The sequence below is a fragment of the Actinomycetospora succinea genome, assembly GCF_004363095.1.
GTDB classification, from domain to species: Bacteria; Actinomycetota; Actinomycetes; order Mycobacteriales; family Pseudonocardiaceae; genus Actinomycetospora; species Actinomycetospora succinea.
Genome location: NZ_SNYO01000004.1, coordinates 657125 through 707355 on the forward strand (window position 1 = coordinate 657125; position 50231 = coordinate 707355).

Here is a 50231-nt window from a genome sequence, read left to right on the forward strand (position 1 = left end):
GCCCTGCTCGTGCTCGACCGGCTCGCCCTGCGCGCCGTCGTCGCCGCCTCGTCCGGGGGCTGATCTCCACCCGCGGTGGTCGTCGGATCAGAGGCCGACGGCCCCGCGCACGACGGCGACGAGCTGGAAGTGCTGGATCGCCCAGATCCCGACGACGACCGCGACGATGCCGCCGACCGTGATGGCGGTGGAACTGATCGGATGGCGCTTGGCGTGGTCCCAGGCCTGCCGACCCTTGACCTTGAAGCGTTCGAAGAGCCGCTGGGCCCACCCGAACTCGGTCGACCACACCCACAGCCCGAGCAGGACCGGCGGGATGGTCAGCGGGCCGGGCAGCACCGAGAGCGCGAAGCCGGCGGCGATGCAGAGCAGGCCCACCGTGAAGACGACCACGCGGTAGACCTGACGCGTGCTGGGGTTGGTGCGCAGCCGATGGCGCAGACCCCCGCGCGGGACGGCGGCGGGCTCGCCCAGCGCGTCGTCGTCGATGTCGGCGGCCGTCGTCTCCGGGTCTGTCACATCGTCGTCGTCGGTGTCCACGCGCACCATGTCGTCCTCTCCCAGGTCAGAGACAGAGCGTCTGCCCGGTGGGAGGACCGCTCGATGTCGCTCGGGGATGCACCACTCGGCCGTCGGCTACACGTCAGCGACGGCGCGCCGCGCGGCGCTTCGTCCGTCCCCTCGACGCGGGGGAGGGGGCGCTCGGCGGCGGGCCGCCCGGACGGGGGGTGCGGGAGCTGTTGGCCGTGCGTCCGCGGACGACGCCGATGAACTCCTCCATCAGCTCGGTGTTCTCCGCGTCCGGCCAGGTGAGGACGACGCCGGACTGCGGCGCGTCGGTCACCGGTCGGTGGGCGAGGTCCCGGCGGTGGTGCAGGCGCGCCAACGACAGGGGGAGCACCAGCACGCCGACGCCCGCGGCGACGAGCTCGATCGCCTCGGCCGTCGTCGGGGAGTCGAACGCCGGCGACCGGCCCGGAAGCGCGCCGGGCCAGGGCAGGGTGTCGTCGTGCGGACGGAGGACGATCTCGTCGGACAGGTCCTCGAGCCCCGCCTCGTCGACCGCCGTGAGCACGTGGTCCTTCGGTACGACGGCCACGGTGACCTCGGTGTAGAGGGGGATCGCGTGCAGCCCCGCCCGGTCGATCGGCAGCCGGACCACACCCGCGTCCAGCGCGCCGGCCCGGACCTGGTCCACCACCTCGTCCGTGGTCGCGCCGACGAGCTCGAAGGGGACGTCGGGACGACGCTCGGCCCATATCCGTGCCCACTTGCCCGGTGTGGCACCCGGGACGTAGCCGAGCCGGAAGGACGCGGTCTCGTCGGGCTCGGTCACGGGCTCAGGCTATCGGCCGGTCGGGCCCGATAACCTGGGCCGATGGCACGGCAGAGGGCGACGCAGACGATGAAGCCCGCGACGGCGGCGAAGAAGCTGGGCGTGCACCTCGACGCCACGCCCGCCGAGTTCCGCGAGGGCGTGGTGTCCCGCGAGGAGCTGGACGCCCTGCAGGCCGACCCGCCCGCCTGGCTGCGCGAGCTGCGGCGCGACGGCCCGCACCCGCGCCCCGTCGTCGCGGACCGGCTCGGGGTGTCGATCTCCGGTCTGGCCCGTGCCGAGATCACCGAGCCGCTGACCACCGCCCAGATCACGGCGTTGAAGGAGGAACAGCCGGAGTGGCTGCGCCGCGAGCGCAACCTCCGCGCCGAGGTGCAGCGCGAGGAGGCCCGACTGCGGGCCGAGCGCTCGGGCGGCGGGGGCACCCGGTAGTCGACCGTTCGCGGGCCTCGCTCTCCGCGACGACGTCGTCCGGTGGACCGCCTCGTCCCCGGGGTGTCGATTCGTCCCGATCGGCGCCACGATGGGCGGGTGCCCGAACCGGACCGAACGGCGACCGGCGATGCCGACCGAGGGACAGGTGCGGACGAGTGCCCGGCCCGGTCGGTGTGGGAGGACGTGGCGCTGTCCGACGGGACCACGGTGCTGGTCCGCAGCGTCGAGCCCGGCGACGCGGAGGAGCTGGCGGCCGGCTACGAGCTGTTGAGCGAGACCAGCGCCTACCAGCGGTTCTTCACCATCCTGCCGCACCTGTCGCCCCAGCAGGTGCGCTTCTTCACCCAGGTCGACCACCGCGACCACGAGGCCCTCGGTGCCGTCGTGCCCGACACCGGTCACGGGGTGGGCATCGCCCGCTTCATCCGCAGCGACACCGACCCGGCGAGCGCCGAGCTCGCCATCGTCGTCGCCGACGACTGGCAGAGGCGCGGCGTCGGGTTCCAGCTCCTCCGTCGGCTCCTGTCCCGGGCCCGCGAGGAGAACGTCACGACGATCAGCGCCGAGGTCCTCAGCGACAACTCCGCGCAGCTCGGGCTCCTGCGCCACTTCGGGACGGTGGACACCGAGGTGTCCGGGACCACCACCACCGCCACGCTGCGGCTGCCCTCGAACCCCGACGACGAGCGCTGAACCCGCCGGGCCTCCCCGGTCATCCCGTCCGCGGGGCCCGCGCGTTCTCGACGGCCCGGCGGGTGGCGATGACCGCGCGGTCGCGTTCGGCGACGAGGTCGGCGAACGACCGCGTCCCCGCCTCCTCGCCGGTGCCCTTCACCATCGCGTCCCGCAGCTCGTCGGTGAGCTCGGGGGCGTCGAGCCGGGTCCACGGCGCGAGCAGCGAGGGGCCGAAGTGGTCGAGCATGTGCGCCATGCCGCCCTCCCCGCCGGCGAGGTGGAACGTCAGGCACGGTCCGTGCACCGGCCACCGCAGCCCGGGGCCCTCGGTGATCGACGCGTCGATCTGCTCCACGGTCGCGTCGCCGTTCGCGACCATGTGCAGCGCCTCGCGCCACAGCGCCTCCTGCAGCCGGTTGGCGACGAAGCCGGGGACCTCGCGGTCCATCTCGATCACCGACTTACCGATCGACCGGTAGAAGTCGGCCGCGTGGGCCACGACATCGGGGTCGGTCGCCGTGCCGCCGACCACCTCGACGAGCGGGATCAGGTAGGGCGGGTTGAAGGGGTGCCCGACGACCAGCCGGCTCGGGTCCAGCGCCTCGGTGGCCATGTCCGACATCGGGAACCCCGAGGTGGAGGACGCGATCACCACGTCGTCCGCGGTCGCGTCGACGAGTTCGGCGAGCAGGCGGCGCTTGAGCTCGAGATCCTCGGGTGCGCTCTCCTGGACGAACGCGGCGTCCGCGCAGGCCTCCGCGAGCGAGCCCGCGACGCTCAGCCGGGACCGGTCGGCCCCCTCGTCGAGCCCCAGCTCGGTCAGCGCCGGCCAGGCGGCGTCGACGACCCGACGCAGGCGGGCCTCGGCGTCGGGCGCCGGGTCCCAGGCGACCACGTCGAAGCCGCGCGCGAGGAAGTACGCGGCCCACCCGCCGCCGATGACGCCGGCCCCGACGCAGGCGACCCTCACCGGGCGCCCAGTCCGAAGATCTCACGGGCCTGGTCGGGGGTCGCGACCTCGGCGCCGAGGGACTCGACGATCGTCACGGCGCGCTCGACGAGCTGGGCGTTGGTGGCCTTGACCCCGCGGGAGAGGTAGAGGTTGTCCTCGAGCCCGACGCGGGCGTGCCCGCCGAGCAGCACCGACTGCGCCACCCACGGCAGCTGGTCCCGCCCCAGCGCGAACGAGGTGAACTGCGCGTCGGCGGGCAGCAGGTTGACCATCGCCTGCAGGACCCCCACGTCGGCCGGCGCACCGTAGGGCACCCCCATGCACAACTGCACCAGCGCGGGGTCGTCGACGAGGCCCTCGTCGTGCAGCACCTTGGCGAACCACAGCTGGCCGGTGTCGAACACCTCCAGCTCGGGCTTCACGCCCAGCTCCTGGAACCGCTTCGCGCCCTCGCGCAGCATCGCGGTGGTGGAGACGTAGAGGGCCTGGCCGTCACCGAAGTTGTAGGACCCGCAGTCCAGCGTGGCGATGTCGGGCCGGAGCTCCTCGACGTGCGGCATCCGGTCGTGCTGGCTGACCAGGTCGGTGCCGTCGACGGGCTTGAGGGGGTCCTCGTCGTCGACGACGAGGTCGCCGCCCATCCCGGCGGTGAGGTTGAGGACCACGTCGACGTCGCTGGCCCGGATCAGGCCCGCGGCCTCGCGGTAGAGGGCGACGTCGCGGGACCGGATGCCGGTCTCCGGGTGGCGGACGTGGACGTGCACGACCGCCGCTCCGGCCCGTGCGGCCGCGATCGCGTCGTCGGCGATCTGCTGCGGGGTCACGGGCACGTGGGGGCTCTTGGCGGGGCTGTCGGCGGCGCCGGTCAGGGCCGCGGTGATCACGACGCGGCGGTTCATGGGTCGCACGGGAGGTCCTTCCGCAGGCTGTGGTCGACGAGGTTGTGGTCGATGAAGTCGTGGAGGGCGGCGCGCATGTCCGCCGGGGTCGAGGCGCCGGTCATCACGCCGACCCCGAGGCCGTCGACGAGCGCGGTGAGCTGGCGGGCCCGCAGGGTCTGGTCGCCGGACCGGAACACCCCGGTCTCGGCGCCGGCCTCCAGGGTCATGAGCACGGTGCGGAACCAGCGGTCCTGGCCGCGGGCGTAGAGGTCGCGACGGCCCGGGTCGACGACGGCCTCGCTCCACACCTGCATCCAGATCGACCACTCGGGCTCGAGCACCGGGCCTTCGGGCATCTGCAGCTCGAGCAGGCGCAGGAGCCGTTCGCGAGGGTCGCTGATGGCCGCCAGCGTCGTCGCCTGGCGGTCGTGGGCCAGCTCGACGTTGTGACGCAGGGCCTGGTCGAGCAGGGCGTCCCTGTCGTCGAAGTGGTAGTGCACGGCGGCGCTGCTCGTCCCGGCGGCCTCCGCCACATCGGCGATCCGCACGCGGTGGTACCCGCGGGTCGCGATCAACGTCCAGGCGGCGTCGAGGATGCGCTTGCGGGCGTCGTCGGGCTCGGGGCGCGGGTCCTCGATGAGGTCGGTCGCCGCGGTGACCGGGGCGTCCCCCTCGCCACGCAGCAGCCACGTCAGCTCGACGTCCGCGAGCTCGGCGACCGCGGCGAGCTCCTCGGCGGTGAAGCGCCGGCGCCCGGCGAGCGACTTCGACAGCTTGGTCTCGTCGATCCCGATCGCGGCCGCGACCTCGCGACGGGTCCGGCCCGCCGCGTCGACCGCGCGGCGCACCCGCTCACGCACCTCGTGCTCGGCCACGGCGACGACCGTAGACGCGGTCCTGCCCGAATCGCAAGGCTGACTGTCGTGACAGTCAGGAAGCGGCCGATCTTGCGATGAGGGTCAGGCTGTCGCCATGGCGCCGGCCCAGCACAGCCGCACGGCCGTTCCCGTCTCGGAGCTCTCGATGCTGCTGCGGTGCGCGAGCTCGCGCATCAGCTGGACGCCCCGGCCCCGGTAACCGGGTTCGGTGGGCTCGACCCACACCCCGTTGTCGGTGACGAGCACGGCGAAACCGTCCCCGCAGGCCCGGGGTCCCGCCACGAGTTCGACGTGGCAGTCCCAGTCGGGGCACGCGTGCTCGACGGCGTTGGTGACGGCCTCGTCGACGATGAGGACGACCGACTCCGCCAGCTCCTCGTCCAGTCCGGACGCCTCGACCCAGGTCCGCATCCGCCCGCGCAGCCGTCGCACCGCCAGGGGGCCCGCCGGCAGGCGCTCGTGGAGCCACCCGGGGTCGCCCGGCTCGCCCGCCGGCCAGCAGACACAGGCCAGGCGCTCGGCCTGGTCGGCGGCGCGGCGGTCGACGCGGTCGTCGCCGTGCGGGCAGCTGGACGGGGTCATGGTGTCGGCTACCCGAATCGTGCCCGGTTGATCGACGCCGCGGAGGTCTCAGGCCTCCGCGCGGCGGGCCATCGCCCGGGTGAGGCGGTCCAGCAGATCCCGGGCGACGTCCCGCTCCGAGGCCGAGAGCGACCGGCTGACCTCGTCGATCTCCTCGATCGCGGGCAGCCAGGCCGCCAGTGTCGCCGCGCGTCCGGCCGGGGTGTCCGTGATCCGGACGCGGCGGCGGTCGAGGGTGTCGCGGACCCGCGCGACGTGTCCGGCCTTCTCCAGCCGGTCGACCAGCACGGACGTCGCGGGTGACGACACCCCCAGCCGCCGGGCGAGCTCCGCGACGCCCATCGGTCCGTGCTCGCTGAGCTGCATGATCGCGGTCATGTCGCTGACGTTCATCGCCAGGCGACGGGCCGTGCGGACCGTCAGGTCCTGCGAGGCGCTGATGAGGCGACGGACCGCCAGCGTCGTGTCGTCCAGCGCCGCCAGGGCCGGCTCCTCGCGGATCGCGTCGTCGCTCACGCCGTGCATCCCATCATCCCGAAGTCGTTAACTTGTTTACCGACCGGGGTAGCCGCCCGTGTGGGCACACCGAGCATCCTGGTCTCCGGCGCGAGCATCGCCGGCCCCGCCGCGGCGTGGTGGCTGGCCGCCGCCGGCTGGGACGTCACCGTCGTCGAACGCTTCGCCGGCCTGCGCGACGAGGGGCAGAACGTCGACGTTCGCGGCACCGGCCGCGAGGTGCTGCGCCGGGCGGGACTCGAGGACGCCGCCCGCGCCCACCACACCAGCGAGACCGGGCTCGCCTTCGTCGACGCCGACGGCCGCGCCTTCGCGTCGTTCCCCGCGGGCGCTGACGACGCCGACAGCAGCCCGACCGCCGAGCTGGAGATCCTGCGCGGTCAGCTCGCCCGCCTGCTGTACGACCGGTCCGCCGGCGCGGCCGGGTACGTCTTCGGCGACGAGATCACCGCGCTGCACGACGACGGTCGTGGCGTCGAGGTCGAGTTCGCGCGCGGTCCCGCCCGCCGGTTCGACGCCGTGGTGATCGCCGAGGGCTCCCGGTCACGCACCCGCGACCTCGTCTTCCCCGACGCGCGCGTCGACGAGCTCGGGCTCCTCGCGGCCTACCTGACGATCCCGCGCACCGCGGACGACGACCGGCAGTGGCGCATCTTCTTCGGTGGCCGTGGACGCCTGGTCCACCTGCGTCCCGACAACGTCGGCACCACCCGCGCCATGCTGAGCCTCTCCAGCGACGTGCGCGGGCTCGACCGCCTCGACCGTGAGGGCGTCGTGGCCGTGCTGCGCGCGACCTACGGCGACCTCGGGTGGGAGACGCCGCGCGTGCTGGCCGGGCTCGACGACGACTCGCTGCACGTCGACCAGATCGCCCAGGTCCGCCTCCCCACCTGGCACCGCGGCCGGGTCGCGCTGCTCGGCGACGCCGCCTGGTGCGCCGGCCCGTTCGGCACCGGCACCACCAGCGCGCTCGCCGGGGCGTACGTGCTGGCCGGCGAGCTGGGTGCGACCCCGGACGACGTGCCCGCGGCGTTCGCCCGCTACGAGGGCATCCTGCGACCCCAGGTGGACCGTGCGCAGGACTTCGTCCCGCGCCACGGGCACCCGCGCGTCGAGTGGCGTCGCCGGCTCCTGCGCGCCGGGCTCCGCGTCGCCGGGGGTCCGCTCGGGAGCGCCCTCGCCCGGGTCGGCCTGTTCGACCCGTCGCTGCCCGTCGACGTCGTCACGCTGCCCGACTATCCGGTGCGGGCCTCCTCGGCCGTCTGACCCGGTGATCCGAGGCCCGGGGTCACCCCGGAGAGCGGTCGCGGGTCCGGCGGGCGAGCACGACACCGACGATCACGACGGCGACCGCGATGATCGCGGTCATGGCCAGGTCGAACCGCGACCCCTCCCGGGTGCCCATGTAGACCAGCACCGCGGGGATCGCGACGATCACCGCCCAGGTCAGTACCGGGTAGGCCCACATCCGGACCGGCATCTCGGAGCCCTCGCGCTCGAGTATCCGGCGCATCCGCAGCTGGGACACCGCGATCACGAGGTAGACCAGCAGCGCGACGGCGCCGGACGTCGCGAGGAGGGTGGAGAACACCTGCTCGGGGAAGGCGTAGTTCGCGATCACCGCGAGGAAGCCGATGAGCGTCGAGCCGAGCACCGCGAACCGCGGCACACCCTGCCCGGTCGTGCGGTTGACCACGGCGGGCGCCTGCCCGCGCCGGCCGAGCGAGTACAGCATCCGCGAGGCCGTGTAGAGCGCCGAGTTCAGGCAGCTCGCCACGGCGACGAGCACGACGACGTCGACGATCGCCTTCGCCCCCGGGACGCCGAGGACCTCGAGCGCGGCCTGGTACGACCCGGACTCGGGCAGGCGAGGGTCCTGCCAGGGCACGATCGCCACGACCAGCAGGATCGACGCCAGGTAGAACACCGCGATCCGCCAGATCACCGACCGGGTGGCCCGTCCGATGCCGCGGGCCGGGTCGCTGGACTCGGCGGCGGCGATCGTGACGATCTCCGTGCCCATGAAGCTGAACATCGTGATCAGGACCGCCGCGACGACGGCGCCGAACCCGTTCGGCACGAAACCGCCGTTCGACACCAGGCGTGACAGGCCGCTGACGTCGCCCGCGGCCCCGGGCAGCAGCCCGAGCACGGCCAGCGCGCCGAACACGATGAACGCGATGATCGCGATCACCTTGAGGAGCGCGAACCAGAACTCGAACTCGCCGTAGTTCGACACCGCGAACAGGTTGGTCACGGTGAGGACGACGGTGACGGCGAGGGCCCAGCCCCACTGCGGGACGCCGGGCAGCCACGAGTTGAGGATGACGGCGGCGGCCGTGGCCTCGACGGGGATCACGAGGACCCAGAACCACCAGTACAGCCAGCCGACGGTGAAGCCCGCCCAGGGCCCGATGGCGCGGTCGGCGTAGGTGGAGAACGAGCCGGGGTCCGGCCGGGCGGCGGCCATCTCGCCCAGCATCCGCATGACCAGCACGACGAGCGTGCCCGCGAACAGGTAGGAGATCAGCACCGCCGGGCCCGCGGTGGCGATGGCCTCGCCGGAGCCGATGAACAGACCGGCGCCGATCACGCCGGCGATGCTGATCATCGTGACGTGCCGCTGCCGCAGGCCGGCGCGCAGCTCGCCGTCGTCCCGCGCGTCGGTGCGGACGGCCGTGCCGCCGCTCTCGTGGCTCTCGTCGGCGCTGTCGGGTGATCCGGCCATCACGACCCCTCCGTGGCGTGGGCGGTGGACGGGCCCCAGCTGACGCGCCGGGCGACGGGTGCGTCAACGCCTGGCCGACCTTGCTGTGTCCGTGGTCACCGAGTTACGTTCCGTGGCGGTCGGGGGGCCGACGGGCACGGGGTGGGTTCGATGTTCATCAAGAATCCCGCGCGACAGCTGGACTCCGGATACCTCGACCGGACGCCGATCTTCCAGTTCGTCATCCTGTCGCTGCTGTTCCCGATGTGGGGCGCCGCCGCCGGGCTGAACGACATCCTGATCACCCAGTTCAAGCACGTCTTCACGCTGTCCGACGCGGCGACGGCGTTCGTCCAGTCGGCGTTCTACGGCGGCTACTTCCTGATCGCCATCCCGGCGTCGCGCATCGTGCGACGGACGTCGTACAAGGTCGGCATCCTGATCGGCCTGTCCGTCTACATCATTGGTTGCGGGCTGTTCTTCCCGGCCAGCACGCTCGCGACCTACGGGATGTTCCTGTTCTGCATCTTCGCCGTGGCCATCGGGCTGAGCTTCCTGGAGACCAGCGCGAACACGTACTCGTCGATGCTCGGCCCGCGCCGGACCTCGACGCTGCGGTTGAACATCTCGCAGACCTTCACGCCGATCGGCAACCTCCTGGGCGTGGTCCTCGGCAAGTACCTGATCTTCACGACCGGGGACTCGATCGAGGCGCAGCTGGACGCGGCGCCGACGCCCGAGGCGAAGCTCGCGCTCGGCCACGACCTGCTGCAGAACACCCTGCTGCCCTACAAGTACATCCTCGTCGTGCTCGTCGTCCTGCTCGTGCTCTTCCTGGTCACCGAGTTCCCGCGGGGCAAGCCGGCCGGGGAGGCGTCCGAGCGGCACGCCGGGCTGGCCGAGACGTTGCGGGTGCTCGTGCGCACCGCGCAGTACCGCAAGGGCATCGTCGCCCAGTTCCTCTACGTCGGCCTCCAGACCGCGGTGTGGTCGTTCACGATCCGCGTGGCCCTCGAGCTCTACCCCGGGATGAACGAGCGCGAGGCGACCAACTACATGATCGCCGGGTTCTCGTGCTTCCTGGTCGGCAAGTTCGTGGCGAACGGCCTCATCGCGCGGTACTCCGCGGCGCGGGTGCTGGTCGTCTACTGCGGCATCGGGGCGGCGCTGCTCGCGCTCGCGGCGTTCGGTCCGGCGGCGTCCGCGATCTGGCTGGTCATCGCGTCCAACCTCGTGATGGGCCCGTGCTGGCCGACGATCTTCGGTCAGACCCTGGACACCATCCGGGACAAGCGCTACCAGGAGACCGGCGGCGCGATCCTGGTCATGGCCATCGTCGGGGGAGCGGTGGTCCCGGTGGTGCAGGGCGCGGTGTCGGACGTGGTCGGCTCGCTCCAGATGTCGTTCGTGGTGTCGGCCCTGTGCTTCCTCGGGATCCTTCTCTACTTCCGCAGCAACCTGCGCCACGAGGTGACCGACGAGCCGGACGAGCCCGACGAGCGGGCGACCGCGGGCACCGGGGAGAGCGCGACCGCCTGATCCCCGCGGACCGGATCGTCTCCCTCGAGACGGTAGACATCTGATGTCCGGCCCTGGCACGGTGCTAGATGGCGGGTGATTCACCGCACACCCGCCCGTGTGACCGCCGAGAGGTCAGAGGAGTCGGCATGGACGGGGCCATCGTCGACGTGGAGACCGTGGATCTCCGCTTCCCCACGTCGCGAGCGCTCGACGGGTCCGACGCCGTGAACGAGGCGCCGGACTACTCGGCGGCCTACGTCGTGCTGCGCACCGACGGCGGGCTCGAGGGCCACGGCTTCACCTTCACCATCGGGCGGGGCAACGAGCTCGCGGTCGCGGCCGCCGAGGTGATCGGCCGGCGGGCGCGGGGCTGGCCGGTCGCCGAGCTCGTCGCCGATCCGGGCGGCTTCGCCCGTCACCTCCAGGCCGACAGCCAGCTGCGCTGGCTCGGGCCGGCGAAGGGGACGATCCAGCTCGGGCTCGCCGCCGTGGTCAACGCCGCCTGGGACCTGATCGGCAAGGCCGTCGGCGCGCCGGTGTGGAAGGTCCTCGCGGACATGAGCCCGCGGCAGCTGGTCGACCTCGTCGACTGGCGCTACCTGCGGGACACGCTCACCCCCGAGGCCGCCCTCGAGATGCTCGAGAAGCAGGTCCCGGGGCGCGAGGAGCGCGAGGCCCGGCTGCGGGCCGAGGGCTACCCGGCGTACACCACCAGCGCCGGGTGGCTGGGCTACGACGACGACAAGCTCGTGCGGCTGTGCCGGGAGGCGGTCGCGACGGGCTGGGACGCGGTCAAGCTGAAGGTCGGCGGGGACCTCGCCGACGACGTGCGCCGCTGCGCGCTCGCCCGGGAGGTCCTCGGTCCCGGGCGTCGCCTGATGATCGACGCCAACCAGAACCTCGGGGCCGCGGACGCGGTGCGGTGGGCCGAGGCGCTCGCGCCCTCCGACATCTGGTGGTTCGAGGAACCCACCAGCCCCGACGACGTCCTCGCCCACGCCGCCATCGCCCGCGCCATCGCCCCGATCCGTGTGGCCACCGGCGAGCACGCCCACAACGCCGTGATGTTCAAGCAGTTCCTGGCCGCCGGCGCGATGGGTGTCTGCCAGCTCGACGCGGCCCGCCCCGGGGGCGTCGACGAGGCCGTCGCGGTCCTGCTCCTCGCCGCGGCGCACGACGTCCCCGTCTGCCCGCACGCCGGCGGGGTCGGCCTGTGCGAGCTCGTCCAGCACCTGTCGATGTTCGACTACGTCGCCGTCAGCGGCTCCCGCGAGGACCGGATGATCGAGTACGTCGACCACCTCCACGAGCACTTCGCCGACCCGGTCCGCCTCCGCGGCCCGTCCTACCTGCCGCCGACCCGGCCGGGCTACAGCGCGGAGATCCTCGCGGAGTCGCGGGCCGCGTACGCCTTCCCCGGCGGCTCGGTCTGGACGGGGTGAGGGTGTGGCCACCGACGGGACCGCGAGCGTCGTCGACCGGGTGATCGGGATCCTCGTCGCCCGCGTGGAGAACGGGGAGTTCGCGCCGGGGGAGCGCCTCCCGCCGGAGGCGGACCTGGCGGCGGGACTGGACGTCTCGCGCCTGTCGCTGCGCGAGGCGGTGCGGGCGCTCGCCGGGGCGGGCGTGCTCGAGGTGCGCCGGGGCGACGGCACGTTCGTCACCGACCTGCGTCCCGACCGGCTGGTGCGGGCCACCGGCACGTTCCTCGACCTGGTCGACGAGCAGGGCGTCGCGGAGCTGTTCGAGTGCCGCCGCGTGCTCGAGCCCGGGGCCACCGCCCTGGCCGCGGTCCGCATCGACGCGACCGCTCTGGAGGACCTCCAGGAGCGGCTCGAGCGCATGCAGGCGCTCACCGAGCCCGAGCGCCTGGTCGCCGAGGACCTCGACTTCCACGCCGCGATCGCGCGGGCCGCCGGCAACGCCACGCTCGCCTCGCTGGCCGGGGTCGTCGCGGGGCGCACGGCGCGCGTGCGCATCTGGCGGGCGATCGTCGAGCACGACGTCCTGTCGTGGACCCACGACCAGCACCTGGCGATCCTGCGCGCGCTGCGCAGCCGGGACGCGCTCGCCGCCTGGACCGCGGCCACCACGCACGTCGTCGAGGTCGAGGAGTGGGTCCGTGCCCACCTCGGGACCGCGGGAGGTGGGCGATGAGCGGGCGCAGCACGGCCTGGTTCGGGGCCGAGGGCCGATCGGGGATGATCCACCGCTCCTGGATGCGCAACCAGGGCGTCACCGACGAGGTGTTCGACGGGCGCCCGGTCATCGGGATCGCCACGACGTGGTCGGAGCTGGTGCCCTGCAACGCCCATCTCCACCGGGTCGCCGAGGCGGTCAAGCGGGGCGTGTGGCAGTCCGGCGGGTTCCCGCGGGAGTTCCCGTGCACCGGCCTCGGCGAGACGCTGCTGCGGCCCACGGCCATGCTCTACCGCAACCTCCTCGCGATGGAGGCCGAGGAGCTGATGCGGGCCAACCCGCTCGACGGGCTCGTCCTGCTCTCGGGCTGCGACAAGACCACGCCCGGGCTGCTCATGGCCGCGTCCAGCGTCGACCTCCCCTCGGTGATGGTCACCGGCGGGCCCATGCTCAGCGGCCGCTACCAGGGCCGGCAGTTGGGCTCGGGCACCCAGGTGTGGCGCTTCGAGGAGGAGCTGGCCGCGGGCACGATCACGCAGGCCGAGTGCGCCGTGGCCGAGGGCGCGATGGCCCGCTCGCCCGGGCACTGCATGACGATGGGCACCGCGTCGACGATGGCCTGCCTGGCCGAGGCCCTGGGGATGCAGCTGCCGTACTCGGCGACCTGGCCCGCGGTCGACGCCCGCCGCGACGAGACCGCGCAGCGGGCGGGGCAGCGCATCGTCGAGCTCGTCCGGTCCGACGTCCGGCCGTCGACGATCATGACGCGGCAGGCCTTCGAGGACGTCGTCCGCGTCAACGCGGCCATCGGCGGGTCGACCAACGCCGTCATCCACCTCGCCGCGATCGCCGGCCGGCTCGGCGTGCCGTTCACGCTGGACGACGTCGACGCCCTGGGCCGCGACGTGCCGACGCTGGTCGACCTGGAGCCCTCGGGCCGGTTCCTCATGGAGGACCTCTGCTACGCCGGGGGGCTGCCAGCGGTGATGGCCGAGATCGCGGAGCTGCTCCACCTCGAGCGACCGACGGTGGCCGGCGGCACGGTCCGCGACGCGATCGCCGACGCCGCCTGCTGGAACCGCGAGGTCATCCGCCCGTTCGGGCAGCCGCTGGCGCCGCCGGGCAGCGGGACCGCCGTGCTGCGGGGCAACCTCGCCCCCGACGGCGCGGTGATCAAGCAGTCGGCGGCGTCGCCCTCGCTGCGCCGTCACCGCGGTACCGCGCTGGTCTTCGACTCGCCCGAGGAGTACCGCGCCGTCAGTGACGAGCTCGACGTGGACCCCGCCACGATCCTGGTCCTGCGCCACTGCGGCCCGCGCGGCTATCCCGGCATGCCCGAGGTGGCCAACGTCGGGCTGCCGCGCAAGCTGCTCGAACGCGGCGTGCGCGACATGGTGCGTATCTCCGACGGGCGGATGTCGGGCACCGCGTACGGCACGGTCGTGCTGCACGTCGCGCCGGAGGCCGCCGTCGGCGGGCCGCTCGCCCTCGTCGAGACCGGGGACGAGATCGAGCTCGACGTGCCGGGCCGGCGCCTGCACCTGCACGTCGACGACGACGAGCTGACCGCGCGGCGGGCCCGGTGGCGCCCGCCGGCGGCGCCGGCCGACCGCGGTTGGGCCCGGCTCTACACCGAGCACGTGCTGCAGGCCGACCGCGGCGCCGACCTCGACTTCCTGGTCGGCCGGAGCGGTGCCGAGGTGCCGCGCGAATCCCACTGATGCCTCCGGAGGAGGAACCGAGATGGATCCCGTCTTCACCGGCGTCGGCGTCGCCCTCGTGACGCTCTTCGACGCCCGACGGCAGCTCGACGCCGACGCGACGGCCGACCTGGCCGCCCGGCTGGTCGAGCTCGGCGCCGACGCGATCGTGGTGGCCGGCACGACCGGCGAGGCCGACGCGCTCGACGACGACGAACGTCTGCGGCTGTTCGACGCCGTGCGCGCCGCGGTCGGGGACGCCGTGGTCATCGGCGGCACCGGCGCCGCGTCGACCCACCAGGCCGCGCGGCTCACGGCGCGCGCCACCGACACCGGCGTGGACGCGGTGATCGCCCGGACCCCGCGCGGGCTCGTCGACCCGAGCGGCTACTACCGGGAGCTGGCCGACGCCGCGGGCTCGACGCCGGTACTCGCCTACCACTTCCCGGCGGTGTCCCCGCCCGGCATCCCGGTGGAGATGCTGCCCTCGCTGCCCGTCGCCGGCGTCAAGGACTCCTCGGGCGACGCGACTCGCCTGCTGGCCACCGTCGACTCCTACGCCGGACCGGTCTGGACCGGGCAGCCGGGGCTGATCCACTTGGCCGGGGCGCTCGGCTGCGCGGGCGGCATCCTGGCGCTCGCCAACGTCGCTCCCGAGCTCTGCGCCGCGGCGTTCGCCGGCGACGCCGACGCCCTGCGGAAGGTCACCCCGACCCACCTCGCCTGCGAGCGCGACTTCCCCCGCGGGGTCAAGCAGCTCGTCGCGGAGCGGTTCGGCACCTCCGACACCGTCCGGATGGGGTGAGGGCGATGGCCACCTCCGAGACGGGACGGGCCGTGGGCCCCGTGCTCCGGCTGCCCGAGGCGCCGGCGGCGTTGCGCAAGCGGCGGGTGGGGGTGGCGACCGCGCTGCGCTACTTCGGCCCCGGCGCGATCATCGCGTCGCTGACGATCGGCAGCGGCGAGTCGATCCTCGCGTCCCGCGAGGGCGCCGTCTTCGGCTACGCCGTGCTCTGGGCCGTGGTGGTGGGCTGCCTGGCCAAGGGCGGCCTGGTCTACGCCTCGAACCGCTACATCACCCTCACCGGTGAACACCCGATGCGCCGCTTCGCGCGGGCCATGCCGGGCCCGCGCGGATGGTTCCCGATCGTGCTGGCCGTCATCTGCTTCGCCTCCTTCCCGGGCTGGGCCAGCGGTGTCGCGACCGCCCTCGGCGACTACCTGGAGGCCCTCGGCGCCGGCGACGCCACCCTGTGGGCCGTCGGCGTGCTGGTGCTCGCGGCGATCCTGTCCTTCGTGGGCGGCTACGCCGTGCTGGAGAAGGTGCAGGTGGCGATCGCCGGCCTCATGGTCGTGCTGGTCCTGATCGCGGTGTTCGTGTCGAACCCGGACTGGCTCGCCGCCCTCCGCGGGCTGCTGCCGGTCCTCCCCGACTACGCGCCGTTCGTGGGGCAGCGCTACCCCGACGTCGTGGAGACCTCGGTGTGGGTCGAGCTCGCGGTGTTCATGGGCGGCCTCGGCGGCGGCATGTACGACTACATCGGCTACACGGGCATGCTGCGCGAGAAGAAGTGGGGGATGCTCGGCCACCGCGACGCCGACCGGATCGAGCAGGACTACGCGGCCGACGACGACCGCGCGCCGATCCCGCTGTCGACCGAGCCCGAGGACGTCGCGAACGCCCGCGCGTGGAGCCGGGCCCCGCTGTTCGACATGCTCGCGGCGTTCCTCGCCCTGGGTGTCATCGCCACGGCGTTCATGATGAACGGGGCGACGATCCTCGGCGCGCAGCAGCAGGTGCCCGAGGAGAACGACGTCCTGACCTACCAGTCGCAGTTCTTCGGCGTCGTGGCGCCGGTGTTCGAGTACTTCTACATCGTCGCGATCGTCATGGTCCTCTTCGGCACGGTCTACGCGCTCTGGGAGGCCTACTCGTGGACGGCGTACGAGAGCCTCGCCGCGGTCTCGGAGAAGGTGCGGGCCCGCGGGCAGCGGGGCATCCGGCCGCTCGTCTACGGCTGGACCGGCGCGATCGCGCTCGTCGCGATCCTCTCCGACCTGAGCTTCACCGACCTGGTGACGCCGGCGTCGATCCTCGGCGGCGTCTTCGCCTGCGGCATCTACGGTGCCGGGCTCCTCTACATCGACAGGGTCAACCTGCCCGAGCCCTACCGGATGCGCCGGACGCTGCGCGTGCTCGTCGTCCTCGGGTCGGTGTTCCTCACCGTCTGCGGGATCGTCGCGATCCTCGAGCTGGTGGGGGTGATCGGATGACCGCCGCGGTGTCGTGGCGCCACGTCGTGCTCGGCGTGGGCTTCCTGGCCCTGGCCGGCGTGCGGGCGGCCCAGGGGGCGCCCGTGTGGGCGGTGGTCTTCGCCTTCGCGGGCGCGGCCAACGCGTGGCTCGCGTTCCGGGACGACGGGGCCGGCGGGACGTCGGTCCCGCCGACGAGCGCCGATCCCTGGGAGGTCGCCGAGGAGCAGGCACGGTGCCTCGCCGCCCTGCGCCGCTGGCAGGTCCTCGCCCTGGGCGGCGTGCTGGTCGCCGCCGGGGTCCTGCTGCTCGAGCCGCCCCTGGCGGTGCTCGCCGGCGCCGCAGCGCTGTTCGCGGTCGTCCGCGCCCGGCGGGTGCGTCGCTACGCGCTGACGCTCGGGCGGATGCCCTCGGGCGACGGCGTCGTCGGCGCCCCGACGACGTCGGTGGCGTAGCCGTCGGCAGAAGCGCAGGAAACACTGGGCCGCTCCGTCGGGGTTGGCGGCCAGGATGCCGGTGTGGGGCACGAAGCCTCCTCCGTGTCGGCGCGTCGCACGGTCGAGGAGCACGTGGTCGTGCTCCTCGACCGTGGTCGTCGCGGGGTGCGGGTCAGACGTACTGGGCGTACTTGCCGGGGAACTGCTCGTTGATCTTCCTCATCCACTGCACCTCGGCGTCGTGGACGGGCTCGGGCAGCACCATCCCGGCCTCCATCAGCCAGCCGCTGGGGGTGTCGCTGACGATGAGGACGACCTGGTCGGCGGGCAGGTCCACGACCTCCTGGATGACCTCGTAGAGCTTGTCCATCAGCTCGTGGCGGGTCTGCTCGGAGCGTCCCGCGCGGCACGCGGCGTTCAGGATGAACGACGGCTCGACGCGGCCCGCGGTGTACATCAGGCCCAGCGGCATCGGCTGGAACACGACCCGGACGAAGGGATCGGGCGCGCCGGTGGTCTCGTGGTGGGTGCGGGTGAACCGGGTGGCGAGCGCCTCGCGCTGCTCCTCGGTGAGCTCGATTCCGCTGGTCACGACCTGGTAGACGGGCATCGGACGTCCTTCCCCTCGGGAGCGGTCCCCACGAGCGGGTTCCGCGATGAGGACGACGATGACCGGGTGGCCTCCAACGGCCCGCCACGTCGGCTCCAAGTCCGAGCCAAACGCCCGGCGTCCGTCAACCGCGCGCCGGTCCTGCGGAGCGGCCGGCCGGCCGGTCGTCGATGACGACGGGCGCCCGGAAGTCCGCGACGGTCAGCCGCGCGGCGCCGCGCGCGATCCGTTCCGCGACGTCCGGGGGGATCGCGGCGCGCGTGCGGTCGAGGAGGGCCTCGGTGCCGACCGCGGTGGGCCAGGGCAGGCCGGCGCGGTCGACCTGGGCCTGTGCGGCGACGTAGACGCGCAGGGCCTCGTCGTGACGATCCAGCAGGGCCAGCGTGTTGGCCCGCAGTTCCAGCTGCAGCGGGGCCTGCTGCCGGCCGGTGCGGTCGACGACGGCCAGGCAGGTGTCCGACCACGCCAGTGCCGTCGTCGGGTCCCCGGCGGCGAGGGCGGCCGTGTGCGCGATCGCGCTCGCGATCCAGGCGCCGAACCAGTTGTCGACGGTCACGGCGTCGCGGTACGCCTCCGCGAGGGTGACGAGGACACCGGCGGGGTCGCCGCGGCCCAGCTCGGCCATGCGGGCCCGGACCCGACTGACGAGCGTGAGCGTCGGGTCCGCGGTGCGCGCCACGATGTCGGCGGCAGCCCCGAGCGCGGCCGCCGCCCGCTCCGGTGCCCCGGAGAACCCGAGGGCGGTCGACAGGACGACGAGGGCGTCCCCGGTGAGCAGCTCCTGCTCGGCGTCGAGGTGGGCGCCGGCGAGGTCCTGGAGCGCTTGGTCGCACAGTGGTGCGGCGCGGTCGAGACCTCCCGCGAACGCCCGCGCGGTCGCCGCGGCGACGGCCACCTGGAGCGCCGTGACCCCGGCGACCCCGCCCGGGCGCCCGGTGCACAGCGCGTGGGCGATCTCGATCCACCGGGAGCCCTCGAGCGTCGCGTCGTGCTGGAACCAGAACAGCGCGCCCAGCCCGGCCATGATCTCCGCGCCCCGCAGCGACGGAATCTCGATCAGCGTGTGCTGCAGCGTGCTCCGCAACGCCGCGGCGTCGTCGGCGAGTGCTCGTGACCGCGCGAGGTCCTCGGGCGTACCCAGCCGGGGCCTGCCCTCGGCGGCGAGGCGCGCGATCCAGGCGTCCCGCCGGTCCTGTGCGGCCGCGGTCTCCTCCGCGTCGGCCAGGGCACGGGCGGCGTGGGCCCGCACGATGGTCAGCTGGGAGAACCTCGACGGGCGCCCCGGTCCGGCCGGGCCGCGGGCGACGACCATCGAGCGATGGGTCAGGTCGGCCAGGAGGTCCGCCGCGACGACGGGCGTCACTTCGGCGACCGCGGCCGCCGTCGCGGCGGTGAAGGGTCCGGGCAGCACCGCGAGGCGCCGGTGCAGGAGCCGCGCGTCGTCGTCGAGCAACCGGTGGCTGCGCTCCACCGCGCCGTACACGGTGGGCTGGGCCCCACGCCGGCGGCGCCCGAGCGCGGAGAGGGTGCTCGGGTCCCGTTCGGTCTGCTCGGCGATCTCGGCGAGGGTGAAGGTGCCGGCGCGTGCGGCGGCGAGCTCGAGGGCGAGGGGCACGCCCTCCACCGCCTCGCAGACGCGGCGGGCGGCGACGAGGTCGTCCGGGTCCGTGGGCCCGGTGACCGCCTCCCAGCGGTCCAGGAACAGGTCGAGCGCCGTGCCCCCGGGGCGATCGTCGTCGGTGACCGCCAGGGGCGGCACGTCCACCAGGGTCTCGCCCGCGAGGTCGAGCCGCTCGCGGCTGGTGACGATCAGCCCGAGCCGCGGGGCGGCACGGCACAGGGGTTCGACGAGTGCGGCCACCTCGCCCAGGACGTGCTCACAGTCGTCGAGCAGCAGCAGACCGCTCCGGTCGCGGAGGAAGGCGTGCACGGCGCCGAGCGGCGAGCCGGTCGCGGGCGCGGCGAGCGATAGGGCCGTGGTGATCGCGTCGAGGACCTGGTCGCCGTCGCGAGCCCCGGTCAGGTCGACGAACCACACGCCGTCGGGGAAGTTGTCGGCGACCTGGTGGGCGGCTTCGACCGCCAGCCTCGTCTTGCCCACCCCGGCCGAGCCGTGGACCGTGACCAGCGACGATCGGCCGAGCAGCGACGTCAGCCGCTCGAGCTCGCGCTCCCGCCCCACCAGCCGGCTCGACCACCGGGGCAGGTCGGGGTCCGGTGTGCGCCGCGCGGCAGGTCCGGCCGTCACCGCTCGCAACGACGGGTCGTCCGCCAGCACCCGTCGGTGCAGGTCGCGGAGCTCGTCGGTGGGCTCGGTGCCGAGCTCGGCGACGAGCAGCGAACGGGCCCGGTGGTAGGTGGCCAGGGCGTCGTCGGTCCGGCCGGCGCGGTACGCCGCCAGCATGCGCCGCGCCCAGAGGTGCTCGCGCAGAGGATGGTCACCGAGGGCCGACTCGAGCTCGAGCAGCGCCTGCTCGGGGCGTCCCAGATCGAGCAGTGCGTCGACGTGTCGCTCCGCGAGCTGGGCGCGCAGCTCCTCCAGCCGCGCGACCGTGGGCGTCGCCCACGGTCGGTCGGCCAGCGACGCGAGAGGGCGGCCCCGCCAGAGGGCGCCCGCCGACTCGCATCGCTCCAGCGCCGGACCGGCCTCTCCTCGGCCGAGCAGGGTCCCGGCCTCCTCGACGAGGACGGCGAACCGCAGCGAGTCCACCTGCTCCGTTGCCACACGCAGCCGGTAGCCGCCGGGCTCGGTGACCAGGAGCGACCACGGCTCCCCGGGCCTGCGTCCGGGCTCGAGCACCTGACGCAGACGCCACAGGTGCGATTCGAGGGTCGACACGGACCGCGGCCGGCCGTCGTCCCAGACCGCGTCGCTCAGCGCGTCGACGGACACCGCGCGGTTGGAGTGGACCAGCAGGACCGCGAGGGCGGCGGCCGGGCGACGACCGCCGGGAGCGCGGACCTCCCCGTCGACCTCGACCATCAGGTCCCCGAGGTCCAGGAAGCGCACCGACCCGCTGTCCGCCGCCCTCCCCATCACCCCATCGTGCCGCACCGGCGACGGAGAGGGCCCGGATCAGCGATGGCCCGGTCGTCCGTGGCGGACCTGCTGGCGCTCGCCGCGGAGGCCGTCGCGGCCCGTCAGCCGGCGTAGGAGATGGTCACGGTGCCGTCACCGGTGGTGGTGTCGTCGGTGGCGCTGCCACCGACGGGGGCGAGGTTGGTGCCGCCACCCCCGCCGCCGGCGCCGCCCGTCGTGGCGGAGCCGGTGGTGCGACCGCCGCCGCCACCGATCAGTCCGCCGCCCCCACCGCCGCCGCCGCCACCACGCCCGAAGGCGAACTGGCCGTCGGCCCCGTCGGAGGTCACCGCGGAGCCGGACACGCCGCCCGCGGATCCGTTCGGGCCAGCGGTCCCGTTCGCGCTGGACGCACCCCCGGCACCGCCCGAGCCGGGGCTGAAGGGGAGGGCCGTACCGCCGCCGCCGCCCGCACCCGCACCGGCGACGGCCAGGGGGACCGCCGCCGCGGTGATGGCCGAGGCGCCACCTCCGCCGCCGCCCTGGGCGAAGGTGTCGTCGCCGCGGGAGCCGCCGGCGCCACCGGTGCCCAGGCCGAACCCGCCGTTGTCCTCGACGGTTCCGGAGCCCCCGGCGCCGCCCTCTCCGCCGACGTAGACGGTCAGAGGTACCCCGGTCAGGCCGGTCACGGTGCCGGTGACGGTGGCGCCGCGGCCGCCCGCACCGCCTTCGTTGGCGTCGGGGAAGTCACCACCGGCGCCGCCGCTCGCGCCGGTCAGACGGACCGTGAGCGCAGTCACCCCGGCGGGCGGAGTGAAGGTCTGCGGCTCGCCGGTGAAGTCGAAGGTGCAGGTCACCCGCCCGTCGGCCCGCACGCACCCGGGCGGCAGCGGCGGCGGCTCCGGGCCGTCCCCGCAGTCCTTGGTGCCGCACGCGAGCGCGGGCACCGCCATCGTTCCCACGAGCAGCAGCGAACCCGCCGCCACGACGAGGGCGCGGCCGACCCCGCGCCGACGCCGAGCCCGGCCCGGCTCGTCGTCGCTCGGCAGGACCTCGTTGCTGCGCATCGCGTGTTCTCCCCCCGGTCAGGACACTCGGACGGACCAACGCGTGAGTTGGACATGAGGTGCGTCCGGAGACGGAATCGCGCTGACTGCCGTCATCGCTGTCCGGAGTAGGCGTGCGCAGCAACGATCTTCAGTCACTCGGAGAGTGCTCTGTAGTGCGCCGATCAGCCGAGAGAGTGCGCCGTCAGGGACTCGAACCCCGAACCGCAGTGATTCCTGTGAGGGAGTCACTCTCGACAGCGGTGCCGATGATCCACGAGCGTCACGTTCTGCGATGGGCGAAGAGCAGCGCCTGCGGGAACTTCCCATCCGGGTCGAGAAGCATCTGAGCTTCGATCTCGAAGCCGGCGTGTGCGAGCCATGCGGTCATCTGTTCGGGCGTACGCCGGTAGACGCGGACGTTCATCAGGTGTCCGCCGTAGCCCTCGGTCTTCAGCCAGGAGTCTTCCCCAGCGTGGAACAGGAGTTGGAGCAGGCCCCCTGGTCGCAACGCTCGATGGAAGCGCCCGAGGACGGCAGGCACGACGTCGTCCGGGATGTGGATCAACGACTGCCACGCGAGTAGCCCCGCGACCGGCTCGGGAGGAAGGTGGAGGTCTGTCATCGAGGCGACCTCGAAGGGCAGGCCGGGGTGGTCGCGCCGGGCAACGTCGATCATCCCGGGGGACAGGTCGATACCGAGGGCGTCCACGCCGAGTTCGTGCAGGTGGGCCGTTACGTGCCCGGGGCCGCATCCGACGTCGACGACGCGCCCTCCGCCGGCAGCCTGTACCTGGTCGGCGAGCAGGGTCAGGGCCGCGAGCAAGTACGGCTGTTGCGGCAGAGCCTCGCGAACCAAGTCGGCGTAGCTACGGGCGACCGTGTCGTACGAAGCCTCGGTCTCGGCCAGCCGGGCGTCGGGGGTCACGCTCGCGACGGTAGTAGGCGCCGAAGGCCTGACTGCTCGGATTGCAGGAGCCGTCGCTTCTCAGTCGTGCGACGGCTGGTCGACCACGGCGCGGGGCGGTGCAGCCCGAGGTCTGCTCACCTCATGGTCGGACCTCGGGCGCGGCGGTCGCCGTGGTTCACCGACTCGGCTCAATGAAGCTGACCTGGACGATCGCACCGGCACGGTCGTTCACCACGTCCTCGAACGGGATCGGCGGGTCGCAAGTGGCGTTCTCAGCTGAAGTTGGCCCCCGGGGTGACAGTCCTCGTCGGCTCCCGGGGCGGAGGTGCTCGTGGTGCTGGGTGACGAGCCCGGCCGCTGTGCGGGAGTGGCTTGATCTTGACGGTCGTTGCCCGTCCAGCCACTAGAGTTCGCGGAAGGTGATCGTCGACGGTGGGTCGCCCGGCGCGCGAGAGCGTGCGTCGGCTCGCGGCTCGGGCCGCGGGCAAGCGTTGCTGGAAGGAGCGTGTTCTCGATGCCGACGGGAGCCCCGGTCGATGGGTTCACCCTGAGCTTCGACCGTCTGGGATCGGTTGGTCGGCCGCCGGTGGTCCTGCTTCATGGTTGGCCCGGGGACCGCACAGACATGGCATCCGTCGCCGAGAGGCTGGGGGACGAGTTCGACGTCGTCGTGCCGGACCTGCGCGGTTTCGGCGCCTCGGACAAGCACCTCCGCGACCCCGGCGACCACTACAGCCTCGTGGCCCAGGCCCGCAGTGTCACGGGACTGATCGAAGAGCTGGGGCTCTCCCACGTCGTGCTGGGCGGTTACGACATCGGCAGCAGGGTCGGTCAGCAGCTCGCCAAGGACAGGCCCGACCTGCTCAGCGCCATCGTCATCACGCCACCAGCTCCAGGCGTCGGGTCACGGATCCTCAGCGAAGCTCCGTTTCGCGAGTTCTGGTATCAGTCCTTCCATCATCTCGACCTGGCCGAGAAGCTCCTCGACGGGAAACCGGACGCGGTGCGGGACTATCTGGAGTACTTCTGGACGCACTGGTCCGGCCCTGACTTCATCATGGACGCCGCCCGGCTCGAGCACCTGACGTCGGCGTATGGCCCCGCCGGCGCGTTCGTTGCTTCGATCGGGTACTACCGGGCGGCCGGAAACGTCGTGGCGCGCTACCTGGGCGAGACGGTCCCCGACGAGAAGATCACGGTCCCCACGACGTTCCTGTGGGCCGAGCACGACCCCCTGTTCCTGCCCGCCTGGTCCGACCGCGTCGGAGAGTTCTTCGCGCAGGTCACCGTGCAGCCCGTGGACGGGGTCGGCCACTTCGTCCCGGTCGAGGCGCCCGACACCTTCGCCGGCGCCATCAGGCAAGCAAGCCCCTGACGGGCCGGTAGCGGCCGTGGACGGGCACGCCTTCGCCGGCGGGCTGGTCACCGCCGCGGCGTGCGACCGCCGCGTGGCCGTCGACGTCGGCGCCCGCTTCGCCCTCAACGAGGTGTCCATCAGCATCCCCATGCCCGCGGCCTACGTGCGGATGATGGCCTACGCCTGGGGCGAGAAGGTCGCCGCGCAGCTCTCCCTGTTCGGCGACCAGTTCGACCCCGACCGGGCGGTGCAGCTCGGGGTCGTCGACGAGCTCGCGCCCGCCGACCAGGTCCTCGAGCGCGCCGTCGCGATCGCCGAGGCCGTGCCCGACGACTGCCTCGAGCACTACGCCTTCACCAAGCGCGCCGCCCAGGCCGCCGCCCTGCGCGACATCGCCGACCTCGCCGACCCCCTCGACGAGGAACTGCCCACCTGGTTCACCTCGCCGGACGCCCAGCACGCCCACCGCCGCTACTGGCGCCAGCTGAAGGGCAGCGAACCGACGTTCTGACGTCCGGGCGTCGTCGAGGACCGGGACCACTGGGTCAGCGCGGAATGCCGTCGGCGATGACGGAGGTCGGCCATGGCCTCGTCGGCTCCGTCGGGTCCTCGCCCCGTCGCCGTCCCTCCCACCACGACGCCTCCGAGGGCCGGGCTGAGCCACGCTCGGGTGGCGGGCACCCCCGTCCGTCGTCGGGCAGGTCACCCAGGAGATCGCGCAGGTTGCCGAGCAAGCTCATCGAGCCCTCCGTCGTCGTGTTCGTCCTCCACGGGAGCACCGGCCGCGTGAAGTCGGCCGAGGACGTGCCTTGCGGCGGCCTGACGTCGGGTCCGCCTCGGTCACTCGGGGCGGTCGGCGCCCTCCTCGCCGACACGGAGGATGCGCCCGGTCGACGGGACGCCGCGGTCGTCGACGAGGAAGAGCATGTAGAAGCCGGTGGGCACGGTCCGGATCGAGGCAGGGACGTCGAGGTCCACCACCCGGTTGTCGCGACGCAGGTCCAGGGCCACCGAGCGCTGGTCGACGCTCGTGACGTGGGTGGAGCTCGCGAGCCGCACCAGCCGGGCGCGATCGATGCGGGACGGGTCCGGGGTGGCGACGGTCAGCGTCCCGCCGCGCTCCGCGGTGTCCGGAGCCTCGGTGATCTCCGGGCGCGGCCCGCGGAAGAGGTAGGGCGGTGAGTAGATCTCGACGCGCTGCTCGAAGGTGCCCGGCACGGTGTTCTTCTCGTCGTCGAACAGCGGGTCGGAGCCCGCGGTGAGGACCCGGCCGTCGGGGAGCAGGAGGCCTTCGGTGTGGTAGTTGCGCCCGACCACCGGGTCCGCCGCGACCGAGAGCGTGCCGCCCTCAGGTCCCGGGTGGTAGAGCCGGGCGAGCAGGTGATCCGAGGCGCCCTTGCCGCGGTAGTCCTCCGACCCGTTGCTGATCAGCATCGAGTCGTCGGGCAGCGTGACGAGGTTCGGGTAGCGGGTCGGCTCGGGCAGGGTGGGTCCGGAGGTGAAGCGCGGTGCCGGCTCGTCCAGGTCGACGACGTCGATGCGGGCGGTGGAGCGCGGGCTCTCGCCGACCCCGCCTCCGCCCACGACGGCCATCCGCTGGTCCTGCACCGGCCCGACCCACGCGGCGCCGGAGGTCTCGAGCAGGTCGGGGTCGCGCAGGACGGGGACCGGCGTGAAGGAGTTGTCGTCGAGGTCCCAGAGTCCGGGGACGCGCCCCTGGTCGGCGGGCCCGTAGCCCGCCGTGGTGCCCGCGTAGAACATCTCGTCCTCGCGGGCGGTCGTGAACAGGCCCGGGTACGTGGGGAAGTAGTGGGTGAGGTCCTTGCGCTCGGTCCAGGTGTTCGTCGCCGGGTCGAAGACCTCGGTCTGGCCGTTGAGGACCTCGCCGACGCCGTCGAGCCCGGACGTCGCGAGGACGCGCCCGTCCACCATCGGCGTCAACGTGGGATACCAGCGGGCGAAGACCATGTCCCCGACCGGCGACCAGGTCTCGGTGACCGGGTCGAACGTGAAGGCCTTGTCCGTGCCCTGGTAGTCCTGCTTGTCCAGCGTCATCGGCGCGCCGAGCCCGTACAGGTTCCGCGCCTGCTCGGGCTGCAGCCCCGCGATCGCGTACTGCGCGCGGTCGGGGTTCACCGCCACGGGGCCGGGTGTCACGGCCTCGACGAACGTCGTGACCTCGCTCGCGGTCACCGTCGCGCCGGAGCCCGTGGTGGTCTTGGCGGCCGGCGGGACGACCGCGTCGCGCACGCTGCGGTAGCGCCGCCCGTCGGGGGCGACGAACTCGCTGCCCGCCGGCACGGTGGGGGCGATGTCGGGGTTCTCGTTCTTCACGCGCATCGCGCCCGCGGCGTAGGTGACGGCGCCGGCGAGCTTCTCGTAGCGGGCCGTGCCGCCGGCGACGAGCAGCCGGCCGTCCGGGAGCAGCGTCTGGCCGCCGCAGAACATGTCGTCGGGTACCGGGATCATCCGCGTCGAGCCGTCCCGCGGGTCGTAGAGCAGGCTCTTGAGCGCCTTCGTCGCGAACAGGTCCTCCTTGTTGCCCGAGCCGGCGATGAGCAGGACCTTGCCGCTGGGCAGCAGGGCAGCGTGGATGGCGTTGACCCGGTCCTGGGGCGGGACCCCGATGACGTCCCAGCGCCCGTGCTGCTGCAGGTAGGGCAGGCTGGTGATCAGTCGTTGGTGACGCCAGGACTGCACGTAGGCCAGCGCCGGGGGCAGGTTCACCGCGAGCAGCACGGCGGCGGCGAGCACGCCCAGGAGGATCGAGGGGCCCTTGCGGCGGGCGAGAGCCGGCATGTCTACGACACCCCCGTGACCTCGCGGGGACGGTCGGGCTCGCTGTCGTCCATCCTTCGATCTCCCTCTCCACGTGGGGTGGTGCGAGGGCCGTGCGCGGCCGCCCCCTCGACGACCGCGCACAGCCCCTCAGGAAGAAACGACGCCGGGGCGCCGCGTGTGAGCCGATGACGCCTTGCGATCAGCTGACGTCCCGCCCGGGGCGTTCACCCACCGCCCCCTGCCGTGGTGGTGTCGCGGACGGTTCCTTGCCGAGCACGGAGGATGGCCGATGGATGCACCCCACGACCCCGACGGCCGCGGCGCCGCGCACGAGCCCGTCGTTCCCTTCGGCGAGGCCCGGGACGTCCCGCCGGGGTATCGCCCGGGCTCGGTGGCGTTCGGGACGCGACGCCGGCTCCCGTGGCCGTTCCGCGCTCGCCGTTGCCGACCGGCCTCGGGACGCTGAGCCCGCCGCGGCCTCGGCGGGTCGCACCCCTGTCGACCCAGCACAGGAGCTCCGCGGATCAGTCGTCGTCGCCGCGGGCGTCGCCGCTGCGGTGCAGCGGGCTCATGAGGTCGAACCAGGTCTCGGCCGGGACGGATCCCCCGGTGAGGTCGCCCTCGGAACAGGTGCTGACCGGGCTGGTGCACACCGGCTCCGCTCCGTCGGTGGAGAACGTCATCACCGCACCGGCGTAGCGGTCGGTCGCGCCGAGGAACGCGGCCGACGCGGAGCGCTGGGTGGTGCCGGTCTTGGCGATCATCGTGCGGTCCCACCCCGCGTCGTCGGCGGCGCGGGACGCGGTGCCGTCCTCCACGTCCTCCGACAGCGCGGTCCGCAGCTCCCGGGCGGCGACGGGGTCGACCGCCTGCTCACAGGGGGCGACCGCCGGGATCATGTCGTGGCCGTCGCGGTCGGTCACCGCGTCCACGAGCGTCGGCGGGCACCACTTGCCGCCGGACACGACGGTCGCGGCGACGTTGGCGAGGTCGAGCGGGCTGGTGGGGTCCGGGCCGAGGGTGAACGACGCCTGCGCCGCCCCGATCCGTTCGGCGAGCGGCCGCCCGTCGGGGCCGGGGGCGGCGAGGGTCGTGCGCAGGCCCAGCCGGCGGGCGACGTCGACGATCGGGGCGACCGACCCGATCCGGTCGACGAGCTCGACGAAGGTCGTGTTCGGCGAGGTGGCGAGTGCCTGCCGCAGGGTCAGCTCGTCGGGGTGGGAGCCGAGGTTCTCCACGGTGTAGTCCTCGGCGAGCTCGGAGCGGTACTCGTCCGGGACGTCGAGTGTCGTCCGCGGGGACACCAGCCCCTTCTCCAGGGCGGTAGCGGCTGTGAAGATCTTGTAGATCGAGCCGGCGCCGCGCAGGGGAGCGGTGGGCAGCGGCAACACGCTCTGGGCGGCCTCCGCGTCCGGGCCATAGGTCCGGTTGGCGGCGAGCGCGAGCACCGGGCGGCGGCCGGGCCGGGGGGCCACCACGGCGGTGACGTCCGCGACGTCGGCGTCGGGGTCGACGGCGGCGCGGGTCGCGTCGCGAGCGGCGGCGGTCACCCGGGGGTCCAGGGTCGTCCGGACCGTGTAGCCGCCGGTGGCGAGGTCGAGGCCGGTGGCCGTGAGGCGCTCGACGACCTCGCGGCAGAAGAAGCCGGTACCCGGACGGGCCCCGGCACAGCCGTTCGGCGCCGGGACCGGCTCGGACACGACCCCGAGCGGCGCGGCGCGGGCCGCGGTGGCCTGCGCGCGGGTCAGCGAGCCCACGTCGGCCATCGCGTCGAGCACCTGGTCCCGCCGTGCACGTGCCGCGCCCGGGTGGTCGACGGGGTCGTAGGCCGACGGAGCGCGCACGAGGCCCGCCAGCAGCGCGGCCTGCGGCACGGTGAGGGCGTCGGCGTCGTTACCGAACCACGTCCGCGCGGCGGCCTCGACGCCGTAGGCCCCCCGACCGAAGTAGACGAGGTCGAGGTACCTAGCCAGGATCTCGTCCTTGTCCAGCTGGTCCTCGACGCGACGGGCGAGCCGCACCTCCGTGAGCTTGCGGGCCACGGTGTCGGCGGTCGCCGTCCGGCGTTCCTCGTCGGTGTCGGCGAGCGTGTAGAGCCGCTGGTTCTTGACGTACTGCATGGTGATCGTCGACCCGCCCTGGCCCTCGAACGGGGTCCCGGCCACCGCGTTGGTGGCGGCGGCACGGGTCAGGCCCTGCGCGTCGATCCCGTCGTGGTCGTAGAACCGGCGGTCCTCGATCGCGACGATCGCCGCCTTCATGGTGTCGGCGATGCCCGTGGGTCCCACCGGGAGCCGGTAGCGGTCGTACACGGTCGCCATCGGCGCGCCGGTCACGTCGGTGATCACCGTGGCCGCGTCGGGCTCGCGGTCCAGCAGGCCGGCGGTGGTCGAGGAGACGCTGGCCGAGGCACGGGCGAGCAGCGTTCCCGCGCCGACGGCGGCGGGTGCCAGCAACCCCGCGAGGAGCAGGCCCGCGACCGCGACGGCGGTCGCCGCCCGCAGGGCGAGCAGAGGGCGATCGCCGCTCTCGTCGTCCTCGTCCCGGTGGGCGCCCCTCATGCCTCCAGCCGATCACGATCCGCCGGTCGGGAGCGGCGCTCGGCGCTGTCGATCTCCTGACGATGGCCGCCGCGGTGCGATCGTCAGCGTTCCGCAAGGTCGCGAACCCGCGGGACGGCGGTCCTGGTTGAGAGGGTCCCGGGGTGACCGAGCCGCCCCGGGTGCACCGTCACCGCCCGGCGTGCAGCCGACCACCGGATCGTGGGAAGAGCTCCGGGGAGGGCCGGTCGCGTGCCGCGCGAGTGCCGCCGGTGCCTCGGGATGTCTCCCTCCTGACACGGGCGAACGCTCCGCTCCACCCGCCGGTACCGACCCGTTCCCGTCGCGGTGGGGTCGCGTTCACGGGGGCCGCCGTCGCCGCCGTGCTGGTCGGCCTCCTGCTCGGTGCACTGGCCGCCCGAATCCCGTGGACGACGACGGAGGCGCGCCCGGCTGCCGGGGTAGGGACCGCGGCTCCGCCCGAGGTGCTCTTCGAGGTGACCGGCGGGGCCGCGCGGGTGCTCGTGACGTGGGGCTCGGAAGACCAGCTCACCAGACAGAACGGTGTCGTCCTGCCGTGGAGCGCCACCGGGCGGAGCCGGGAGCGTGCCACCTACGTCCTCACCGCGCAGGGGGCGTCCGACGTCGGTGACCGCATCACCTGCCGCGTCACGGTGCAGGGCGTCGTGGTCGCGGAGCAGACGTCGTCGGAAGAATCGACGAACGTGGCGTGCGTCGGCGCCGTGGACGACTCGTGACGGCCCTTCTCCCGGCCGGCTCGCTTCCGGAGCGGGATCGCCCGTCGTCGGCGCCCGGTGGCTTGCGATTCCCTGACAACGCCCTGTCGAGCTGGCGGAGACGGGGTTCCCGGCGGTGGACTCGGCTCCGACAGCAGGGAGGAGGCGCGGATGCGGACCGCGGAACCGGCACGCCGGGCGTTCTCGCGTGCCCTCGTCCGGGCGCCGGTGCTCGTCTATCGGTGCGGCCTCGGGTGGGTCTTCGGACGGCGCCTGGTGCTGCTGACCCACATCGGTCGCCGGAGCGGGCGGCCGCGCCACGTGGCGCTCGAGGTCGTGGGCCGCGGCGAGGCACGCGACTCCTACGTCGTGGCCTCCGGCTACGGGGCGCGGGCCCAGTGGTTCCGCAACGTGCTCGCCCATCCGGAGGTCAGCTACCAGGTCGGGCGACGCCGTCGTGACGGCTGGGCCTACGCGCTCCCGTCCGCCGAGTCGGGCCGCCGCCTCGCCGAGTACGCCACGCGCCACCCCCGAGCCGCCGCCGCTCTCATGCGCATGCTCGACCACGACGTCGACGGCTCGCCCGGCGCCTACGAGCGCCTGGGGGCCGACGCGGAACACGGCGTGCCCCTCGTCCTGCTCAGCCCGACCCCGTTGCCGAGGCCGGCGCCCGCCACACCCCGGCCGCCCCAGGAGGAACCTCCCCCGTGATCCGCTCCCTCCGCGAGCACACCAGCCCGCCGGTGTTCATCTCCTCGGCGGTCCTCGCGATCGCCCTCGTGCTCTGGGGCGTGCTCGCGCCGTCCTCGCTGTCGTCGGCGGCGAGCGCGGTGAACTCGTTCATCGTCACGAACTTCGGCTGGCTCTACATCTTCAGCGCCAGCGGTTTCCTGATCTTCGTCATCGTGCTCATGGCGTCGCGCTACGGCCGCATCCGCCTCGGCCCGGCCGACTCGCAGCCCGAGTACGGGACGATGTCGTGGTTCGCGATGCTGTTCACCGCGGGCATGGGCATCGGGCTCGTCTACTACGCGGTCAGTGAGCCGGTGAGCTACCTGCAGGAGCCGCCGGTGGGCCCGGGCGGGACGTCCGAGGCGGCCCAGAACGCGATGTTCCTGACCTTCTTCCACTGGGGTCTGCACCCGTGGGCGATCTACATCGTGCTGGGCCTCGCGCTGGGCTACTTCGCCTTCCGCAAGGGGCTCCCGCTACGTCCGGCCTCGGCCCTCTACCCGCTGCTCGGTGAGCGCATCAACCGGTGGCCAGGCTTCGTCGTCGACGTGCTCGCGGTGTTCGGGACCCTGTTCGGCCTCGCGACCTCGCTGGGCCTCGGCGCCCAGCAGGTCGGCGCCGGCCTGGAGACGCTGTTCGGCATCACCAACACCACGCCGCTGCAGGTCGTCCTGATCCTCGGCATCACCGCGATCGCCGTGGTCTCGGTGATGCTCGGGATCGACAAGGGCATCCGGAACCTGTCGCTGATCAACCTGTGGCTGGCGTTCGCGCTGATGGTGTTCGTGTTCGCGTTCGGACCGACGCGCGACCTGCTCAACACCACGGTCACCAACATCGGCTACTACCTGCAGAACCTGCCCGCGCAGAGCTTCCAGACCTACCCCGGCAACCCCGCCGCGCAGGAGTGGCAAGCCAGCTGGACGCTCTTCTACTGGGGCTGGTGGATCTCCTGGTCCCCGTTCGTCGGTATGTTCCTCGCCCGCATCTCCTACGGGCGCACGATCCGCTCGTTCGTCGCCGGAGCGCTCTTCGCGCCGGTCGGTGCGTCGATGGTGTGGCTCACGGTTTTCGGCGACAGCGCGTTGGCCGCGCTGCTGTCCAACCCCACCAACCCGTTGGCCGAGGCCACCACCGAGACCGGGATGTTCGTGCTGCTCCAGCAGCTGCCGGTCGCGGGGATCGTGTCCCTGCTCGCCTCGGCCGTCGCGATCATCGTCGTGGTGCTGTTCTTCGCGACCTCGTCGGACTCGGGGTCCCTCGTCGTCGACATCCTCACCAACGGCGGTGACCCGAACCCGCGCTGGCAGCAGCGCCTGTTCTGGGCGGTGATGGAGGGTGTCATCGCGGCGGTCCTCCTGGCGGCCGGTGCCGCCAGCGGGGCGGATGCCCTGAGCGCGCTGCAGACCGCGTCGATCCTCGCCGGCCTGCCGTTCTGCCTCGTGCTGATCGCCATGGCCGTGGGCCTGGTGAAGGGGATGTCGACCGAGCGGTTCGTGGTGCGGATGCCATCGGAGGCCTCGCCGATGCCGGGGCTCCGGGCCGCTGCCCGGCCGGCGGGCGCTGTGCTCACCACCGCCGGCAACGGACGGCACAGCGCCGAGGATGACGGGTCCGAGCACGGCGAACCGGCCGACGGCTCGGGGCTCGACGGGGACGACCACGTCGACCCGTCGCTGGGGGAGACCACCGTCGCCGAGCTCTCCCACGTCGCGCCCTCCACCGAGGGGCGTGAGAACTGATCACGGCGACCACGCTCGAGGAGGAGCGATGGCACAGGAGAACCGGCGCGCCGCGCAGCGCGCCCACGACAACGTCGGACTGCCCGACGAGTACTACGACGACGAGGGCCGCCCGGCGGCCGCCCGGGCACGCGACGCCGATCCCCCGGCGGCGCAGGAGCGCCGCTCCCGTCCCGACGACGAGGACGCGGCGGACGGCTGAGAGCGCCGGCTGCGCCGGCGAGGTCGTCAGCCGACCGCACGGCCGGGAACCCGCCACCGGGGCCGTGCCGGTCGAGAAGGTCCGGTGACGAACAGGCCGCCGGCCCGGCGGACGAACCCCGCGGTCCCGGGACCGGCCCCGACCGTCGAGTTCTCGCTCGGCGGCGCGACCGACGGGTCGGCAGGTGGACGGCGGGTCGGTTCTCCCGAGCACCGACGCGCAGGCGGCGTTCCGCCGGTTCCGCGGGATGTCTCGCTCCTGTCGGCGCCGACGACGCCGCCGCACCGACCTGTACGCCGACCACTCCCCGCCGGTCCGGGTCGAGGACTCCTGTTCGCGTCGATGGCCGCCCTCGCTCTCGCCGTCGGCTTCGTGCTCGGTGTGCTCGCCGCCTGGCTGACGGGTACCGGTCCGGCCGACCCCGCCGACGGGACGGCTGGTCCGGCGCCGGTCGGGGTCGTCCGGAGCTGACAGGTAACGGCCGCTGTGCTTCACGTCGGCTCCTCGATCCCGTCTGCAGCGGCCCTCGGATCAGGCGGGGGAGCGCAGCGGCGCGTCATCGCCGGTGCCGCCGCCGCGCAGCTTCCGCACCGAGGTAGAGCGACAGGGTGAGCAGGTAGAGCCACACGAGCAGGATCAGCCCACCCCCGAGGGCGCCGAGGCCGCTCCCGACGCGCGCGACGACCGACACGTAGAGCGGGAACACCGCGCTCGCGGCCACCCAGGCCCCCACGGCACCCGACGCGGCGACGAAGGTGACCCGCAAGGTGCCGCGGCCCGTGCGCATCCCGACCCGCAGCACCAGCACCGCCCACCCGACGAGGGCGAGGACGACGACCGGCCACCGTAGGAGACGCCACACGAGGTCGCCAGCCGGGGCGTCGAGCACCAGCAGCGGGTCCTGCACCGCCGCGGCGGTGACGGTGGCGCCGCCGACGAGCAGCATGACCCCGAGGGCGGTGGCCGCGCGCCAGGTCCGGGGCGGGCGTCCGGCGATCGTGGCCAGGGCGTGCAGCACCGAGCGCAGGGCCCGGACCAGCAGCACCAGCGCGGCCACGGTGCCGACGGTCAGCAGACCGGTGGTGCTGGTGGTCAGCAGGGTCGCGGCGGCGTCGGCGGCGGCGCTGCCCCGTGTCGTGAGCACCACGCGCAGCAGCCGGGTCATGCCGCCGACGGCGGCCACGTCGGCGTCGGCGCCCAGCGCCGGTCCCGCCGTGCGGAGGATCGCGACCACGGTGAGCAGGGCGGGGAACACAGCGAGCGCGGCGAAGAACGCCGACTCCGCCGCCAGCGCCGGGACCCGGTGCCGCGAGGCCGCGGCCACGACCCAGCCGACGCGCGTCCGTGCCGGTCGACGGCGGAGCAGGCTCACGGTCGGTGTGGCGGGGGAGGGGTCGTCGGGCTCGACGGTGTCGGGGCGGGCTCCTGGGTCACCGAGGGCGGCATCACGACCGGGGCGGTCGGGGGCAGCGGCTCGGGCTCGCTCTCCGGCCGGACCCCGCATCCGGCGGCCAGCCCCGCCGCGAGGCCCAGCACGGCGAGCGCCCGTCCGCGCCTGGTCACGAGGCCACCTCCGGTAGCGCGACGACGAACCGGGCGCCTTCACCCGGTCGGTCCTCCACCCACACCCGCCCGCCGAGGCCGTGGACGTGCTGGGCGACGAGAGCGAGCCCGAGTCCGGTGCCCCCGCTGTAGGCCCTGTTGCGCCCGGACCGCGTGCCGCGGGTGAAGCGTTCGAAGATCCGGTCTCGCAGTTCCGCCGGCACTCCCGGGCCGGCGTCGTCGACCTCGATCGCCGCCTCCCCGTCGCGGCGGACGACACCGAGGCGCACCACGCCGCCCCCGTGGTGCCGGGCGTTGTCGCAGAGGTTCGCCACGACCTGGTCGAGGCGACGGCGGTCGGCCGTGACCAGCGGCGACGGCTCCGGGACGTCGATGACCGCGCCGGGGACCAGCGACGCGGGCACGTTCCGGACGACGATGCCGAGGTCCACCGGGGCGAGGTCGTGTCGGTCGGGGACCTGGATGCCGCGCGAGATCTCCAGGAGATCCTCCACCATCCGGTGGAACCGCTCCACGTCGGCGCCGAGCAGGTCCACGGCGCGCCCGGCGGTCTCGGGGAGGTCCCCGCGCCGCCGGCGGAGCACCTCGACCGCGTTGATCATGGTGGTCAGCGGTGTCCTCAGCTCGTGGCTGACGTCGCCGGCGAACCGCGCGTCTCGCTGCACCCGCTCCTCCAGGGCGTCGGCGGTGTCGTTGAACCGCGTGGCCAGCGGGGCGAGGTCGGCCTCCCGGCGCACCGGCAGGCGCGCGCCGAGGTCGCCCTCGGCCATGCGCCCCGCGGCGTCGGTGAGCTCGGTCAGGGGTGCGAGGGCCCGCCGGGCGGTCCACCAGCCCAGCAGGACCCCGAGCAGGCCGGCCAGGACCGTACCGGCGACGAGGACGATCGACACGAAGCGCAGCGTCCGGTCGAGCTCGGTGAGGGGCACGAGCCGGACGAACAGGTCGCCTTCGGGGGTCACCGGCAGCGCGACCGCGAGGACCGGCGCTCGGTCGAGCTCCAGCCGCTGGCGAGCCGGTGTCCCCGAGGTCGCGAGGGCGAGCAGGAGGGTGGGGACGCTGTCGACGTCGACCTGACGTCCGGCGGTGGTCCAGCGCCCGTCGGACCGCAACAGCACGGCGGTCTCGGGCTCGCCGGTGAGCCCGACGAGCAGTGTCGGCAGATCGTCCGATCCCCGCCGGAGGCTGTCGGCGACGAGGCGCGCGTCGACCACGGCCTGGTTGGTCGCTCCCCGTTCCCGCTGCTCGAGCATGTAGCTCGACGCCAGCTGCCAGGTGGTCGCCGACAGGAGTCCCGCCACCGCCGTGGTGACCAGCCCGAAGGCGAGGGCCACCCGCCAGCGCAGCGACACCGACGCGAAGCGCCGGCGCAGGCCGTTCACTGTCCGACGCGGTACCCCGAGCCGCGCACGGTCAGCACCAGCGTCGGGTCGTCGGGGTCGGGCTCGATCTTGCGGCGCAGCCGGCGGACGTGGACGTCGAGCAGGCGGGTGTCGCCGAAGTAGTCGTAGCCCCAGACCCGCTGGAGCAGCTGCTCGCGGGTGACGACGTCGCCCCGCGCGGACACGAGCTCGATCAGCAGGCGGAACTCGGTGTGGGTCAGGTGCAGCCGGTGCCCGTCGCGCTCGACCTCCTCGCGACCGGTGCTGATGACCAGGTCGCCCACGCGCAGCTCCGACGAGCCCGGCGCGTCCTCCGATCCCGAAGGGCGGCGGCGCCGCAGGAGCGCCTTGATCCGGGCCGCCAGCTCCCCGGCGATCAGCGGCTTGGTGACGTAGTCGTCGGCGCCGGCCTCCAGTCCGGCGATGACGTCGGCGGTGTCCGAACGCGCGGTGGCGATGATGATCGGCAGGTCGCCACGGGAGCGCAGCGTCGAGCACACCTCGATGCCGTCGATGCCCGGCAGCATCAGGTCGAGCAGGACGACGTCGAGGTCGGGGTCGACGACCTCGAGCGCCTCCTCGCCCGTGGCCGTCTCGACGACGTCGTAGCCCTCGTCGGCCAGCGCGAGCCCGAGGGCCTGGCGGATGCGCTCGTCGTCCTCGACGAGCAGGACGCGCGTCCCCATCTGGTGGTCCTCCCGCAGAGCCGGTTCGACGACGCTACCCGTCGCCGTGTCCCGCCGAGCACACGTCGCGGGGCCGCGACGCCGTCGTCAGCCGATCGTCAGGTTCGCGCGGCGCTGAAGGACGCGCCGGTCGTCTCGGCCGAGGCGAGTGGTGTGGCGGTCATCGGGCCACCCAGGGCACCGGCACCCACGGCCGAGGCCTGCGCCGGCTTCGTCGGGGAATGAGACCCGGTCCGGGCGGGATCACTCCGACTGCTCCGCGCGGTCGAGTGCCCGCATCGCGAGCGCCGCCTGGAATGCGAAGTCGTCCGAGAGCAACGTCGCGCGATGGGTCTCGCCGGCCTGGTGCGGGGCGTCGAACCCGGGGGTCGGGTCGCCGCCGCAGGACAGTTCCGCGGCGAGCAGACCGGTGAGGACGCGCACGTCCTCGATCATGGCCGCGCGTCGCTCCCGCAACCCGAGCTCGGGGAGGGCCGTGACCTCGCCGCCGAGGTGGTCGCGGGCGACGAGAGCCCGCACCGCCGCCTCGCGCGCGGTCACCCCGGTCTCCGGGCAGATGACGGCCGAGAAGTCCATCCGTGCTCCCGCCCGATCCGTGCGCGTCGTCCTGCCGCCTCGACGGTAGGTGCGGACCGCGGGTGGGGACGGGCCGCGGGTCTGTTCGTCAGACGTTCGTCAGGTCGTCGCCCGCGGCGGGGCCGTCACAGCATCCCTCGCCGCATCGCCCAGATGGCGACGCACGTCGGGCCGAGCATGACGATGGCGACGACCAGCCCAGCCAGCCAGGCGCTCGGCATCAGCGCTACGGCCAGCACGGCGACCACGACGACCTGGATCACGAGGTCCCGGGGGCGAGGGCCGGTTCGACGCCGCGCGGGCACCGTCCCGTCGGGACCACGGTCCGGCGGGTCCTCGTCGCGCAGGGACGCCTCGAGCCGGGCGAACGCGTCCTTCTCCTGCTCGCTCAGGGGCCGGGCAGGTTGGGGTGGTGTGGGTCGGTCGGGATCGCTCGCCATCGTCGCCGTCCTCGGGTCGCACGCCACTGCACCGCCGACCAGGCTTCCCGGCTCACCGATGTCCACTCTGCCCGATTCACTGCGCCGAGGCCACGGCTCGGCCCAACGGTGAGGCGATGGGCGCAGCGCGCTGCTCTCCGTGTGCATCGCACTCGCCCGTTGGGTGATCGGAGTGCTGCGCAGTCGACTTCTGACGTGAGAAGCTTGTCCGGTTCTCACGGAGTGTCATGACGCCGCGACGACTGGAGGCGCAGATGACCGATGTACAGCCGCAGGCGGCGCCGACCGAGCCCGCACCCGAGTCCGGTGCCCGGATCAAGCCCGCGGTGTTCTACGGATCCGCCGCGGTCACCGTGGCCATCGCGCTCTGGGCGATCATCGCGCCGACCTCGGCCTCGGACACCATCGGCGCGGTGGTCGGCTGGACGTCGGAGTGGTTCGGCTGGTTCTACATCCTGCTGACCACCTTGGTTCTGGTGTTCGTCATCGTCGTCGGCGCGTCGCGTCTCGGGCGGGTGCGCCTCGGCCCGGAGCACTCACGACCGGAGTTCAGCACGTTCGCCTGGGCGTCGATGCTCTTCGCCGCGGGCATCGGTACCGACCTGATGTTCTTCGCGGTCGTGGAGCCGGTGACCCAGTACCTGACCCCGCCGCGCGGCGAGGGCGGCACGCTGCTGGCCGCCGAGGACGCCACGGTCTGGACGCTGTTCCACTACGGGATCAGTGGGTGGGGCCTCTACGCGCTGATGGGCATGGCGCTGGCCTACTTCGCCTACCGGCGCAATCTCCCGCTCGCCATACGGTCCGCCCTCTACCCGATCTTCGGCAAGCGGATTCACGGCGGCCTGGGGACGGCGGTCGACCTCGCCGCGGTGCTCGGCACCATCTTCGGCGTCGCCGCTTCCCTGGGCATCGGGGTCGTGCTGCTGAACTACGGGCTGTTCTTCCTCTTCGGAGTCCCGGAGGGGACGGCCGCCCAGGTCGGGCTGGTGATCGTGGCGGTCGGCATGGCGACGGTCTCGGCCGTGACCGGCGTGGACCGCGGGATCAAGCTGCTCAGCCAGCTCAACGTCCTGCTCGCGATCGGGCTCGCGCTGTTCCTGCTGGTCGCCGGCGACACCGTCTTCCTGCTCAACGGCCTGGTCCAGAACGTCGGCGACTTCGTCAGCTCGTTCCCGAGCCTGACCCTGGAGACGTTCGCCTTCGACCGGCCCGTCGACTGGCTCAACGCCTGGACGCTGTTCTTCTGGGCGTGGTGGATCGCCTGGGCCTCGTTCGTCGGGCTGTTCCTGGCCCGCATCTCCCGGGGCCGCACCATCCGGCAGTTCGTCGCCGGCACGCTGATCATCCCGTTCACCTACATCGTCATGTGGATCTCGATCTTCGGGAACAGCGCGATCGACGTCATCCGTGACGGGAACGTCGCTTTCGGGGCCAACACGATGGAGAACAACGCGCAGGGCTTCTACGAGCTGCTCGCGCAGTACCCGGCGGTCCCGTTCATCGCCGGACTGGCGACGTTCGTCGGCCTGCTCTTCTACGTGACCTCGGCCGACTCCGCCGCCCTGGTGATGGCCAACCTGACCTCGCACCTGGCGACACCGCAGTCGGACGGGCGGCCGGCGGTGCGCATCTTCTGGGCGGTGGCGACGGGTCTGCTCACGATCGGGATGCTGCTGGTCGGCGGGGTCACCGCGCTGCAGAACGCCACCATCATCATGGGTCTGCCGTTCGCGTTCGTGCTGGCCCTGGTCGCCTACGGTCTGTGGAAGGCGTTGCGGGTGGAGGCCCTGCACGCCGAGAGCCAGCGCTACGCGCTGCGCTCGTCGATCTCCGGCCGCAGTCCCGGCGACGGGCACCGCTCCGGTGTGCCCGGGTGGCGGCAGCGCCTCGACCGTGCGTTGTCCTTCCCCGACTCCGCGCGGGCGCAGGAGTTCCTCGACGAGGTGGCTCACCCCGCGGTCGAGGAGGTGGCGTCGCACCTGCGCGAGCGGGGCGTGACGGCGGAGGCCCGGGAGGACGGCGAGGGCGGCACGAGGGCCGTCGAGCTGGTCGCCGATCTGGGGGAGGAGCGCCAGTTCCTCTACCGCGTCGAGCCGCGCGAGGTCCCGATCCCCGTCTACGGCCACGCCGTGCCGAAGGGCACCGACACCTACTGCCGCCTCGAGGTGCACCTGCGTGAGGGCGGCCAGGGCTACGACGTCATGGGCTACACCTACGGGCAGCTCACCGACGACATCCTCGACCAGTACGAACGGGACCTCGAGTTCGTGCGCATCCAGGAGGTCCGGGGCTGACCACCCCTACCGGTCGAGACGCAGACGGTCCCACGCCAGGGCCGTAAGCGCGCCGAAGGCGAGGGGGACCAGCGCGACGAGGGCGAGCTGGTGCGGTGCGACCTCGCCGAGGCGCAGCGCCCGCAGGGCGGGCGCGGCGAGCGGGAACCAGCCCGCCCGGTCCGGGGCAGCGACCACGGCGACCTGGACGGCGACGATCAGGCCGATCGTGGCGGCGACGCCGGGCAGCAGGCCACACCCGAGCGTCGCCGCTCAGGCGGCCGGGACCGCGAGGAGCCCGGTGAGCAGGCCGAGGGGGAGCAGTCGACCGAGCTGACCGAGCACCGGACCGTCGAGCGGCCCCAGGTGGAGCGGACGCTACTCCGCCGGCCGCGCGCGGAGTAGCGTCCACCATGGCGTGCCGGAAGTCTGGTCGGCGATCTGTGTCCGCGTTCCCGGATCGATCGGCGGCTCCCGTGCGCGTCCTCGTCACCAGCTTCGGCACCCGCGGCGACATCCAGCCCTACCTCGCCCTGGGCGGCGCGCTGCGAGCACGTGGTCACGACGTGGTGCTCGCCGTCCCGGAGGCATTCCGGGACGAGGCCGACCGCGTCGGGGTCAGGCTCGAGCCCGCGGGGTCGCGGATGCTCACCATGCTGCGGGAGGTCATGCCGGAGCTCCGCGGCGCCCGGGACGCGCTGCGGACCCTCGGGGTGATGCGCGAGGCGATGCGCGAACACCTCGACGAGCAGTGGGCCGCGGCGCGGGCGGCCGACCCGGAGGTGATCGTCCACCACCCCAAGTGCCTGGCGGGGCCGCACCTCGCCGAGGCGCTCGGGGTGCCCGGGGTGCTGTCGATCCCGCTGCCCTTCTACAGCCCGACACGGGCGTTCCCGATCCCGTTCCTGGGCGGCATGTCGCTGCCCGGCCGGATCAACCGCGCCACGTACGCGTTCACGCGGATGGCCACGGTCCTCTACGGCGGGATGATCAACGACTTCCGCCGCCGGCTCGGCCTGGGACGCGTCGGCCGGTTCGCGGACCCGCTGCGCAACCCGGACGGCTCGCCGGTGGACGTGCTGTACCCCTTCAGCCGCCACGTCGTCCCGGTCCCGGCCGACTACCCGCCCTCGGCGCACGTCACCGGCTACTGGTTCCTGCCGCCCGACCCCGCGTGGCACCCGGACGCCCGGCTCGTCGACTTCCTCGCCGCCGGCGAGGCTCCCGTCTACGTCGGGTTCGGGTCGATGGGCTTCGGCAAGGGCGCCGACGAGCGGCGCGACGCCGTGCTCGGAGCGCTCGTCGCGAACCGGCTCCGCGGCGTCGTCGCCACGGGCTGGGGCGGGCTGACCGCCGGTGACGCACCGTCCGACGACGTGCTCGTGGTCGACGCGGTACCCCACGACTGGCTCTTCGACCGTGTCGCCGCGGTCGTGCACCACGGCGGCGCCGGCTCGACCGCCGCCGGGCTGCGCGCCGGGAAGCCGACGCTGGTCTGCCCCTTCCTCGGCGACCAGCCCTTCTGGGCCGCGCGTGTGCACGCACTGGGAGCGGGCCCCGCGCCCCTCCCGGCGGGGAAGCTCGCCGCCGGGCTCGCCGATCGCCTCGGTGACCTCGTCGGTCGTGACGACTACCGGGAGAGGGCCGCCGAGATCGGGCAGCAGGTTCGCGCCGAGAACGGGCTCGACCACGGCGTCAGGATTCTCGAGGACCTGGTCGGTCAGTGAGTCGACGAGAAGCTCGGGCGGTAGCGCCTCGATCGAGGCTGCAACGTCCTCGCCGCCAGGCTCGACGACGTACACGTGCTAGAGCGACGCCGAGCCTCTCGCCAGGAGGTCTGCTCCCGGCGAGAGGCTCGGCGTCCCGTGCCGGACCGGCACGTTCCTAGCAGCTGTCGGGGACCGGTCGAGGCAGGAGCCGGCGAACGTCGTCGCAAAGTTCCTGGATCTCGTCGACGGGCGCGGCGCTGAGCAGACCCAGGAAGTGTGACCAGCGGGCCCCGTCGACGGACACCGGCAGTCCGTCCAGGCCGGCGCGGCGGCAGTCGGTGACAGCGTTCATCTCCAGGTGCAGCTCGGTCAGGCCGCTGCGCTGGAGCTGTTCGCAGTAGTTGACGAGACTCGTCATCTCGGAGGTGCCGATGGGGCCAGCCAGGATGATGGTGCGCGGCGTGGGGGAGAGCACCGGCGACCCCCGCTCGGGTTGAATGACCGTCAGCCTCCTCCCCGCGGGGGATCCGCGGCAAGTGAGCGGCTGGCCACGGTTCGGGGCGGCTTCACGCGGCCGTGTCGGTCGCGGTCCCGCCCGGCAGCGACATCCGGGCGATGGTGGCGAGGACCCCGGCGTACTGGCGCGGTAGTGAGCCACTGGTGTACGGGAGCCCGTACCGCGTGCAGATGTCACGCACCGCCGGTGCGACCTGCGCGTAGCGGCGCGAGGGCATGTCCGGGAAGAGGTGGTGCTCGATCTGGTGGGAAAGGTTGCCGGTCATCAGGTGCAGCAGCGGGGGGCCGTCGAGGTTGGCCGAGCCGAGCAGCTGGCGCAGGTACCACTGGCCGCGGGTCTCCCCGTCGAGCTGGTCCTCGCCGAAGACCTCGGCGCCGGCCGGGAAGTGGCCGCAGAAGATCACGGCGTGCGTCCAGACGTTGCGCGCGATGTTGGCGGTGAGGTTGGCCGCGAGGGTCGTCGGGGCCGCCAGGCCGGAGAGCAGCGGCCACCGGATGTAGTCCTTGGCGAGCTGGCCGCGGATCTTGCGCCACAGGCCGCCCAGCTCGGTGCGTGCCTTTGCCCACGGCTTGCGGCCCGCGGCGACCTCCTCGAGCTCGATGTCGTAGACGGCGATGCCGTACTCGAAGCCGAGGGCGAGCGCGGTGTTGGTGCCGAGCTGGACGAGGTGGTGCGGGCGCCACGGCTGTTCGGGGCTGACGCGCAGCACGGCGTACCCGACGTCGCGGTCCTTGCCGAGGACGTTGGTGTAGGTGTGGTGCACGAAGTTGTGGGTGTACTTCCACCCCTCGGCGGACGAGGCCGAGTCCCACTCCCAGGTGCTCGAATGGATCTCGGGGTCGTTCATCCAGTCCCACTGGCCGTGCAGGACGTTGTGGCCGATCTCCATGTTCTCGAGGATCTTGGCCACCGACAGGGCCGCGGTCCCGGCGAGCCACGCCGGCGGCAGTGGCGAGACCAGCAACAACGCACGGCCGCCGGCCTCGAGCCCTCGTTGGACCGCGACGACCCGCCGGATGTAGGCGGCGTCCTCGTCGCCGAGATCGCTCATCACGCTCTGGCGCAGCGCGTCCAGCTCGACCCCCAGGGCCTCGACGTCGGCATCCGAGAGGTGCGCGGTCGTGCTCGACGTCGACGTCGTCGGTGGACGGACCGCGGTGGCGGCGCGGTCGTCGTCGGCGTGGGTGGTGGTCGGTGCAGGCAGGACAACCGTCATGGGGCCTCCGGGTCTCGCGGACGTGGGGCGACGAGATCGCGGGTCCGGGCGAACACATCGGAGGGCCGCCGGCGCGTGGCCGTGCGGGCTCTGACGCAGGGTGCTCGCAGTGTCGCCGTCGCACACCCGGAGGAGCGCAGGCCCACACCTCGGTGTGGTGGGTCTCCCTACGGGCCGGGCCGGAGGGACGCCACGTCGACCGTGCGCTCGACGACGGCGCGGGCGAGGTCGGTGAGCCGCAGTCCGTGCCGGCGGGCGTGGGTCCGCAACCTGCCGAACGCCTCCTCCGGGCCGAGCTCGCTCTGCCCGGCGACGACGCCCTTGGCCTGCTCGATGATGACCCTGCTGTTGAGGGCGCCCTGGAGCTGTTCCTGCACGGTCTCGGCGTAGCGCACCGCCCGCTCGTGGAGCAGGCCGATGGTCGCCGCGTCGGCCAGCGCCTGACCGAGCCGGACGTCGTCGTCGACGAGTATGTGCGGGTCGGTGTGGAGCAGGGTCAGCACCCCGATCACCTCGTCCCGCAGGCGCATCGGGAGGGCATGGGTGGACCGGAACCCGGCGTCGGTGGCCTGGGACGCGTAGCGGGGCCACCGGTCACCGGCGCCGGGCGCGGTGAGGTCCTCGCTGCTCACCGGGCGGCCGCTGCGCACGCAGTCCACGCACGGGCCGGCGTCGATGGCGACGGCGAACACCTCCAACAGACGGGTCCGCTCCGTGGACGCGGCGGCCACCGACAGGCCGCCCTGCCCGTCGGTCAGGATGACCCCCGCCGCGTCGACGTCGAGGAGCTCGACGCAGCGTTCCGAGAGCATCGTCAGCATGTCCAGGGCGTCGAAGTCGTGGACGAGGGTGTCGGTCAGGCCCAGGAACGTGTCGATGACCTGGGGTTCGCGGCCGTTGCTCATGGGTCTTCGCCCTCCGGGTCCGGGGCTGGGGTCTCTGGAGATGGTTCGTGCCCGTCCTCGGGAGGAGGTCCCGGTTCGGGCGTCCCCGACCGGTCGAGCACCAGGTCGCGGGCGATGATCCGCCGTGCGACGTCGTGAATCGGTTCGCTGTGGGAGAAGGCGTGGGCCCGCACCCGCAGCAGGGCGGTGGCGACGTCGACGCCGGCACGGGCCGAGACCATGCCGGCGGCGATGTGCACGTCGGCGTGCACGTCGGGCAGCCATCCCGTCAGGGACGCCGCCGCGTCCTGGACGTCGCCGTCGTCCTCCTGGGCGGCACCGTTGCCGGAGTCGGTGAGGTCGAGCAGGGCCTCGGTGGCGAGCGCGGCGAGGGCGAGGGCGTCGGCGAGCTGCTCGCGCGTGAGTGGGCCCGTGGTGAGGCGGTGCAGATCGAGGGTGCCCAGCCGGACCGCGCCGACCTGCAGTGGCAGCGAGAACAGCGCCGCCACCCCGGCCCGGACCGCCTCGGGGCCGAACCCCAGCCAGCGCGCCGGCTCGGCAGCGATGTCGCCGGCCAGGACCGGGAGGCCGCCGCGGTAGGCGTCGAGGCACGGGCCCTCACCGGTCGTGAGCTGCAGGTCCTCGAGCTGCTGGGTCAATCGGCCGGTGGCGGCGATCTGGTCCCGCGCGCCGCCCACCCCCGCCTCGAGGCTGCCCATCACCGTCACCCCGGCACCATCGACCCGGACCTCCGACACCGCCACCGTGCACACCCTGCCGAGCCGGGACAACAAGGCCGGCGCGTCGGCGGTGCCCCGGCCGCCCCCGGCCGCCGCGCCTGCCGACCCCTCGCCGTCGACGAGCGCCAGCAGCCGGTGACGCCGCAGAGCGTCCTCGGCGCCATCCTGGGCGCTCACGCTGTGTCCCTCCCGACCCGCGCAGCGACGGCTGCGTCCTCGTCGGCCGGGGTCCGGGGCCTGCGACGCGCTGGTGGCGCGACGTCTCGAAGACCACCGCACGGTAGAGCATCGAGGCCCGGCGGGCTTCCCGCCTCTCGCGGCTCCGGTCCGGTGACGCACCGTGTAGCGTTCCGGCCGTTGCCGTCTTGTTGTCCTCGCGTCGAGCGCCGGATCACGTGACACCGATCTCGTGCGCACACCCGGGGAAGCCCCGGATGGCAGGAGTTCCGGGCAACGCCGATCGGCAGGTCCCTGCCGCGGCCGCGCAGAAGAGATGAGGAACTCCGTGACCGACGGAACCGTGAAGTGGTTCAACGCCGAGAAGGGCTTCGGTTTCATCGCGCCCGATGACGGGAGCAAGGACGTCTTCGTCCACTTCTCCGCCATCGAGTCGTCGGGCTACAAGTCGCTCGAGGAGAACCAGCGGGTGACCTTCACCGCCTCGCAGGGCCAGAAGGGGATGCAGGCCGACTCGGTCCGTCCTCTCTGAGACCACGGCGGGCCGGCGACCGGCGAGCGTCCTCACGACGCTCCCGGCGCCGGCGTGCCGATCGACCCCGTCCGGCCTGCACCTCCACGAAAGCAGGGCAACCATCAGGTCACCCGTTTCTCCCGCGCACGCTCCCGGGCACGTCGACCACCCCTGCTACGAGCGCCACGCGGACGCCTCGTGATCCCCGCCGGCCGTGTCGCCGTGAATCTGCTCGATCTCGTCGGCGAGGGGGTCGGCGCGCTGGTCGTCTCCTCGATCGCACTGGTCGCCGCCGTGCGGGGCCCGGGGTTGCCGACCGGGTCGGCGCCGTCACCGATCCCCGATCCCCGCACTCCCCCCCCTGATCACCGCTCGCCGCGCAGGGGTGCGCCGGCCTCGTGCAGGTGACGCAGGGTGCGGGCGTACGAGTCGAGGAGCCCCGTCTCGGTGTAGGAGATGCCCTGCTGCGCGCAGAACGCTTCGACGAGAGGCCGGGCGCGCCGCAGGTTCGGTCGTGGCATGCGGGCGAACAGGTGGTGTTCGATCTGGTGGTTCAGGCCGCCCATGGCGTGGTCGACGAGGACGTTGCCGCGGATGTTCCGCGAGGTGAGGACCTGCTTGCGCACGGGGTCGAGCCGGTCCGCCGCGGACACCATCGGCATGCCCTTGTGGTTCGGCGCGAACACCGCCCCGAGGTAGAGCCCGAAGAGCCCCTGCTGGACGATCACGAAGACGATCGCGGGGCCCGGAGAGAGCACGAGGAACACCGCACCGAGGTAGACCGCGGCGTGCACGGCGAGCAGGGACGCCTCCAGGCGTGGTTTGGCGACCTCGCCCTCGAGGAGGGCCCGGACACTCCCGACGTGCATGCTCAGCGCCTCGAGCAGAAGCAGAGGGAAGAACAGCGCAGCCTGGTGGCGGGCGACGAACCCGAGCGGACCGCGACGCCCGGTGGCCTGCTCCGCGCTGAAGGCGAGCACCGGGATCTGGACGTCGGGGTCGCGTGTCTCGTGGTTGGGGTTGGCGTGGTGTGCGTTGTGCTCGGCCACCCACCGGGCGTAGCCCAGCCCGATGGTGAGGTTGCCGGCCAGGTAGCCGACGGCGTCGTTGGCCCGCGAGCTGTCGAAAATCTGGCGGTGCCCGGCATCGTGACCGATGAACCCGTACTGTCCGGCCACAACGGCGAACACCGGAGCCAGTGCCACAGCCCACCACGAGTCGCCGATCGCGGCGAAGGCGGCGACGGTCGCGCCGAGGAGCGTGGTCGTGGCGACGATCAGGGCCGTGTACCAGCCACGGCGCCGCTCGAGCAGCCCGGCCCCGCGCAGCTCTTGTGTCAGCACGGCGAACTCCGTGCGCCGCGGCACCGGTCGGACGGCCTCGCCCACGGTCATGGCTGCTCCTGATGTGGTGTGTCGACGGTCCATGGGGGTCAGGCCGGATGCGGACGGGTGGGGGAGCGCGGGCGCCCGAAGACCTCGGGGAACGCCGACACCTCGGGGTCGGTGACCAGTCGGCGGCGCAGCCCCACGACGTGCAGCCGGCCGCCGGCGTGCGAGAGCCGGTGCCAGGTGGCGGCGAGGACCTCGAGGACATCGACGTCACGACCTTGGAGACGGGTCAGATCGACGGTGATGTGGAGGCCGTGGGCCCGCATGATCAGGTTGAGCGCACGGTCGAGGCGTTCGACCGCGTCGCCGTCGGCATGGCCGTCCACCGTGACCTGGGCGTGGTGGCGGATGGTCCACATGACGATCAGGCGGGCGCTGGGTTGCCGGGGGTCGACCACCTGCCGACCGCACTCGCGACCGCCGGCCAGGACGGTCCCGACCTGCTCGGGCTCCACCTGTCGCGGCCGGGAGAGGACAAGTCCGTCCGCGGACGTATCAGTCACGATCTGAGCCGGCTCGAGCAGTCGACCGCGGATTCGCGACGGGAGGGCGTCACGACGTCGTCCCCTGGCCACGGTTCTTCGGGAGGTCGGGGATCGGCCCCGTCGGAGGGCGCCGCGACGTGCCGTGTCCGGGCAGACGGTGGCGGCCCGGAGGAGATACTCGTCATCGGGTCGGTCAGCCCTCTCGGTCGATCCGGTATCCGCGACAGGGCTCGCGGGCATGCGACAGGACCGGGTCTGGGGGCCGCCAGTGGTCGACACCAGGACGTCCGCGCCGTCGGCGGTGCGGGACCGGTGTCGTGCCGGACTCAGCTTGCGGCCGAGACCGGTCGTGCGCAACACCAGCCCTGACACGGCGACAGCGCGTCGCGCCAGGTCCTGACCTGTCGGGGTCGCCTCCGCCCCGCCGAGCCGCGGACGACGCTCTACGGGCTCGGGTCGGGTCGAACCGCCGGGTCCGCCCGACCGTCCACCCCGCCGCCCATCGGTCGGCTCACGGTCAGCGGGATGCCCGGGCGCGGGCGCTCACCGAGTCGTAGTGGATCCAGGCGGTCGTGGTGTCGTCGGCGATGGCCTGACCCAGGGCACGCTGGTCGGCATCGAAGCTGCGGGTGCGGATGTCGAACAGGTACAGCGCGCCGACGACGCGGCGGCCGCTGCGCAGCGGGAGAGCCTGCGCCGAGCGGAAGCCGGCGCGGCGTGCGGCGGCGCCGTAACCAGGCCAGGCCACGGTGTCGCGGTCGATGTGCGGGCTGCTGACCTGTGCGCCGGTCCGGAGGGCCTCGACGCCGGGGCCGGTCTCGGTGGCCGAGGCGAACGACGCGAGGGCGTGAGAGCCCGGCGACGTCGCCGCGGTGACACGCACCGGCTCACCGGGCGAGACCAGCAACACCGCCGCAGCGGAGACGTCGAACACCGCGACGCAGCGTCGCGCGAGCTGGACGAGCAGCTCGCTCGAGCCGGATTCGGGCACGAAGGATTCCCTCTCGCTGGTGCGGCCGGAGCAGGCGGTACGCGTCCGGGCGTCGCCGGAACCGATGCGGCGGGGCGCAGCGACGGGGACGCCGGTCGTCGGCGACGGGTGGGATCCGATCCGGCAGTCCCGTGACTCTCGGGCTGTCTTCTCCCGCTTCCCTCCAGCCCCGTCCACGGGGTGTGGTCGGACGATGCGACATCACGTCGACCGGGTCTGGGGAGGACGGCCGGGCTCGCACGCGAGGCCCGACGCCCTGAACGTACCTCGCTCGGGGAGGTCACCAAACTCGTCCGGACGACGTTGCGACGGACAGCCCAGTCCGGCGGAGCTCCCGACGAGAGACCGCTTGCGCTCCATCGACCCCGCTCGCATCCCGGGTCCGGACTGGGAAGCTCGGCATCCTCGCCCGGCGAGGTCGCCTGTCCGTCGACGTCGCGACGACACTGCTTCGCGGCTACGCCGCGCATCGCGGGATCGAACTGCCGGATCTCGTCGGGGATGTCGTCGCGGGCCGTCTCGACCCCGCGACCGTGATCGCCTCCCACCGCGCGGTGGAGTCCGACACGGACGGAGGCCCGCGGTGCCAGGATTCCGCCGATTGCCGGTGAGCCTCGCCGCGTCCGTCAGGGCTCGAACCCGTGGAGGGCCGACCGCAGGGTCGCCATGGCGGCGAAGGTGCGGGACTTGACGGTTCCGAGCGGGATCCCGAGCGACGTTGCGATCTCGGACTGGGTACAGCCGCGGTAGTACGCCAGCGCCAGCACGTGACGCTGCGCCGGCGGGAGGGCCGCGAGCGCCGCCCGCACGTTCGCGCCCACCATCGAACCGATCGCGGCCTGGTCCGCTCCCGGGGCGGCGGGGACCTCCCGCTCGTCCTCACCGGCCGAGAGGGTGCGCCGTCGGATGGCCGCCTCGCGGCGGACAGCGTCGACGGCGATGTGGTGGGCGAGCGTGAAGATCCACGTGCGGACCGTTCCGCGCGCGGGATCGAAACGACCTGCCTGGCGCCAGACGGCGAGGAAGAGCTCCTGGGTGGCCTCCTCGGCGATGTGGTCGTCGCGACAGATGCGCCGGGCCAGCGAGTACACCTGCCGGCCGAACCGGTCGTAGAGCTCGCCGAGGGCGCGCGTATCCCGCCGGGCGACTCGGGCCAGCACGGCCGCGTCGACCTCGGACTCGCCGGTCTGCCTCCGTCGTCCGGCGACGACCGACCCCGGGTGCCCGTGCGCAGGGGGCTCGGGCACCTCGGCCGAGCCAGTCACTGCGCTCATTCCGCTCCCGCCGCGCGCGCCTGTTCTGGTGCACGGTGCGCCGGGTCCGGGACGTCACCTGTGGTCCGTCCAGTCCAATCCTAGAGGCCCGGACGAAGCGTGCGGACCGTCCGGGAAGCACCGCGCGTCGCCGGAGCCCTCGGGCCCCCGCTGACGAGCGGCCCGGGATCAGTGCTGGTAGCGCGGAGCGACCTCGGAGCTGCCCTGGTTCTCGGGGTCGACGTCGACCGCGGAGGCGCGACGACCCGGTGAATACCGTGATCAACGTCCAGAAGGCAGACCGTGACCGACGTGGCGGCCGGAAGAACAGCACGTTGGTGATGCCGTTCCCGGTCGACCTGCTGCGCTTCTTCGAGCACGCCGGGGCCGCGTCGCGCGGAACGGCCGTGCCGCACGAGCCGGCGCTCCGCTCCGCGCCCGTCTCCGGTGACGCCACGCCCGAACACGACCCCGCGCGGCCCGCGGCGACGTCGCGATCCAACGGCGCCGGACGGCCCGACGGCGGAGGGACGCTGCCGCCCGCGGGGGGATGAGAGGGCGCTCCGGCGCGGAACCGTCGCGGAGGGCTCCGTGGATCCGGCCGGCACGTCGACATCTCGCCGGCCGGGGGACCACGGATCACGCACTAGCTGTACTGACCGGACACGTTGGTTGAGCGCGTGTGACGACACGGTCTGAATGATCTTGAGGGGAGGACCTCTCGGGAGTGCTGTGGAGCTGTCTGA

At 73.3% G+C, this 50231-nt stretch carries 51 protein-coding genes (1 of these 51 cut by a window edge); 22 read left to right on the forward strand and 29 right to left on the reverse strand.

Translation table 11 applies throughout. The features are described 5' to 3' along the window. On the forward strand, positions 1 to 63 hold the final stretch of the coding sequence (locus EV188_RS18325; RefSeq protein WP_133827676.1) for a hypothetical protein. Its footprint begins 486 nt before the window's first position; the window shows 63 of its 549 coding nt (coding positions 487–549); its start codon lies beyond the left edge, outside the window; its stop codon occupies positions 61 to 63. A 24-nt stretch (positions 64 to 87) separates the two neighbouring features. Here EV188_RS18325 and EV188_RS18330 read toward each other — a convergent pair whose 3' ends face one another. Both EV188_RS18330 and EV188_RS18335 read right to left on the reverse strand, forming a co-directional pair. Further along, entirely contained in the window at positions 88 to 549 is a 462-nt protein-coding gene (locus EV188_RS18330) for a PGPGW domain-containing protein (protein WP_133827677.1), read from the reverse strand. 94 nt (positions 550 to 643) lie between these two features. Beyond that, complete coding sequence (locus tag EV188_RS18335; protein ID WP_133827678.1) at positions 644 to 1336, reverse strand: LysR family substrate-binding domain-containing protein; 693 nt, start codon at positions 1334 to 1336, stop codon at positions 644 to 646. 42 nt (positions 1337 to 1378) lie between these two features. Here EV188_RS18335 and EV188_RS18340 point away from each other — a divergent pair, with 42 nt between their 5' ends. Together EV188_RS18340 and EV188_RS18345 are read left to right on the forward strand one after the other, a co-directional pair. Then, positions 1379 to 1768: a DUF5997 family protein gene (locus EV188_RS18340; protein ID WP_133827679.1), complete on the forward strand. Its 390-nt coding sequence runs from the start codon at positions 1379 to 1381 to the stop codon at positions 1766 to 1768. A gap of 186 nt (positions 1769 to 1954) precedes the next feature. Further along, complete coding sequence (locus EV188_RS18345) at positions 1955 to 2464, forward strand: GNAT family N-acetyltransferase (protein WP_166659948.1); 510 nt, start codon at positions 1955 to 1957, stop codon at positions 2462 to 2464. Between the two features lie 19 nt (positions 2465 to 2483). On the opposite strand, the gene EV188_RS18350 is transcribed toward EV188_RS18345, so the two are convergent. From EV188_RS18350 to EV188_RS18370, 5 genes are all read right to left on the reverse strand, one after another. Next, complete coding sequence (locus EV188_RS18350; protein ID WP_133827681.1) at positions 2484 to 3416, reverse strand: 3-hydroxyacyl-CoA dehydrogenase NAD-binding domain-containing protein; 933 nt, start codon at positions 3414 to 3416, stop codon at positions 2484 to 2486. Next, entirely contained in the window at positions 3413 to 4297 is an 885-nt protein-coding gene (locus EV188_RS18355; RefSeq protein ID WP_133827799.1) for a beta-keto acid cleavage family enzyme, read from the reverse strand. The genes EV188_RS18350 and EV188_RS18355 overlap by 4 nt, the downstream gene beginning before the upstream one ends. Beyond that, entirely contained in the window at positions 4294 to 5154 is an 861-nt protein-coding gene (locus EV188_RS18360) for a TetR/AcrR family transcriptional regulator (protein WP_133827682.1), read from the reverse strand. Before EV188_RS18360 ends, EV188_RS18355 begins: the two co-directional genes overlap by 4 nt. Before the next feature lie 84 nt (positions 5155 to 5238). After that, positions 5239 to 5739 (reverse strand): ATP-binding protein, encoded by a 501-nt coding sequence (locus EV188_RS18365; protein WP_133827683.1) that lies wholly within the window; start codon positions 5737 to 5739, stop codon positions 5239 to 5241. A 48-nt stretch (positions 5740 to 5787) separates the two neighbouring features. Then, on the reverse strand, positions 5788 to 6255 hold the full coding sequence (locus EV188_RS18370; protein WP_166659949.1) for a MarR family winged helix-turn-helix transcriptional regulator: 468 nt from the start codon (positions 6253 to 6255) through the stop codon (positions 5788 to 5790). A gap of 60 nt (positions 6256 to 6315) precedes the next feature. Here EV188_RS18370 and EV188_RS18375 point away from each other — a divergent pair, with 60 nt between their 5' ends. Then, positions 6316 to 7521 carry an FAD-dependent monooxygenase gene (locus tag EV188_RS18375; protein WP_133827685.1) on the forward strand — a complete coding sequence of 402 codons (1206 nt, stop codon included), beginning with the start codon at positions 6316 to 6318 and terminating at the stop codon, positions 7519 to 7521. A gap of 22 nt (positions 7522 to 7543) precedes the next feature. On the opposite strand, the gene gabP is transcribed toward EV188_RS18375, so the two are convergent. Further along, positions 7544 to 8983, reverse strand: a complete 1440-nt coding sequence (gene gabP / locus EV188_RS18380) for a GABA permease (RefSeq protein WP_133827686.1) — start codon at positions 8981 to 8983, stop codon at positions 7544 to 7546. A gap of 150 nt (positions 8984 to 9133) precedes the next feature. On the opposite strand from gabP, the gene fucP reads away from it, so the two are divergent. The 7 genes from fucP (at position 9134) to EV188_RS18415 (ending at position 17030) form a co-directional block, all read left to right on the forward strand. After that, positions 9134 to 10501, forward strand: coding sequence for an L-fucose:H+ symporter permease (fucP, locus tag EV188_RS18385; protein WP_133827687.1), 1368 nt, complete (start codon positions 9134 to 9136; stop codon positions 10499 to 10501). A gap of 128 nt (positions 10502 to 10629) precedes the next feature. Beyond that, positions 10630 to 11925: an enolase C-terminal domain-like protein gene (locus EV188_RS18390; RefSeq protein ID WP_133827688.1), complete on the forward strand. Its 1296-nt coding sequence runs from the start codon at positions 10630 to 10632 to the stop codon at positions 11923 to 11925. Positions 11926 to 11929: 4 nt separating this feature from the next. Then, positions 11930 to 12640 carry a FadR/GntR family transcriptional regulator gene (locus EV188_RS18395; protein WP_208114254.1) on the forward strand — a complete coding sequence of 237 codons (711 nt, stop codon included), beginning with the start codon at positions 11930 to 11932 and terminating at the stop codon, positions 12638 to 12640. Continuing rightward, positions 12637 to 14343, forward strand: coding sequence for an IlvD/Edd family dehydratase (locus EV188_RS18400; RefSeq protein WP_133827689.1), 1707 nt, complete (start codon positions 12637 to 12639; stop codon positions 14341 to 14343). The genes EV188_RS18395 and EV188_RS18400 overlap by 4 nt, the downstream gene beginning before the upstream one ends. Before the next feature lie 22 nt (positions 14344 to 14365). Next, complete coding sequence (locus EV188_RS18405; protein WP_133827690.1) at positions 14366 to 15127, forward strand: dihydrodipicolinate synthase family protein; 762 nt, start codon at positions 14366 to 14368, stop codon at positions 15125 to 15127. Positions 15128 to 15132: 5 nt separating this feature from the next. Then, the gene (locus tag EV188_RS18410) at positions 15133 to 16596 is read left to right on the forward strand and encodes an Nramp family divalent metal transporter (protein WP_133827691.1); all 1464 of its coding nucleotides are present in this window, start codon (positions 15133 to 15135) and stop codon (positions 16594 to 16596) included. Further along, complete coding sequence (locus tag EV188_RS18415; RefSeq protein ID WP_133827692.1) at positions 16593 to 17030, forward strand: hypothetical protein; 438 nt, start codon at positions 16593 to 16595, stop codon at positions 17028 to 17030. The genes EV188_RS18410 and EV188_RS18415 overlap by 4 nt, the downstream gene beginning before the upstream one ends. Positions 17031 to 17184: 154 nt before the next feature. On the opposite strand, the gene EV188_RS18420 is transcribed toward EV188_RS18415, so the two are convergent. From EV188_RS18420 to EV188_RS18430, 4 genes are all read right to left on the reverse strand, one after another. Next, positions 17185 to 17622 (reverse strand): tautomerase family protein, encoded by a 438-nt coding sequence (locus EV188_RS18420; RefSeq protein WP_133827693.1) that lies wholly within the window; start codon positions 17620 to 17622, stop codon positions 17185 to 17187. Between the two features lie 124 nt (positions 17623 to 17746). Further along, positions 17747 to 20659 (reverse strand): AfsR/SARP family transcriptional regulator, encoded by a 2913-nt coding sequence (locus EV188_RS18425; RefSeq protein ID WP_133827694.1) that lies wholly within the window; start codon positions 20657 to 20659, stop codon positions 17747 to 17749. A 104-nt stretch (positions 20660 to 20763) separates the two neighbouring features. Further along, complete coding sequence (locus EV188_RS31755) at positions 20764 to 21708, reverse strand: hypothetical protein (protein ID WP_166659950.1); 945 nt, start codon at positions 21706 to 21708, stop codon at positions 20764 to 20766. A gap of 262 nt (positions 21709 to 21970) precedes the next feature. Next, on the reverse strand, positions 21971 to 22615 hold the full coding sequence (locus EV188_RS18430; protein ID WP_133827695.1) for a class I SAM-dependent DNA methyltransferase: 645 nt from the start codon (positions 22613 to 22615) through the stop codon (positions 21971 to 21973). 496 nt (positions 22616 to 23111) lie between these two features. Here EV188_RS18430 and EV188_RS18435 point away from each other — a divergent pair, with 496 nt between their 5' ends. Next, positions 23112 to 23972 (forward strand): alpha/beta fold hydrolase, encoded by an 861-nt coding sequence (locus EV188_RS18435; protein WP_133827801.1) that lies wholly within the window; start codon positions 23112 to 23114, stop codon positions 23970 to 23972. Positions 23973 to 23988: 16 nt separating this feature from the next. Then, a complete protein-coding gene (locus EV188_RS18440; protein WP_133827696.1) occupies positions 23989 to 24465 on the forward strand; it encodes an enoyl-CoA hydratase/isomerase family protein in 477 nt (158 codons plus the stop codon). A gap of 329 nt (positions 24466 to 24794) precedes the next feature. On the opposite strand, the gene glxA is transcribed toward EV188_RS18440, so the two are convergent. Both glxA and EV188_RS18450 read right to left on the reverse strand, forming a co-directional pair. After that, the gene (gene glxA, locus EV188_RS18445; RefSeq protein ID WP_133827697.1) at positions 24795 to 26753 is read right to left on the reverse strand and encodes a radical copper oxidase GlxA; all 1959 of its coding nucleotides are present in this window, start codon (positions 26751 to 26753) and stop codon (positions 24795 to 24797) included. A 506-nt stretch (positions 26754 to 27259) separates the two neighbouring features. Then, positions 27260 to 29296: a transglycosylase domain-containing protein gene (locus EV188_RS18450; protein ID WP_133827698.1), complete on the reverse strand. Its 2037-nt coding sequence runs from the start codon at positions 29294 to 29296 to the stop codon at positions 27260 to 27262. Between the two features lie 362 nt (positions 29297 to 29658). Here EV188_RS18450 and EV188_RS31760 point away from each other — a divergent pair, with 362 nt between their 5' ends. The 5 genes from EV188_RS31760 (at position 29659) to EV188_RS33000 (ending at position 33159) form a co-directional block, all read left to right on the forward strand. Beyond that, positions 29659 to 30033 (forward strand): MmpS family transport accessory protein, encoded by a 375-nt coding sequence (locus EV188_RS31760; RefSeq protein ID WP_166659951.1) that lies wholly within the window; start codon positions 29659 to 29661, stop codon positions 30031 to 30033. Between the two features lie 150 nt (positions 30034 to 30183). Next, positions 30184 to 30723, forward strand: coding sequence for a nitroreductase family deazaflavin-dependent oxidoreductase (locus EV188_RS18460; RefSeq protein ID WP_133827700.1), 540 nt, complete (start codon positions 30184 to 30186; stop codon positions 30721 to 30723). Next, a complete protein-coding gene (locus EV188_RS18465) occupies positions 30720 to 32486 on the forward strand; it encodes a BCCT family transporter (protein WP_133827701.1) in 1767 nt (588 codons plus the stop codon). Before EV188_RS18460 ends, EV188_RS18465 begins: the two co-directional genes overlap by 4 nt. 28 nt (positions 32487 to 32514) lie before the next feature. Then, a complete protein-coding gene (locus EV188_RS31765; protein WP_166659952.1) occupies positions 32515 to 32688 on the forward strand; it encodes a hypothetical protein in 174 nt (57 codons plus the stop codon). 342 nt (positions 32689 to 33030) lie between these two features. Next, positions 33031 to 33159 carry a hypothetical protein gene (locus tag EV188_RS33000; protein ID WP_279536754.1) on the forward strand — a complete coding sequence of 43 codons (129 nt, stop codon included), beginning with the start codon at positions 33031 to 33033 and terminating at the stop codon, positions 33157 to 33159. A gap of 85 nt (positions 33160 to 33244) precedes the next feature. Here the strand turns inward: EV188_RS33000 and EV188_RS18470 are convergent, their stop codons facing one another. The 6 genes from EV188_RS18470 to EV188_RS18490 all read right to left on the reverse strand — a co-directional run bounded on the left by EV188_RS18470 (position 33245) and on the right by EV188_RS18490 (position 37332). Beyond that, positions 33245 to 34060, reverse strand: coding sequence for a YhjD/YihY/BrkB family envelope integrity protein (locus EV188_RS18470; protein WP_166659953.1), 816 nt, complete (start codon positions 34058 to 34060; stop codon positions 33245 to 33247). Beyond that, positions 34057 to 34251: a hypothetical protein gene (locus EV188_RS31770; protein WP_166659954.1), complete on the reverse strand. Its 195-nt coding sequence runs from the start codon at positions 34249 to 34251 to the stop codon at positions 34057 to 34059. Before EV188_RS31770 ends, EV188_RS18470 begins: the two co-directional genes overlap by 4 nt. Then, a complete protein-coding gene (locus EV188_RS18475; RefSeq protein ID WP_243741792.1) occupies positions 34248 to 35630 on the reverse strand; it encodes a sensor histidine kinase in 1383 nt (460 codons plus the stop codon). Before EV188_RS18475 ends, EV188_RS31770 begins: the two co-directional genes overlap by 4 nt. Then, positions 35627 to 36316, reverse strand: coding sequence for a response regulator transcription factor (locus tag EV188_RS18480; RefSeq protein ID WP_133827703.1), 690 nt, complete (start codon positions 36314 to 36316; stop codon positions 35627 to 35629). The genes EV188_RS18475 and EV188_RS18480 overlap by 4 nt, the downstream gene beginning before the upstream one ends. Positions 36317 to 36559: 243 nt before the next feature. Continuing rightward, positions 36560 to 36892: a hypothetical protein gene (locus tag EV188_RS18485; RefSeq protein WP_133827704.1), complete on the reverse strand. Its 333-nt coding sequence runs from the start codon at positions 36890 to 36892 to the stop codon at positions 36560 to 36562. Positions 36893 to 37017: 125 nt separating this feature from the next. Next, complete coding sequence (locus EV188_RS18490; RefSeq protein WP_166659955.1) at positions 37018 to 37332, reverse strand: DUF3040 domain-containing protein; 315 nt, start codon at positions 37330 to 37332, stop codon at positions 37018 to 37020. Between the two features lie 254 nt (positions 37333 to 37586). Between EV188_RS18490 and betT the strand changes: the two genes are divergently transcribed. Continuing rightward, on the forward strand, positions 37587 to 39629 hold the full coding sequence (gene betT, locus EV188_RS18495) for a choline BCCT transporter BetT (protein ID WP_166659956.1): 2043 nt from the start codon (positions 37587 to 37589) through the stop codon (positions 39627 to 39629). Positions 39630 to 39635: 6 nt separating this feature from the next. Here the strand turns inward: betT and EV188_RS31775 are convergent, their stop codons facing one another. Then, the gene (locus EV188_RS31775) at positions 39636 to 39806 is read right to left on the reverse strand and encodes a hypothetical protein (RefSeq protein WP_166659957.1); all 171 of its coding nucleotides are present in this window, start codon (positions 39804 to 39806) and stop codon (positions 39636 to 39638) included. A 278-nt stretch (positions 39807 to 40084) separates the two neighbouring features. On the opposite strand from EV188_RS31775, the gene EV188_RS18500 reads away from it, so the two are divergent. Continuing rightward, positions 40085 to 41335: a glycosyltransferase gene (locus tag EV188_RS18500; RefSeq protein ID WP_166659958.1), complete on the forward strand. Its 1251-nt coding sequence runs from the start codon at positions 40085 to 40087 to the stop codon at positions 41333 to 41335. Between the two features lie 157 nt (positions 41336 to 41492). Here EV188_RS18500 and EV188_RS18505 read toward each other — a convergent pair whose 3' ends face one another. The 4 genes from EV188_RS18505 to EV188_RS18520 all read right to left on the reverse strand — a co-directional run bounded on the left by EV188_RS18505 (position 41493) and on the right by EV188_RS18520 (position 44851). Beyond that, the gene (locus EV188_RS18505) at positions 41493 to 41792 is read right to left on the reverse strand and encodes a hypothetical protein (RefSeq protein WP_133827708.1); all 300 of its coding nucleotides are present in this window, start codon (positions 41790 to 41792) and stop codon (positions 41493 to 41495) included. A gap of 91 nt (positions 41793 to 41883) precedes the next feature. After that, the gene (locus tag EV188_RS18510) at positions 41884 to 43050 is read right to left on the reverse strand and encodes a fatty acid desaturase family protein (protein ID WP_133827709.1); all 1167 of its coding nucleotides are present in this window, start codon (positions 43048 to 43050) and stop codon (positions 41884 to 41886) included. Positions 43051 to 43217: 167 nt separating this feature from the next. Beyond that, positions 43218 to 43955, reverse strand: coding sequence for a GAF and ANTAR domain-containing protein (locus EV188_RS18515; RefSeq protein WP_133827710.1), 738 nt, complete (start codon positions 43953 to 43955; stop codon positions 43218 to 43220). Further along, positions 43952 to 44851 (reverse strand): ANTAR domain-containing protein, encoded by a 900-nt coding sequence (locus tag EV188_RS18520; RefSeq protein WP_133827711.1) that lies wholly within the window; start codon positions 44849 to 44851, stop codon positions 43952 to 43954. The genes EV188_RS18515 and EV188_RS18520 overlap by 4 nt, the downstream gene beginning before the upstream one ends. 328 nt (positions 44852 to 45179) lie before the next feature. Between EV188_RS18520 and EV188_RS18525 the strand changes: the two genes are divergently transcribed. Further along, positions 45180 to 45383, forward strand: coding sequence for a cold-shock protein (locus EV188_RS18525; RefSeq protein ID WP_279536755.1), 204 nt, complete (start codon positions 45180 to 45182; stop codon positions 45381 to 45383). Between the two features lie 347 nt (positions 45384 to 45730). Here the strand turns inward: EV188_RS18525 and EV188_RS18530 are convergent, their stop codons facing one another. The 4 genes from EV188_RS18530 to EV188_RS18545 form a co-directional block, all read right to left on the reverse strand. After that, a complete protein-coding gene (locus EV188_RS18530) occupies positions 45731 to 46759 on the reverse strand; it encodes a fatty acid desaturase family protein (protein WP_133827713.1) in 1029 nt (342 codons plus the stop codon). 38 nt (positions 46760 to 46797) lie between these two features. After that, positions 46798 to 47154, reverse strand: a complete 357-nt coding sequence (locus tag EV188_RS18535; protein WP_133827714.1) for a hypothetical protein — start codon at positions 47152 to 47154, stop codon at positions 46798 to 46800. A gap of 604 nt (positions 47155 to 47758) precedes the next feature. Further along, complete coding sequence (locus EV188_RS18540; RefSeq protein WP_166659959.1) at positions 47759 to 48232, reverse strand: GAF domain-containing protein; 474 nt, start codon at positions 48230 to 48232, stop codon at positions 47759 to 47761. A 626-nt stretch (positions 48233 to 48858) separates the two neighbouring features. Beyond that, positions 48859 to 49506, reverse strand: a complete 648-nt coding sequence (locus tag EV188_RS18545; protein ID WP_133827716.1) for a sigma-70 family RNA polymerase sigma factor — start codon at positions 49504 to 49506, stop codon at positions 48859 to 48861. Between the two features lie 257 nt (positions 49507 to 49763). Here EV188_RS18545 and EV188_RS18550 point away from each other — a divergent pair, with 257 nt between their 5' ends. Next, a complete protein-coding gene (locus EV188_RS18550) occupies positions 49764 to 50039 on the forward strand; it encodes a hypothetical protein (RefSeq protein WP_133827717.1) in 276 nt (91 codons plus the stop codon). The last annotated feature ends 192 nt before the right edge of the window (positions 50040 to 50231 follow it).

Excerpts from the sequence above, each read along its gene's own strand:
- EV188_RS18485 (WP_133827704.1), bottom strand. The coding sequence starts at position 36,892 with ATGGACTTCTCGGCCGTCATCTGCCCGGAGACCGGGGTGACCGCGCGC.
- EV188_RS18415 (WP_133827692.1), top strand. The coding sequence starts at position 16,593 with ATGACCGCCGCGGTGTCGTGGCGCCACGTCGTGCTCGGCGTGGGCTTC.
- fucP (WP_133827687.1), top strand. The coding sequence starts at position 9,134 with ATGTTCATCAAGAATCCCGCGCGACAGCTGGACTCCGGATACCTCGAC.
- betT (WP_166659956.1), top strand. The coding sequence starts at position 37,587 with ATGACCGATGTACAGCCGCAGGCGGCGCCGACCGAGCCCGCACCCGAG.
- EV188_RS18460 (WP_133827700.1), top strand. The coding sequence starts at position 30,184 with ATGCGGACCGCGGAACCGGCACGCCGGGCGTTCTCGCGTGCCCTCGTC.
- EV188_RS18365 (WP_133827683.1), bottom strand. The coding sequence starts at position 5,739 with ATGACCCCGTCCAGCTGCCCGCACGGCGACGACCGCGTCGACCGCCGC.
- EV188_RS18510 (WP_133827709.1), bottom strand. The coding sequence starts at position 43,050 with ATGACGGTTGTCCTGCCTGCACCGACCACCACCCACGCCGACGACGAC.
- EV188_RS18405 (WP_133827690.1), top strand. The coding sequence starts at position 14,366 with ATGGATCCCGTCTTCACCGGCGTCGGCGTCGCCCTCGTGACGCTCTTC.
- EV188_RS18390 (WP_133827688.1), top strand. The coding sequence starts at position 10,630 with ATGGACGGGGCCATCGTCGACGTGGAGACCGTGGATCTCCGCTTCCCC.
- EV188_RS18425 (WP_133827694.1), bottom strand. The coding sequence starts at position 20,659 with ATGGGGAGGGCGGCGGACAGCGGGTCGGTGCGCTTCCTGGACCTCGGG.
- EV188_RS18355 (WP_133827799.1), bottom strand. The coding sequence starts at position 4,297 with ATGAACCGCCGCGTCGTGATCACCGCGGCCCTGACCGGCGCCGCCGAC.
- EV188_RS18420 (WP_133827693.1), bottom strand. The coding sequence starts at position 17,622 with ATGCCCGTCTACCAGGTCGTGACCAGCGGAATCGAGCTCACCGAGGAG.
- EV188_RS18435 (WP_133827801.1), top strand. The coding sequence starts at position 23,112 with ATGCCGACGGGAGCCCCGGTCGATGGGTTCACCCTGAGCTTCGACCGT.
- EV188_RS18450 (WP_133827698.1), bottom strand. The coding sequence starts at position 29,296 with ATGAGGGGCGCCCACCGGGACGAGGACGACGAGAGCGGCGATCGCCCT.
- EV188_RS18400 (WP_133827689.1), top strand. The coding sequence starts at position 12,637 with ATGAGCGGGCGCAGCACGGCCTGGTTCGGGGCCGAGGGCCGATCGGGG.
- EV188_RS18410 (WP_133827691.1), top strand. The coding sequence starts at position 15,133 with ATGGCCACCTCCGAGACGGGACGGGCCGTGGGCCCCGTGCTCCGGCTG.
- EV188_RS18340 (WP_133827679.1), top strand. The coding sequence starts at position 1,379 with ATGGCACGGCAGAGGGCGACGCAGACGATGAAGCCCGCGACGGCGGCG.
- EV188_RS18330 (WP_133827677.1), bottom strand. The coding sequence starts at position 549 with ATGGTGCGCGTGGACACCGACGACGACGATGTGACAGACCCGGAGACG.
- EV188_RS18530 (WP_133827713.1), bottom strand. The coding sequence starts at position 46,759 with ATGACCGTGGGCGAGGCCGTCCGACCGGTGCCGCGGCGCACGGAGTTC.
- gabP (WP_133827686.1), bottom strand. The coding sequence starts at position 8,983 with ATGGCCGGATCACCCGACAGCGCCGACGAGAGCCACGAGAGCGGCGGC.
- EV188_RS18480 (WP_133827703.1), bottom strand. The coding sequence starts at position 36,316 with ATGGGGACGCGCGTCCTGCTCGTCGAGGACGACGAGCGCATCCGCCAG.
- EV188_RS18490 (WP_166659955.1), bottom strand. The coding sequence starts at position 37,332 with ATGGCGAGCGATCCCGACCGACCCACACCACCCCAACCTGCCCGGCCC.
- EV188_RS33000 (WP_279536754.1), top strand. The coding sequence starts at position 33,031 with ATGGCCGCCCTCGCTCTCGCCGTCGGCTTCGTGCTCGGTGTGCTCGCC.
- EV188_RS31755 (WP_166659950.1), bottom strand. The coding sequence starts at position 21,708 with ATGCGCAGCAACGAGGTCCTGCCGAGCGACGACGAGCCGGGCCGGGCT.
- glxA (WP_133827697.1), bottom strand. The coding sequence starts at position 26,753 with ATGCCGGCTCTCGCCCGCCGCAAGGGCCCCTCGATCCTCCTGGGCGTG.
- EV188_RS18515 (WP_133827710.1), bottom strand. The coding sequence starts at position 43,955 with ATGAGCAACGGCCGCGAACCCCAGGTCATCGACACGTTCCTGGGCCTG.
- EV188_RS31765 (WP_166659952.1), top strand. The coding sequence starts at position 32,515 with ATGGCACAGGAGAACCGGCGCGCCGCGCAGCGCGCCCACGACAACGTC.
- EV188_RS18545 (WP_133827716.1), bottom strand. The coding sequence starts at position 49,506 with ATGAGCGCAGTGACTGGCTCGGCCGAGGTGCCCGAGCCCCCTGCGCAC.